We start from the raw sequence: 55,290 nt of genomic DNA on the forward strand, positions 1-55,290 counted from the left end.
GGCGCCGCTCGATCTTATCTCCGTCGTGCTGTCGGCCATCGGCTTCGGCAGCTTCGTCTTCGGCGTCAGCGAGCTCGGTGCGCCCGAAACCGGCACGACGGCGCTCGATCCCCGTGTCATGCTTGCCGCGGGTGCGGCCGTCATCGCCATTTTCGTCTGGCGGCAGATCCATCTCCAGAAGCACGAGCGGGCGCTGCTGGATCTGCGCACCCTGCAGACGAAGACCTTCTCTATTGCCGCCGGCATGATGGCGATCCTGATGATGTCGATGTTCGGGGTCTTCATCCTGCTGCCGATCTATCTCCTGTCCGTGCTCGGCCAGACGACGCTGACGACCGGTCTCCTTCTGCTGCCCGGCGGCCTGATCATGGGCCTCTGTGCCCCCTTCGTCGGCCGGCTTTTCGATCGCTACGGCCCTGCCCGCCTCGTCATCCCCGGCGCCATCCTGTTCAGCGGCGTGATGTGGAGCCTGACCTTCATTTCGACGACGACCCCGGTCTGGATGGTGCTCGCCATCCACATCGTCCTCAGCATCGGCCTTGCGCTGATGTTCACGCCGCTCTTCACCGTCAGCCTCGGCTCCCTACCGCCAAAACTCTATTCCCACGGCAGCGCCATCATCGGCACCACCCAGCAGGTCGCCGGTGCCGCCGGCACAACGCTTTACGTCGCCATCATGACCTGGCGCGCCGGCATCCTGACTCAAGGGCAAGCAGATGCCGCGACGGCAACCGTCGGCGGCATGCAGTCGGCCTTCTTCGTCGGCGCACTGATTTCGCTCGCAGCCGTCGTGGCGTCTTTCTACGTCAGACGCCCGCCCGCTCAGCCCGAGGGTCAGCCGATGGGCCATTGAGGCCCATCACGCCGGCTCAATGGTATGTCACGACGGGATCGAACATCCTTTGCAGAAAGGAGCGCTGCGCCACCTGCGCATATTCCCGGGGAATGTCATGCCCGCATTCGAAGACGTGGAGCATGACCGGCACGCCTGCATCCGACAGCGCATCCGAGAACCGTTCGGCCTGGGCAACGGGAGCCCGCTCATCAAGCCTTCCGTGCAGCAACAGGGTTTCCGCCCGGATTTTCTGCGCGTGATGCAGGGCCGAGCGGGCCAGGAAGGCGTCGCTCGACAGGCCCGCCTCCTGCTCGATTGCCCAGCGCAGCCGTTTCGAACTGCTCTCATAGACCGCCTTGAGATCATAGACGCCGCTGCGCAGAATGACGGCTCTGAGATCGGGAACCTGCGCTGCGACCATCGCCGATGCCACCGCTCCCCGACTGTTGCCATAGAGAACGACACGATCAGGATCGACGCAAGGCTGCTGCCGCAGGAAGGAGAGCGCCGCCATGATCGCCCGCTGGGTATCCGGGCCGCAGAAATCCGCCGGTCCATCCGAAGCCCCGAAGCCCGGCTGCGAGACTGCCGCGGCGGTGATATTCAAACCGGAACAGAACCGAAGCAGTGCGCCCGTATCGACGGCCTCTTTCGCGCCAATGAGACGGCCGCCCTGATTGCCGTGGACGAACAGGATGGCTCCCTCGGGTGTTTCGCTCTCAGGCTGAACCTGAAAAAGTTCCACCTTGGCTCCGTCACCCCTGTCGATGAGATGTTGCGTTACGTCAGGCATAGTCACCCTCACCTTTGCATCTGAGACAGGAGACGTCTCTCTACCAGCCGCCCCTGCCCTCCAGATTGGAGAAACTTGCATGCCGAAACCGGCAAGTCTCCCATAAATTTCCTCGGAATTTATCGGCATGCTGCCGCGGGCGTCGTCCTGGAGAAATTCCAGCAGAAGCGCATAGCGGTTTTGCGCCCGGAATTACGTCATGTCGCTGCGGCGGACCAGGCTGCCCCGATCCCGCCGCCGTCATAACGATAGTGCTGCAAAGCTCCGCGCTGTCGAAAAAGTGATTTCGTTCCAACAACTTCTGTCACCCATGGGCTTGCCAGGAATGCTGAATGCCCATCTTCTGCCCGAATGTTGGCGTTCTAGTCGGGCTTCGCCCCACACGGACCAACGCCGCGCGTGACAGTATTTTATCGGATTTCAAGGACATCAGAATGCCGCTGAGAACATCTTCCCGCTGGATCGCACCGCTCGCCGGCCTTCTGGTGCTCTCGGGGAGTGCAATTGCCGTGCGCGCCGAGCCGCAGCCTGCGCCGCCGGTCACGCAGGCCAGCCCGAAGCCCGCCTATACGGTTCCGGCCCGCCGCCCCGCCCATATCGTCCGGCAGGATACGGGTGCATCACTGTCAGCGCTCTTTGATTCAGTCAGCGGCAATCAGGCCAAGGTGCTGAACGAAATGGGCGACCTGACGGTTTCGATGAATAACGACATCGCCGAGGCGATCGAAGCCTATTACGCCCAGCCGAAGGCAAAGCTCATCTGGGTCGATGGCAGGGGGCCGACGCCCAAGGCCGCGCAGGCGCTCAGCCTTCTGAAACAGGCCGACGACTGGGGATTGAATGCCGGCGACTATGCCGTTGCCCCTCCTCAAAGATCGGACCCGAAGGCGCTGGCCGAGTTCGAAGTCTCCCTCTCAGCCAAGATGCTGATGTTCCTTCAGGACAATTTCCGGGGTCGCATCGATCCCAACAAGCTGTCGAACTATTATGATTTCAAGCGCAAGCCTGTCGATCTGAAGGGCACGATCGCCCAGCTCTCGGCCACGCCTGATCTGATGGTGGTCTTCGACCGCCTGCTGCCGAGCAACCCGAAATTCGCCCAGCTCGCCGCCGAGCTGCATTACCTGCGCACATCAGGCCAGGGCGGCGATGCTGCCGCCAACATCAACAAGGTGATCGTGGCGATGGAGGAAATGCGCTGGCTGCCACAGGAATTCCCCGAGCGCTACGTGTTCATCAACCAGCCGGCCTACATGGCCTATTATTATGAAAACAGCACGCTGACACTCTCGATGAAGGCGGTCATCGGCCAGCAGGATCACCAGACCAACTTCTTCGACGCCTCGATCAAGACAGTCGAATTCAACCCTGACTGGGGCGTGCCGCAATCGATCATCCGCAACGAGATGCTGCCGCACCTGAAGCGCGACCCCGCCTATCTCGACAAGGAAGGCTATGTCGTCTCGGTCAAGGGCAAGACCATGCCATCGGCCAAGGTCGACTGGTCGCAGCCGCTCGAAAATATCGGCGTCGTCCAGCCGCCAGGTCCTGACAATGCGCTGGGACAGCTGAAGATCCTTTTCCCGAACTCTCATGACATCTACATGCACGACACCCCGGCCCGCGGCAAATTTGCCTCGCAGGACCGCATGTTCAGCCACGGATGTGTGCGCCTGGAAAACCCGAAGGCGATGGCCGCCGCCGTCCTGAAGACCTCGGTCGAGTTCGTCGATCAGCAGATCGCGGACGGCGCCAAGAAGGACATGCCGGTTCCTGAACAGGTTCCGGTCTACGTCTCCTATTTCACCGCATGGCCGACCGACGATGGCGTCATCCACTATTTCGACGACATCTACGGCCGCGATGCGGAAACGCTAACGGCGATTTCGGCCACGACCGCGAGCCGGGCGCAATCCTAGACAGTGGGATGATTAAAGCCTGACTCACCGGTCGTAGCCTGCGAAGGCCGGCGGGGAAGCCCTCACCTGTGCAGCGCCCGGCAACTGTGGCATAACTAGGCCATGGCAATACATGTCTTGGCAGTCCATCGTGACACTGTCGGGACGGAACAGGCGGCAGGCGGTTCGCTTGCACGGGCCTATTCCGTAGGCGTCCTCTGCTGGCTTTTGTCAGCCGGCGTCTACATCGCAGCCAAATGGGTCTCCACGGAAATGCCGCCCTGGGCGCTCTGCTTCTGGCGCGTGCTCATCGCCTTCGCGATCCTGTTGCCGATCGTGCAGCACCATTTTTCCGCGATGCTCGCGCTGGTGCGGGCGCGCGGCCTGGAGCTGCTTTTCATCGGTGGCATGGGACTGGCCATCTGTCAGGGCCTGATCTTCGTCGGCCTTCAACATGCCGATGCCACCACCGCCGGCATCATCATCGCGCTGATCCCGATCATCACCATGATCCTCGCCCGCCTGATGCTGGCAGAGCCGATGGGACGCTGGCAGGTCACCGGCTCGATCCTCGCCTTCCTCGGCATCCTCATCATCATCGTCAAGGGCAGCCCGGATGCACTGCTGCGCCTCGACTTCAATCCCGGCGAACTCTGGATCGTCGCCGGCGCCTTCTGCTTCAGCCTCTACACGGTGCTGCTGCGCCGCGCGAAATTCGACTTGAACCGGCTCGCGCTGCTCGTCCTGCTGCTCGGCGCCGCCGCGCTGACAGCCCTGCCCTTCTACCTCTACGAACTCGCCGCCGACGAACGCACGACGCTGAATACGAGCGGCCTCATCGCACTCGCCTATGTCGCGATCCCCGGCGGCGCGCTCATGTATTATCTCTTCAACCGAAGCATCGAAGCGCTGGGGGCCGCCCGCGCCGGCGTGCTCCTCTACATCCAGACGATCTTCATCGCCGTGCTCGCCTATTTCATCCTCGGCGAGAAACTGCAGACCTATCATCTCGAAGGTGCCGCCCTCATCATCGCCGGATTGCTGCTGATCATTTTGCTGAAACCGAAGGCAAAGGCCGCAGCCGCCTGAAGGCGGCGCGTGCAGAACCCTCAGCTCTTCACACCCGCCCCATAACGCAGCCCGTCCACCAGCAGGGCAATCATCCGCCGCGTCACCGCCGGATCGTCCCCCTGCCCGAGGTTGGAAAGCTGCGCGCCGGCGCGCAGGAGCTCGCTCGCGTCCACATCGCCGCGTGCAGCGCCCACCGCAACGGCTCTGTCCAGCAGTCCCTGCAAAGCCGGGATCATGCGCTCGTCGAAATAGGCCGGCAGCGCCTGATAGGCCGGGTCGCCGGAATGAAGCGCTGCGGCAAGGCCGCGCTTGGCCATGATGAAATCGGCAAAGCGCTGCATCCAGCGCGACAGCGCCTCGCCTGGCCCATGCTCGGCGGCGAGTGTTATGGCAGCATCGGCGCAGGCATCCATCTCGTTGCGCACGACCGCCTTGATGAGGTCCGAGCGCTGCGGAAAATGGCGGTAGAGCGTGCCGACGCCCACCCCTGCCTTGTCGGCGATCTCGCGCACCGGCGCATCGACGCCCGAGGTGGCAAATACATCCAAGGCGGCTTTCAGCAGCGAATCGAGGTTGCGCCGCGCATCCGCCCGCACAGGCCTGTCATGGCCGCTATCAGCCTCGCCCACCTCGCCCGGGCTGTCCGTCCCGCTGGTCATATCAACACCCCTTGCAAAACGGAACATTGTTCCGTATAAACGGAACCGCGTTCCGGATACGCCCTTATACCCTGTTTGCCAGGACTTTGCCAGCCGCAAAGCCTGCGTGACGGGCAGATCAAGATTCACCTGCTCCTGCGAGCAGTTCAAGATTCGAAGGAAACGAAGATGCAATACCGTCCCCTTGGCCGCACCGGCATCAAGGTCAGCCCCTATTGCCTTGGCGCCATGATGTTCGGTGCGATCGGCAATGCCGATCATGACGATTCCATCCGCATCATCCACAAAGCACTCGATACCGGCATCAACTTCATCGACACCGCCGATATGTACAGCCACGGCGAATCCGAGGAGATCGTCGGCAAGGCGCTGAAGGGCCGGCGCGACAATGTCGTGCTCGCCACCAAATGCTTCATCCCGATGGGCCAGGATCCAAACCAGCAGGGCAGCTCGCGCCGCTGGATCTATCGCGCGGTGGAAGATTCGCTGCGCCGCCTGCAGACCGATTATATCGACCTGTTCCAGATGCACCGCCCCGCCCCCGATACAGATATCGAGGAAACGCTCTCGGCCCTCACGGATCTGATGCGTGCAGGCAAGATCCGCGCCATCGGCTCCTCCACCTTCCCCGCCTCCGATATCATCGAGGCGCAATGGGTGGCCGAAAAACGAGGGCTGGCCCGCTTCCGCACCGAGCAGCCGCCCTATTCGATCCTGCATCGCGGCATCGAACGCGAGGTCCTGCCGACGCTCGAACGCTACGGCATGGGCGCGCTGGTCTGGAGCCCGCTCGCCATGGGCATGCTGACCGGCCGCTACCGCCGGGGTGCAGCTCAGCCCGACAGCACCCGCGTTGCCTATTTTCCCAAGCAAATGTCGAATGAAAACAGCCTCGATGCCGTCGAGCAGCTCATCCCGCTCGCAGAAGGTGCCGGCATCTCGCTCACCCACATGGCGCTTGCCTTCGTCATCGCCCATCCGGGCGTTACGTCGGCGATCCTCGGGCCGCGCACGATGGAACAGCTCGATGATCTCCTCGCCGGCGCGCAGGTGCGTCTGAGCGACGAGCTGCTCGATGCCATCGACGCCATTGTACCACCGGGCACCGAAACCGGCCCGCTGGAAGCCAACTATAAGACCCCGGCGATCCAGACCGCGAGCCTGCGGCGCCGTCCGCCCGCCGAACGCGCCGCCGGCTGATCGGTAAAACAGGTCTGAAGGCTCCGCTATTCCCGCGGAGCCTTCGGCACAACGGCGGATCAAACCGCCTCGGAAGGTAACTGCGACAGCCTGCGTTGCGCCTCCTCCACCTCGATGGCGAGCTCCTCCAGAAACTCGTCCCACATATCGAGCGCCCTCAAGCCTTCACGCGTGCGAAACAGATAATCGGCCGAACTGCCGATACTGCCCGAAGCCGTGGCAAGCCGTTGAATGGTCGCCTCCCGGGAAAGCCCGCCCGCATAAGTGTTTGCAAGCGGGTTCATGGTGAAAGCAATGCCGCTTCCAAAGCGGGTACCCTCTTCATCGAGCAGGTCGACCCAGCGGGGAATATAGGCCTCGGCCACCATCTCCCGCCGCCACAACAACTCGAGTTCGTGCAGAAGATCCTCTTCCTCCAGGCGCAGGGCGACCCCATCGCAGGCCCCGCCCGCGTCAAGGCCGAGCACGAGACCTGGATTGTCAGGCGTACCCCGCCCGGAAACGGTGGCAAGGCAAAAGGACCGGCGCCAACCCTCGATGCGGGCTTTCCGGCTTTCGACGCTGAGAATGATCGGATTCCAGATCAACGAACCATAGGCGAAAATCCAGACATCGCCGGCCGGCCGCTCCGCAAGTATCGATGCGAGGGATGCATGCCGCTCCTCGTCGCTGAGAAGTTTGAGCGACGGCGCTTCCCCGGCCAACAGGTCGGCGAATGTGCCGCTCAGCAGCAGTTCGCGCGACAGGATTTCTTCGCCGCAACAGGCGACCGCTTCCGAGCGTTTGTTGTTGATCGTCATGACACCCTCAATGACAGGCCGTTGATATCAGCATGGCCCTATTTCGCGGCCATCATCCACGCCTGGCGCGCGGGATAAAGCCTGCCGGCACAGACACAGTGTCTCCGCAGCCGCAACAATCGATGCTCTTGCCTCCCCCTTCCCGCCGCAAAGATCAGCACCACATCGCTCTGGAAGGCACGCAATGAACGGGAGCCCGACATGAGCGAAATCGGCCGTCTGCTCGGCGCCGGCAAGGAAGCGGAAGTCTATGAACATGGCACGCTGGCGCTGAAGCTCTACAGGCCCGGCCGCCCGAAGGCCCCGGCCTTCCGCGAGGCCGCCAATCTGGCGATCGCCGAGAAGCTGTCATTGCCCGCGCCCAGAATCCATGTCGTCGGCGATTATCACGGCCGATGGGGCCTGCTCATGGATCGCGCCCCGGAAACAAGCCTTGCCGATGAGATGACGCCGGAACCACCGCTGTCGACCATCAAGGAGATGGCAGCACTCCATCAGCGCCTGCATCGCGAGCCCGGCACCGGCCTTCCCTCATTGAAATCAAGACTGTCGGCCAATATCGAGCGCGCCGAACCGCTCACCCCTGACCTGCGCGACCGGCTGCTTCTGACACTTGCGGCCCTCCCCGATGGCGACAATGTCTGCCACGGCGACTTCCATCCCTGGAATATCCTGGGCTCCGGCGAAGATGTGATGATCGTCGACTGGCTGGACGCCTGCAGCGGCAATCCGGCCGCCGACGTCTGCCGCACCTACCTCCTGATGCGCCGCGTGCTTCCGGCAATTGCCGAGGCCTATGTCGTCACCTATGCGAAGGCGGACGATGTGACCCCGGACGAGGTCTTTGCCTGGCTCCCTGTGGTCGCCGCCGCCCGTCTCGCCGAGGATGTGGCTGAGGAGAACGAGGATCTGCTGCACCTGGCAGCACTGGCGCCTGCCGGCATATAGGCAGGGCGCCCCTGACGGAAGGCTGGCCCTGCTGCAGGCAGATCAGGCAGCACAAGCCTCGCAGGTGCCGCGGATTTCGATCGTCGTCTTCGCCGGCTTGAATTTCTGGCTGCGCACCCAGCCCATCAGGCGGTGATCCACCTCATGGTCGTGAAACTCGATCACCTGTCCGCAGCTTTCGCAGATCGCAAAGGCGACGATGCCATGGCTGTGGCAGTCCTCGCCGGGATGGGCGCAGGCGACGAAGGAATTGATGCTTTCGAGCCGGTGCACGACGCCATATTCGAGCAGCTTTTCCAACGCCCTGTAGACCTGCAGCGGCGCGCGAAAACCCTGGTCGCGCAGCTTGTCGAGGATCGTGTAGGCGCTGAGCGGTCCCTCTGCCTTTTCGAGCACGTCGAAGACGAGTGACTGGTTGCGGGTGAGCTGAGGTGCGTTCATGAGCCTTGTCCTTGCAGGTCCCTGCGCCCGCGCCAGGCGGGAAGCAGGCTCAGAATGAAGAGAATGAGGGCCGCGACGACGATCGACGGGCCGGATGGCGTGTCATAGGTCAGCGAGCCGAAAAGCCCGCCGACAACGGCAACCGCGCCGATCAGCGAGGCAAGCACCGCCATCAGTTCCGGCGTCGAGGAGAAGCGCCGGGCGGTCGCCGCCGGAATGATCAGGAGCGAGGTGATCAGCATGATGCCGACGATCTTCATGGCAATCGCGATGACGACCGCCATCAGCAGCATGAAGAACAGCCGCGCCCGCTCCGGCTGCAGGCCCTCGGCCTCGGCGAGTTCCGGATTGACGGTGGCTGCGAGCAGCGGCCGCCACAACCAGGCGATCGCCACCAGCACCAGAATGCCGCCGCCCCAGATGAGTGCGATATCGGTGGTCGAAACCGCCAGAATATCGCCGAACAGGAAGGCGATGAGATCGATGCGCACCCAGCTCATGAAGGCGACCATGACGAGGCCGATGGCGAGCGTCGCATGCGAGAGAATGCCGAGCAGCGCATCGGCCGACAGCGCCTGCCGCTTCTGCAGGAAGAGCAGCAGGATCGAGACGGCAGCGGCAACGACGAAGACGGCAAGCGTGAGGTTGAAATCGAAGAGCAGCGAAAGCGCGACGCCGAGCAGCGCCGAATGGGCGATCGTATCGCCGAAATAGGCCATGCGCCGCCAGATGATGAAGCAGCCGAGCGGCCCGGTCGTCAGCGCCAGGCCCACACCGGCGAGGATGGCGCGCACGAAGAAATCGTCAAGCATGACGGTTCTCCCCGTTGTTGGTCACGCTCTGCGCCTCGCTCTGGAAATGCGTATGTGCGTGGGCGTGGGCGTGGGCGTGAGCCTCCGCATGCGCCCCGTCAGCGTGTGCATGGGCATGAGCGTCCGGGTGATCGTGCGAATGCGCATGATCATGCCCGTGATCATGATCGTGGTGATGCCCATCCTCCGGATGGCAATGATCCGTCACCGAGCCGTCTTCATGCAGCACCCGCCCGTCGGGCAGATGCGTATGGTCGTGATGATGGCTGTAGACGGCAAGCGTCGGCGCCGCCCGGCTGCCGAAGAGGCGCACATATTCCGGGCTCTGGCTCACCGCCTGCGGCGTACCGCGGCAGCAGACATGGCCGTTGAGGCAGATAACGGTATCCGTCTCCGCCATGACGACATGCAGATCGTGCGAGATCAGCAGGATGCCGCAGCCTGTCGTGTTGCGGATCGATTTGATGAGCTCGTAGAGCGCGATCTCGCCGGCGAAATCCACCCCCTGCACCGGCTCGTCGAGAACGAGAAGATCCGGCTTGCGAGCAATGGCGCGCGCCATCAGCGCCCGCTGGAATTCGCCGCCGGAGAGATGCTGCACCTGCGCATCCAGCATATGCACCATGCCGGCGGCTTCGAGCGCGGCCATGATATCGCTCTCGGGCAATGGCCCGGTCAGCGTCATCAGCCGGCGCACGGAAAGCGGCAGCGTCCAGTCGACGGCGAGCTTCTGCGGCACATAGCCGACCTTGAGGCCGGCGACGCGGCTCACTCTGCCCTCGTCCGGCTTCAGCACGCCGATCGCCGCCTTGGCGCTCGTCGATTTGCCGGAGCCGTTCGGGCCGATCAGCGTGACGATCTCGCCGCGCGAAACGGAGAAATCCACACCGCGCACCAGCCAGCGACCGCCGCGGCGAATGCCGACATTGTCGAGTGAAACCAGCGGTCCGGCCCTGCTGCCGGCGGGGCTATTTGCGGGAGAGAGCATCAAATTTTCCGAAAGTGCTGTTGCGTCCTGCTATTGCACACGTTATAGCATAACGCAATTGATGTAATAACATAACAATTGCAATTCAAGCGGAGCATGCAGATGAAACTGGCGATGGGCCTTACCCTCGTAATCCCGGCCTTCCTTTTCGCCGGGTCCCTCCAGGCCGCCGATGCCCCTGTGGTCGTCACCTCGATCAAGCCGATCCATTCGCTGGTTTCGGCCATCATGCAGGGTGTCGGCAAGCCGGAGCTCATCGTCGATGGCGCCGCCTCCCCGCACACCTATAACCTCAAACCCTCCAATGCCCGCGCTTTGCAGGATGCCAAGGTGATCTTCTGGGTCGGCCCCGGCCTCGAGGCCTTCCTCGAAAAGCCGCTGCAATCGCTGGGTTCTGACGCGATCGTCGCCCAGCTCGATGAGGCGCCAGGTCTGGTGAAGCTGCCCTTCCGCGAAGGCGGGGCGTTCGAGGCTCATGACGATGGCGACGAGCACGATAGTGCTTCCGCTGACGAACATGAAAGCGCCGAGGCCGGTCACGATCATGCTCATGAAGAGGCAGAAGGCGACCATGACCATGGGCACGGCAGCTTCGACACTCATCTCTGGCTCGACCCCATGAACGCCAAAGCCATGGCCGCCGAGATCACCACCACGCTGGTTGCTGCCGATCCCGCCAATGCACTGACCTACGAGGCCAACGCCAAGGCGCTGGATGACAAACTCGATGCGCTCGACAAGGAAATCGCCGCCACCGTGTCACCGGTGAAGGACAAGCCCTTCATCGTCTTCCACGATGCCTACCAGTATTTCGAACATCGCTACCATATCCGCGTCGCCGGCTCGATTACCGTCAGCCCCGAGACCATTCCGGGCGCCGAGCGTGTCTCGGAGATCCACAAGAAGGTCGGCGATCTCGGTGCAACCTGCGTGTTCGCAGAGCCACAATTCGAGCCGCGCCTCGTCAATGTCGTCATCGAAGGCACAAAGGCGAAGTCGGGCGTGCTGGACCCCGAAGCCGCCACCTTGCCCGCCGGCCCGGATCTTTATTTCACCCTCATGCGCGGCATTGCCGACAGCATGAGAGACTGCCTTGCCAGCGCATAGTCCGAACCGATCTTCGATAGGAACATGCGCCACTCTATAAGTGAGGGAGCGTCTCGACGCTTCCCATTGGACTTGCAGCCCTCCCCGTGAGCGCTGCGGCGAAAGAAGGCGGCGACACCCCCGTTCCGCCTTTTTTTGCTCAATATGAGTGTTACGTTATAACATAATAAGGACGACATCATGGACAAGCGACTTCCCGTCACCGTACTGTCAGGCTTCCTCGGCGCCGGCAAGACGACGCTGCTCAATCACGTGCTCGCAAATCGCGAGGGCATGCGCGTCGCCGTCATCGTCAACGATATGAGCGAGGTGAATATCGACGCAAAGCTGGTGCGCGATGGCGGCGCCAATCTCTCGCGCACCGAGGAACAGCTGGTAGAAATGACCAATGGCTGCATCTGCTGCACGCTGCGCGACGACCTTCTGAAAGAGGTGCGCCAGCTCGCCGAACAGGGCCGCTTCGACTATCTGCTGATTGAATCTACCGGCATTGCCGAGCCCCTGCCCGTCGCCACCACCTTCGAATTCCGCGACGAGAATGGGCTCAGCCTCTCGGATGTCGCCCGCCTCGATACGATGGTTACCGTCGTCGATGCCGCCAATCTGCTCGCCGATTACGCCTCGGCCGATTTCCTCGCCGACCGCGGCGAAACCGCCGGCGACGGCGACAACAGGACGATCATCGATCTCCTCGTCGAGCAGATCGAATTTGCCGATATCGTCGTGCTGAACAAGATCGGCACTGCAAGTGAAGAGCAGCGTGACGCGGCTCGCAAGATCATCACCGGCCTCAATCCGGATGCCCGTATCATCGAAACGGACTTCGGCGAGGTATCGCTGAAAGATGTGCTCGGCACCGGCCGTTTCGATATCGACAGGGCCGAAACCCATCCGCTCTGGTATAAGGAACTGCACGGCTTCAAGGACCATGTGCCGGAAACCGAGGAATACGGCATCCGCTCCTTCGTCTATCGCGAAAAGCGCCCCTTCCACCCCGCCAAGCTGCAGGCCTTCCTCGACCGTGGCTGGCCGGGCGTGGTGCGCGCCAAAGGCTTCTTCTGGCTCGCAACCCGCCCGCACCATGTCGGGGAGATTAGCCAGGCGGGCGCGATCGTGCGCACCGGCAAGATGGGCCTCTGGTGGGCGGCCATCCCGCGCGAACAATGGCCTGGGGAACCTGCCTTCCTCCGCGCTATCGCCCCTTATCTCGACCCTGTCTGGGGCGACCGCCGCCAGGAAATCGTCTTCATCGGCGCCGACCCGATGGATGAGACGTGGATTCGTAGCGAACTCGACGCTTGTCTGGTGGAAAGCGATGCCTTCACGCCGGAGCGCTGGCGCAATCTGCCCGATCCGTTTGTGAGCTGGAACCGGCAGGCAGCATGAGGGCAACGGCAATCAAACCCTACCGATGCCTGTGCATCGAGTGCGAACCACTGCCGCCGATAGAGGGGCTGCATCCGCTGACTTATGGGGATGCAGCGGAGAGTGAGGCGCGAAAGCCGAAGGGGTTGCTCGGTATGATCGCCGAGCGGGTGATGCCGTCGCGGCGACAAGAATAGTGCATGGAACGGTACGCGTGCCCCCTCGGGCGTTCTGGGGGAGATGGCCGGCAGGCCAGAGGGGGTGCTAAGCGGCACAACGCCCCCCACAAAACAAAGAGAGCGGCCGAAGCCGCCCTCTTTGCCGGATGCGCCTAATCTCAACGACCCGCAGCAATGATGCTGGAGATCACGCCGGTGGCGACGCCGACCAGAAGGTAGTCGTTATCGGCCCTCACCCAGTGATAGCCGCGCGGCGGCGGTGCCAGGCGGTAGCGGCGGTAGTCGCGGACTTCACTGTAACGGCCGCGCTCGGCAGCCGACATGCGGTAACCCTTGGACCAGTGATGCCGACGGACGACCACCTTTTTGTGGACGACGACCTTCTTCTGAACGACGACCGGCGGACGACGATGATCGGCCGCACTCGCCTCCGATGCAACGATCGGCGAGAGCAGGAAAGAGGCAGAAAGAAGAGCTGCAAAAATCTTTTTCATGGGGGCTTCCTCGTGTTGAACACGCCCCGAAACTACGTCTTCGAAAATGAACGAAATCTGAAAATAAAATTAAAGATCTGTAATGAAAACGGTCACTTATGAAATATTTCTAATGTTTTAATCGGAGACTAACGCGCCTTGACAAGATCATGGCATTACGGATCACGTCTGCGTAATTGGACGTAATGAGAATGGTGTTTTGGGATGATTTCGCAGGCGTCATCGGGATCACGGGATCGAGCGGGCGCGACCTTCCCCTTCTCCCCAGCGGAGAGAAGGGGACTATCGGAAGATCAGCGCCATGTTGATGACATCCGTGTACTCGCCATCGACGCAGAACGCGTCGCGGCTCACCCCTTCCCGCACGAAAGCCACCCTTTCATAAAGCCGGATCGCTCGCGCATTGTCGGCATGCACGCCGAATTCGATGCGGATCATGCCCCCTTCACGCGCCGCCTCTATCGCCGTCTCGATGAGGCGACGACCAAGCCCCCGCCCGCGATAATTGGGCAGCAGCCCCATTCCGAGCGAGCCGCAATGGGCATGCGAAGGAAAGAAATGCCGGCGGATATCGCACCAGCCGACCAGTTCGTCGCCATGGAGCGCGACGAGATGCACATTCCTGTTCGCAATCGATGACAGCGCGAATTTGCGCGTATCCTGAAGTGGTGGAGCCTCGAGCAAGGTCAGATATTTCCGCTCGCGCGCCACGCTATCGAGAACCCGGTGAAAGCCCTCGATATGCCCCTCGGTCATCGGCTCGATGCGGATATCGCCAGCCATGACAGCCCTCACAGTTCCTCGTAGTTGAACCAGTCGAAATCAGCCGTCTTTGCCCGGCCGGACGTATCGAAGGCGAGGACACCCGCGAAGGCACCGGTAAACGAGCCATGCTCGCCTCGCCCGCCCTCGTCCGAGACGACGCCGGCATCGAGAACCGGGCCGATCGGCTGCCAGGCGCCCTTGCCTTCCGTCTGCCAGAAGAACTGCAACTCGTTGTCGCGGATCTCCATGGCAAGCTGCACACGGCCATCGGCCGGAAGCGCCACGCCGGCCTCGGCGGGGAAGGTCATGCGGCCGTTCGGATAATCGCCATTGCAGGAGAAGATCGTGACGCAGCGGCCGAGCTTCTCATGCAGCGTCACGACGACGGCATGGAATTTGTGGCGGTTGTAATAATGCGTCAGGCCAGCGACCTGCTGATAGGTATCCGGCGTGAACTCCACCACCGTCTCGGCGCGGAAGCTGTGATGCTCCTGCCGGCGGGCGACCAGCGCCTGTTCGAACCACGAACCGACACTTTCACGGCCGATCAGCCGCAGATGGCCGGGGCGCTCCGTGAGATTGAAGATACGCTCCGGCTGAGGCGTACGCAGCCACTGGAAATCGGCCGGCAGCGTGCCGCCATCGAAATTATACTCGCTGCGAACAGGCTTTTCGGCCCGCACGGCACCCCCAAGTCCGGGCACTTCGACATCGGGAACAACGGTGCCGTTTTCGAGGTAGAGCCAGCCGTCCTCGCGCCAGACGCATTTCTGCAGCGCGGTTTCTCGCCCCAGCGTGCAGCGACGCTTCGGCGGCAGCGGCCGGCCGCAGAGATGCGTGTGATAGACCTGCCCGTCGGGCGTCTCCACATATTGTCCGTGTCCCGCCCGCTGCAGCGCCGCTTCCGGATGATCCTTCGAGGTGATCAGGTGCCGGTTCGGATGCAATTCATAGGGGCCGTCGATATTGCGCGAGCGCGCCATCGTCACCGCATGATCGTAGCCGGTGCCGCCTTCGGCCGTTGTCAGATAGTACCAGCCGTTCTTCCGGAAGAGATGCGGTCCCTCTACGAGCCCGAGCGGGCTGCCGGCGAAGATATTCTTGATCGGGCCTTTCAGCGCCTTCGTTTGCGGGTCCCATTCCTGCAGCAGGATGCCATCGAAGGCCGGCGACTTCGGCGAGCCGCCATAGCTCTCGGTGCGGTGGTTCCACTGCATGTTGACGAACCATTTGCGGCCGTCATCGTCATGGAAGAGCGACGGGTCGAAGCCCGAGGAATTCACATAGACCGGCTCGGACCATTCGCCCTCGATGGCGGGCGCGGTCACGATATAATTATGCGCATCCTTGAAATTGCCGTCGAAGCGCTTCACGTCCGTATAGACGAGCCAGAACTGCCCGTCCGCATAGGAAAGGCACGGCGCCCAGATGCCGCAGCTGTCAGGATTGCCGCGCATGTCGAGCTGCGAGGCGCGCTCCAGCGGCCGGCGCACCAGCGTCCAGTTCACCAGATCGCGCGAATGATGGATCTGCACGCCCGGATACCATTCGAACGTCGAGGTCGCGATGTAATAGTCGTCGCCGACGCGGCAGATGGACGGGTCGGGATTGAATCCTGGCAGGATGGGATTGCGGATCATGGCGGCTCCTCCTTTGAGCAACAATTTCTGCTGCACGTACATCAAACTATATCAGAAAAACGCCCGGGTTTTGCCCCGGGCGGTGAAACTCATTCCAGCTCTGCGGACTTGGCCCAGAGGTTGATGTCGGCCTCCTTGGCGTAGACATCGATTTCCTTCAGCTCCGCGGCCGTGAATTCGAGGTTGCCGAGCGCTGCAACGCAGTCGACGATCTGCGAGGAACGGCTGGCGCCGATGAGCGCGGAGGTCACGCGCCCGCCGCGCAGCACCCAGGCGATCGCCATCTGTGCCAGCGTCTGGCCGCGCTTCTCGGCGATCTCGTTGAGCTTCCTGATATTGTCGATGATCGAGGGGCGGATGAAGTCCTTCTTGAGGAAGTGGTTTTGCGCCGCGCGGCTGTCGGCGGGAATGCCGCCGAGATACTTCGTCGTCAGCATGCCCTGGGCAAGCGGCGAGAAGACGATCGAGCCCATGCCGACTTCGTCAAGCGTATCGAGCAGCTTGTCGTCCTCGACCCAGCGGTTGAGCATGGAATAGCTCGGCTGGTGGATGAGGCACGGCGTGCCCAGTTCCCTAAGGATCGCGGCCGCCTCGCGGGTGCGCTGCGAATTGTAGGAGGAAATGCCGACATAGAGCGCGCGGCCCGAACGCACGATGTAATCCAGCGCGCCGCAGGTTTCTTCCAGCGGGGTCTCCGGGTCGAAACGGTGCGAATAGAAAATATCGACATAATCGAGACCCATGCGCTCGAGGCTCTGGTCGCAGGACGCGACCAGATATTTGCGGCTGCCCCACTCGCCATAGGGACCCGGCCACATGTCGTAACCGGCCTTGGAGGAAATGATCAGCTCATCGCGCAGGCCGGCAAAATCGGTGCGCAGGATCTCGCCGAAAGCGGTTTCGGCACTGCCGGGAGGCGGGCCGTAATTGTTGGCGAGGTCGAAATGGGTAATGCCGAGATCGAAGGCCGTGCGGCACATGTCGACCTTGCGGTCATGCGGGGTGTCGCCGCCGAAATTGTGCCAGAGGCCGAGGGAAACGGCCGGCAGCTTCAGGCCGGAACGGCCCGTGCGGTTATACTTCATCTTCGAATAGCGGTCTTCGGCCGGTTGCCAGCTCATCTGAGGTCTCCTCAACCTGTAAAAGTGCTTCTCTTTCGTCTCCGCACCAGTGGCGGTCGAAAGCTGAAAACGTCGCCGCCCTCGTGTCGGGCAAAGCGCGACGGCACTATTGGATCAAGCACGCCGATACGGCAAGCGCGTGACGCGTGCTCTCTTCCCGCTCCAACTTTTCTCCGGGCAGTCCCTGCCCTCTAGACACCGTCATCCTCGGGACAAGCCGAGGATGACGGAAGCGTCGAGGCGAGCGCGCCGCACGACAAACGCGCGGCGTCGCCTCACCTTACCTCAACAGCGCCTGCGCCTCTTCGATGCCCAGCGCCGCCGGCTGCGTGCAGGTCGTCGTCAGATCGACGAAGCGGCCTTCCGCACCCGACTTCAGGATCGAAGTCATGATGTCGACCCCGTGCAGCGTGCGGTCGAGCGAGCAACGTGCGTCGCGGCCCTCGATCAGCGCCATGGCCATGTCGGCAAGGCCGGCCGTGCGGTAGTTGGCACGCGAGCCGTTCGGGCTTTCCTGGTTGATCTTGCCGAAGGGGTGATCCCAGGCCTCCAGGGGCTTGATGTCCTTGTCGCGGCCGCTGGCCTCCACGACACCGCCGAAGAAGTTCGGGTCCGGCACGTAGAGCGATCCATCCGTGCCGTAGAGCTCCATGTTGGCATGGCGGTGCGACCAGACATCCCAGCTTGCCGTCAGCGTGATGGTGGCGCCGGAAACGAATTCGAGCAGCGCCTGGATCGTCGTCGGCGTCTTGACCGGGATGATCTCGCCATTGCGCGGCTGGCTGGTGATGGTGCGGGTTTCCGACGCCATCGAAGTCAAGCCGGCAACGCGCTTCACCGGTCCGACCAGGTTGATCAGGTTGGCGATGTAATACGGCCCCATGTCGAGGATCGGGCCGCCGCCCGGCAGGAAGAAGAAGTCCGGGTTCGGGTGCCACATTTCCATGCCCGGCCCCATGACGTAGCAGGCACCGGATGTGATGCGGCCGATACCGCCATCATCGACGAACTTGCGGGCGAGTTGATGCGCGCCACCGAGGAAAGTATCGGGGGCACAGCCGACGGCGAGCCCCTTTTCCTTGGCGATGCGGCGAAGCTCCTCGCCCTGCTCCAGCGAGAGCACGAGCGGCTTTTCCGAATAGACATGCTTGCCGGCTTCGAGCGCTGCCTTGGACACCGGATAATGCGCATCCGGGATCGTCAGGTTGACGACGACGTCGATCTCGTCATTGGCGAGAAGCTCGTCGATCGTCTGTGCCTTCACGCCATATTCTTCGGCGCGCTGCTTTGCAGCCTGCGCGTTGATATCGGCGCAGGCGAGCACCCTCAGCCCCTTGAAGAGCGGTGACAGCGAAAAATAGGTGGTGGAGATGTTGCCGCATCCGATGATGCCGACGCCAAGTTCCCTAGTCATGATCTGCCTCAATAGGTCTTGAAGGAAGCGATCGAGCGCGTGATGTTGCGGTCGATGTCGTTCGGATTGTCGTGCTCGACGACGAAATGCTTGGCCTTGGTCTTCGCCTTGACAACCGGAAGCAGCTTTGCCCAGCCGATCGTGCCGTGGCCCACGTCGGCCCAGCCGCCTTCATCAGTGGCTTCGCCTGCCGGCGCGAGATCCTTGACGTGCACGGCGCTGATGCGGTCCCCAAGCTTCTCGACCCAGGTATAGGGATCAGCACCGCCGCGAACGACCCAGGCAATATCCGCTTCCCAGGAAATGTCGGGCGCGCCTTCGAAGATGCGCTCGATCGGCAGCGAACCATCCGGCAGCTTCACGAATTCGAAGTCGTGATTGTGCCAGCCGAATTCATAGCCCGCATCCTTGTAGGGCTTGCTCATCTCATGCAGGCGCTTGCCGAATGCCAGCCAGCCGGCCGCATCCTTCGGGCGCTGATCGGGCATCAGGTGCGGCGCATAGATGGAATCCATGCCGAGGATCTTGGCGATCTGCAGAGACTTGTCGACGCTGCCGTCAAGGAAATCGGGGCTGAAATGGCCGGTTGCCATCACGAGGCCGTTCTTGTCGAGATCGGCGCGCAGGCTCTTCAGGCCAGCCTCGTCGAGTTCGGCATAGATGCCGCCGAAACCTTCGACTTCGCCGTAGCCGGCCTTGCCGAGCTTATCGAAGATCGCCGACAGCGGCGGGAAATTGCGGGCGCTATAGAGCTGATAGCTGAGCTTGGTCATGTCATCCTCCTCGGGCCTCGTGCCCGTTCTCACGTAAGATCAATCTGCCGACTGGCAGGAATGCAGGTCGTAGAAGCGGAATTCCGGCAGCTCGCCCTTTTCGAGCGACTTTGCCGGGGTAAAGGTGATCCGGCGGCTTTCTCCGGAAGCAAGGTCGAAGGCATTGTCGGAATATTTGCCATCGGTGTCCGTCTCGATCATCACGAAGAGCGCCAGCCCTTTCGCGGTGACGTTGATATCGACGGAGCCGTTCGCTTCGACGAATTCATGGGTGACCGTCAGACCCGCAGGCTCCAGTTCCAGCGCCTTGTAGGTGCCGTTGACATAATGCCCCTCGCCGCCCATGCCGTTGGAAGCGGTGAAGTGCCAGGCAAGCAGTGTGCCCTCGGGTATCTCGGACATGTCGAGCGTCGCCGCAGTCACGGCCGCATCCGGCGCGCACATGGCCTGCACATTCCTAAGATGCTTGCGCTCGCCCTTCGTTGTCAGGATGGAGATCGCAAGATCGACGCTGACATCGGCAAGCGTATCGTTGACCAGCGAGAAGCGGATCGACTTGCCATCCTCCGAGGGGATCGCGGCCACCGCCACCGGCTGGAAGAAGCGCTTGACGAGATAGTGCATCGCCTTCCAGCGCCCGCCGTAATCGAGGCTCGACCAGGAGGCGACCGGCCAGGTATCGTTGAGCTGCCAGTAGATCGTGCCCATGCAGTGGGGCTTCAGCGATCGCCAATATTCCACCGCCGTCTTGATCGCGAGACCCTGCTGGATCTGGGAGAGATAGACGAAATTCGGGAAATCCTTCGGGAAGCGGAAGTAGCGGAACATCGTGCCGGCAATGCGCTCGTTGCCGCCGGCATTCTTCTGATGCAGTTCCATGACGGGTGAAGCGACATTCATGTCCTTGGCGTCCGCATAGGTCTTGATGACAGGCAGCGACGTATAGGACTGGAAGCCGAATTCCGAGCAGAAGCGCGGCCTGACCGAGCGATAATTGTCGAACGACTTGTTCTCGTGCCAGACCGACCAGTAGTGCATGTCGCCGGAACCATCGGCATGCCAGGCATCGCCGAAATCGAGATAACCGGAAGCCGGGCTCGACGGCCACCAGAGGGCGCCCGGCATCGCCTTCTTCACAGCCACTTCGATGGTGCGGTTCAGGCGGTCGTAGGAAACGAGATAGCGGTCACGGTCCTTGCGGGACTCCTCGAACCAGGTCAGCGCGCCGACGAGCTCGTTATCGCCGCACCAGAGCGCGATCGAGGCATGCGAGGATAGCCGGCGAACCTGGTAATCCACCTCGACAGCGACATTCTCGAGAAAATCCTCTGTCGAAGGATAGAGATTGCAGGCAAACATGAAGTCCTGCCAGACCATCAGCCCGAGCCGGTCGCAGATGTCGTAGAACCAGTCGTGCTCGTAGAAGCCACCGCCCCACACCCGGATCATGTTCATGTTGGCGGCCTTGGCCGATTGCAGCAGGTCTTCGGTCTTCTCCTCGGAAGAGAGCGAGAATAGCGCATCGGCCGGGATCCAGTTGGCGCCGCGGCAGAAGATTTCGCGACCATTGACCTTGAAGGCGAAACGGCTGCCGACAGCATCGGGCGTGGTGATAAGCTCGATGGTGCGCAGGCCGATCTGCTTCGTCACGCTGTCGGACGGCAATTCGACGGTCAGTGTATAAAGCGCCTGCTCGCCGCTGCCCGACGGCCACCAAAGGCGCGGATTGTCGATCTGGAAGACATGGTTGACATTGGTCTCCCCGGCATTGACGCCGACATCTAGCCGCACGCGTTCCCCGTCGAGATCGAAATGAAGCTGGGCGATGCCGGGATCCCTGGCAAAGAGCATCGCCGTTACCTGCAGTTCCACCGAGCCATCGGCATTATGCGTCTGGCGCGTCAGCACATGCTCGATGCGCGCTGTCTCCAGCTTCTTCAGTGCGATCGTGCCGTAAAGGCCGAGCGGCGCAATGGCGATATTCCAGTCCCAGCCGAAATGGCATTGCGGCTTGCGCAGCATGTTGCCGTCAGGGATCGGCGAGTTGGCCGTGCTGTAGGGAATGTAGAAGGGCTGCTGCTTCTGCCGCGCGGCACCGACTGCGACGTTGGAGGCAAAGACGATGCGTATGGAATTGTCGCCCGCCTTCAGCATGCTCGAAACATCCGGCCGGTAGCGGCGGAAACTGTTATCGGCTTCGAGCGCCAGTAAGCCATTGATGTAGACGCTGGCGACCGTGTCGAGATAGTCGATGTCGAGATACCAGTCGCCCTCGGCGTCAGGAAGCGTGAAGCTGCGCTCCACCGTCCATTCGCGCTCGGCGACCCATTGCACCTTTTCCTCGTTTCGACCGAAATAGGGATCGGGGATCAGTCCCGCGCGGTGGAGCGCCGTGTGCACGTCGCCCGGCAGCGTGATGACGCTGCGGATCTCGCCATCGGCGGAGGCAAGCTGCCACGAACCCGAAAGTTCGATGTTGGAACCGTTCTTCGGCAAGGATGTCATCGTCTTATCCTGATCGAGCCGCTCCTGGGGTGCCGGACAAGCCGGATCGCGGCCGAATTTGGCTGGCCAGAGGCCAATTGGAGGATCGGGCGATGCCGTTTCCGGCACCGTCCGCAGAACTTTCTAGAGGCGCAGCTCGCTCTCGGCATCGAAGACCGAGGCGAGCGCCATGTCGAAGCTGAGCTTCACCTTGGCTCCGACATTGAAGCGGCGCGCACCGTTGATGCGTACCGACATCGTGTGACCGGCATGTTTCAGCCACAGAAGATTGTCGGCGCCCATCGGTTCCTCGATATCGACGGTGGCGTCATGCTCTTCGCCACCGGTATTCTCGTTGACCTTGATGTGCTCGGGTCGAACGCCGAGCACCACCTTGCGGCCGGGCTGCAGCTTCTCGTAGCCGTCATAGGCGGCGAGCGAGAAATTGACGCCGTTGGCGGTAAAGGCGATGCCATCGCCTGACTTGACCAGTTCGCCGCGCAGGAAATTCATGGACGGCGAGCCGATGAAGCCGGCGACGAAGAGATTGCGCGGCTTGTTGTAGATCGTCGTCGGGTCGTCGAGCTGCTGGATGATGCCGCTCTTCATGATGGCGATCCGGTCGGCGAGCGTCAGCGCCTCGATCTGGTCGTGCGTGACATAGATCATCGTGTTCTTCAGCGACTGGTGCAGGCGCTTGATCTCGACGCGCAGTTCCGAGCGCAGCTTGGCGTCGAGGTTCGACAGCGGCTCGTCGAAGAGGAAGACGTCGACATCGCGCACCAGGGCACGGCCGATCGCCACACGCTGGCGCTGGCCGCCGGAAAGCTCGGCCGGCTTGCGCTTCAGAAGCGGCTGGATCTGCAGAATCTCGGAGGCGCGCGCTACGCGCTTGTCGATCTCGGCCTGCGGCACCTTGGCGACGCGAAGGCCGAAGGAAAGGTTCTTTTCGACCGTCATCTGCGGATAAAGCGCATAGGACTGGAACACCATGCCGATGCCGCGGTCCTTCGGCTCTTCCCAGGTGACGTTTTTGCCCTTGATGAAGATCTGCCCTTCCGAGGCGTCAAGCAGCCCGGCGATGCAGTTCAGCAGGGTCGACTTGCCGCAGCCCGACGAGCCGAGCAGCACCAGGAATTCGCCGTCGTTGATGTCGAGGTTCAGGTCCTTGAGCACGCTGACCGCACCGAAGTTCAGCGACAGGTCCTTGATGGAAACACTTGCATTCATGTTCATTGGATCAACCCTTCACTGCACCAGCGGCGATGCCACGGACGAAAAGCCGCCCCGACACGAAATAGACGACGAGCGGCACGAGTCCTGTCAGGATCGTTGCGGCCATGTTGACGTTGTATTCCTTCACGCCTTGGACGGAATTGACGATGTTGTTGAGCTGTACGGTCATCGGATAGGTATCCGGCCGGGTGAAGACCACGCCGAACAGGAAGTCGTTCCAGATGCCGGTCACCTGCAGGATCATCGCGACGACGAAGATCGGCAGCGACATCGGCAGCATGATCTGCAGGAAGATCTGCCAGAAGCCCGCCCCGTCGACACGTGCCGCCTTGAACAGCTCCTCCGGCAAAGACACGAAGTAGTTGCGGAACAGCAGCGTCAGGATCGGCATGCCGAAGATCGAATGGACGATGATGAGCCCGGTGAGCGATCCGTAAATGCCGATTTCGCGCAGGATGATGACGATCGGATAGATCATCACCTGATAGGGAATGAAAGCGCCGATGATGAGGACCGAGAAGAAGAATTCCGATCCCTTGAAGCGCCAGTTCGCCAGCGCATAACCATTGACCGAGGCGATCGCGATGGAAACGACGACCGAGGGTACGGTGATCCGCACCGAGTTCCAGAAACCGCGCGAAAGACCGTCGCAGTTGAGGCCGGTGCAGGCCGTCGCCCAGGCCTTGACCCAGGGTTCGAAGGTGATTTCCATCGGCGGCGCGAAGATGTTGCCGAGCCGGATTTCCGGCATCCCCTTCAGCGAGGTGACGACCATCACGTAAAGCGGGATCAGATAGTAGACGGCGGCCACGAAAAGTGTGCCGTAGACGATGATGTTGCGGGCCGAAACCATCGGCCGCGGCTTTGGTCCGGCCGGACCGGAAACCGTCGACTTCTCGAAGGGAATGTCGCCGCCATTGACGGCCTTGAGAGCGATATTGTCAGCCACGTTTGCGCCCTCCGCCAAATTCCAGATATGCCCAGGGAATGATGATGATCGCTACTGTCACCAACATCATGGTCGAAGCTGCAAAGCCCTGACCGAGATTCTGCGCCTGGAACATGTAATCGTAGACGTATTTCGCCGGCACTTCCGACGCGATGCCCGGACCGCCGCTGGTCTGGGCGACGACGAGGTCGTAGACCTTGACGATGCCGCTGGCGATGATGACGAGTGTGGTGATGAAGACTGGTCGCATCATCGGAATGATGACGAAGAGATAGGTCCGCCACATCGGAATGCCGTCGACGCGGGAAGCCTTCCAGATATCCTCGTCGATGCCGCGAAGCCCTGCGAGCATCAGGCACATCACGAGGCCGGTACCCTGCCAGAGGGCGGCGATCAGCACCCCGTAGATGACGATTTCGGACGTATAGAGCGGATCGAAACTGAAGCTCGTCCATCCCAGCGACCGCACGACCGCCTGCACACCGAATTCCGGGTTCAGGATCCACTGCCACACAAGACCGGTGACGATGAAGGACAGCGCGAAAGGATAGAGGAAGATCGTGCGGAACGTGTTCTCGAAACGGATCTTCTGATCCATGAGAGCCGCCAGCATGAAACCGATGACCAGACTGAAGATCAGCGACAGAATGCCGTAGATCGCCAGGTTCTCGATGGACACGACCCAGCGCGGGGCGGCCCAGAGACGCTGATATTGCTCGATGCCGACGAAGTTCAATCGCGGAAGAAGCTTGGAATTGGTGAAGGAATAAACCACCGTCCAGATCGTGCCACCGAGAAAGATGACCATGGCGGTGAGGATCATGGGGATGGAGGCAATCTTGGAATTCAGATTGCGGAACAATTTAAACGGTCGGCCGGCTTTCGCTTGACCTGTCATTGAGTTTCCTCCTGAAGCACAGTCGCTTCGGTGATCGGGGTCCATCCGAAGACGGCCACCCTTCCCCTCCCTGTCGCAACCGCCATGCAGCCTTGGCGCGATCGTAGCCGGATGTGAGTGCCGTTGCCGGAAGGATCATAGATCAGGGCGGCGCGATCCGATCCTGCAACTGCAGGACCGGATCTGATGGGCTTGAGGGCCGAGGATCAGTCGGCGGCGGCGATGATGTCGGCGAAGCGCTTCTGCGCTGCTTCGGGCGTCATCGTGGTATTGGCGAAGAACTCGGCGAAGAGATCTTCGATCTGCTTTGTCGTATCCGGCGAGGCGAGCTGATCGGAGCTGGTGACGATATTGCCCTTGGCAAGGATTTCGAGACCCTTCTTCATGCAGTCGTTGGCAGCCGAGATATCGACATCACCGCGAACCGGAAGCGAACCCTTCTTCAGGTTGAAGGCAACCTGGGTTTTCGGGTCGAGAAGCGTGGCGGCAAGCACGTCCTGAGCCTTCGCCTTCTCGGCATCCTTCTGGAGCGGGAAGTAGAAGGCGTCACCGCTGGTCGAGATGATCTCGTTCACGCCGAGGCCCGGAAGGCAGGTATAGTCCTTGCCGGCAACCTGCTTGGCGACCTGGAATTCACCCTGCGCCCAGTCACCCATGATCTGGCCGCCGGCCTTGCCGGTGATGACGAGGTTGGTGGCCTGGTTCCAGTCCTGCACGTTGCTGCCCTTGGACATGCGACGCGCATCGTCGGCAGCCTTGAACACCTTGGCGATCTCGGGACCGGCCGCGACTTCGGCATCCTTGTCCTTGAAGACCTTCAGGTAGTTGTCCTTGCCGCCGATGGCGATCATCAGAACGTTGAAGGCGCCGCTTGCCTGCCAGCCCTGGCCGCCGACTGCGAGGGGAATGATGCCGGCCTTTTCCAGGGCCGGAGCGGCAGCGACGAATTCATCCCAGTTTTTCGGAACAGCAACGCCGGCCTTCTCGAAAGCGGCATTCGACAGCCACAGCCACTGCCAGGAGTGGATGTTGACCGGTGCGCAATAGATCTTGCCGTCGATCGTGCAGGAATCGAGCAAGGTCGACGGACGGATGATATCCTTCCATTTGCCTGCGGTCGCCACATCGGTCAGGTCCTTCATGAGGCCGGCCTGGACGAGCTCCTCGGCCTGACGGCCGTGGTTGAACTGGGTTGCGCCCATCGGGTCACCGCCGGTGATACGGCTGATCATGATCGGGCGCGCGGTGCTGCCGGAACCGGCGATTGCGCCGTCCACCCAGTGGTTGCCGGTGGCATCGAATGCCTTTGCCAGCTCGGCCACGGCGGCAGCTTCACCGCCCGAAGTCCACCAATGGGTAACTTCGAGATCGGTCGCCTTTGCGGCGCCAAAAGGAATAGCTACGGAAGCGGCAAGCACAGCCGCCATCATACGGATTTTCATGAGTTCTCCTCCCTCACTGAAACGTTGCCGGAAAAACTTAGAGCAATCGATTTATCCGCGCAACCGCCCGCTCGCAAAATTTTCTGTGAGAGACGCCAATACAGCTTATGCAGGCACTTTCCGGTTCCATCTTTGCTTTATGAGAAAAGCGTAAGCAAGCTGTCTCGCACGTGCATAATGACATTAAACAATTGATTTAATGGTTTTATTTTTTATTAATCTGATAATTTCAACCTTTCTCCATTTCGCGGGCGCAAAAATCGTGGGACCAAAAGGCGATTCAACCAGAGAGGACCACTCTGCAACGTTGATCGGAAAAAGGGCTCGACATTTCTACTGTATCGTTACAGATTGTCCTGCTCAGGGAGGAGAGCTTTTTGAGCGGCGGCATACTTACAGTGCGCCAAAAAGCCTCTATAAGGCGAAGCAAATCGCGCGAGGCGGGCCTAGAGGGATGGAAAACAACGGAAATTTCGGCGGAGCGGCATCCGATTCCGTTCAGCGCGAACGCCCGACACTGAAGACGATCGCCTTCATGACGGGTCTCGGCGTGACGACCGTATCGCGGGCGCTGAAAGATGCACCGGATATCGGCGCTGAAACGAAGGAACGGGTGCGCATGGTCGCCCGCCAGCTCGGCTATCAGCCGAACAGGGCCGGCGTGCGCCTGAGAACCGGCAAGACCAATGTCATTGCGCTAGTGCTCAGTATTGACGAGGAGCTCATGGGCTTTTCCAGCCAGATGGTCTTCGGCATTTCCGAAGTGCTGACCGGCACGCCCTACCATATCGTCGTCACCCCGCATTCGCACAGCAAGGACCCCATGTTGCCGGTGCGCTATATCCTGGAAACGGGCTCTGCCGACGGCGTCATCATCTCGCGCGTCGAGCCTGACGATTCGCGCGTGCGCCTGCTTGCAGAAAGCGGCATGCCCTTCACCACCCACGGCCGCACCGATGGCGGTCTCGTGCATCCCTACCACGACTTCGACAACGAGGCTTACGCCCATCAGGCCGTGCAGAAGCTCGTCCAGCGCGGCCGCAAACGCATCGCCCTGCTCCAGCCGCCGAGCAAGCTCACCTATTACACCCATACCCGCATCGGCTTTCAGACCGGTCTGCACGACTACGGCGCCGAGGAAGTGCCGCTGCGCGTCAATATCGATGCCCCGCTCGCCGAAATCCGCGACGCCGTGGAACAGCTAATGCGCTCGCCAGGCGCACCTGATGGTATCGTCTCCTCCGCAGGAAGCGCCACCATCGCCGTCAACGCCGGCATCGAAGCCGCCGGCAAGCGCCTCGGCCACGATGTCGACCTCGTCTCCAAACAATCCGCCCCGATCCTCAACTGGATCCGCCCGGAGATCATCACGGCTTATGAGGACGTGCGCCATGCCGGCCGCGAGATGGCAAAACAAGTGATTGCGCGGATCGATGGCGTGGATGCGGAGCTGCTGCAGTCCATCAGCAAGCCGGAATGGCCGGCGGGGCGGTAAGCATCCGGAACTGCCGTTGCGCTGGCGGTCAAGCACGGAGAAACGCATGCGGGAAATCGAAATACCGACGGAACGCACGATCCTCCGTTCATTCAGGCCGGAGGATGCTAGCGAGGCCTTTGCCTGCATCTCCCCCGAGATTACCCGTTTCACCGCCTGGGAAGCGCCTGCGAGCGAGGAAGCCTTTGCCGAAGTTTGGCAAAACTGGCTGCCTGCAATGGAAGATGGATCGGAACTCACCCTTGTCCCTCGCAGCCGCGAGGATAGCCGCTGCCTCGGCATTCTCGGCGTACACGCTATCAAATCAGATAGACCGGAGCTCGGAATCTGGCTACGCCGCGATGTGCATGGCAAACGCTTCGGCAATGAGTTGATCGGCGCCGTAGCGAGATGGGTGAGCAAGACTCAGACGGTGCGTTATTTCGAATATCCGGTCGCCGAGGAAAACATCGCCAGCAGGCGGATTGCCGAAGCCTACGGCGGCGAGGTCAGGGAACACCGCCAGAACCGCAAATATGGCTGTGTCGTCTATCACATTCCGCCGATATTGCCATGAACGTGCGTTCTCAGGGTGAGTCGTTTGAGTGTGCGGCCCCCCTCACCCTCCAGAGCTGGTGAAGCCCACTCTCCCCTTAAACCGCCTGATTAAACACCGCCTCGATACGATACCCGTCTGGATCGATCACAAAGGCAGCAAAGTAATTCGGCCCGTAATGCTGCCTCAACCCTGGACCGCCATTGTCGACACCGCCATGCGCAAGTGCCGCCGCATGAAACTCGGTCACCGACTGCCGGTTCGGCGCGGCAAAGGCGAGATGAAAGCCCGCGCCCGGCGCAGCCTGCCCCGCCTGGACCGATTTGATCGCCAGCTTGTCGCCGCCGCCGGGCACGCCGTAGCCGACAGCCTGCTCCTCCTCGCCGGGGCGAATATCCTCCCAGACGCGGACATAGCCAAGCGCGCCGAGGGCGGCGTCGTAGAATCTGGCCGAATGTTCGATATCAACCACGCCGAAAGATGCATGATGAAGCACGTCGCAGACTTCCCCGTTGCAATCAGCCGTATGACGGCAGGATAACAAAAGCCCGGCGCAACGGCCGGGCTCTTCAACTCTATTCCCGCAGGCCTCAGAAAGTCGACGCACCGCTGCCCCAGGGGCCGTGGTGGAAGTCCTTTCCGTCGAGGCGGTCGAAGCCGTGGGCGCCGAAGAAGTCGCGCTGCGCCTGGATAAGGTTGGCAGTGCCGCGGCCCTGGCGGTAGGCATCGAAATAGCTGAGCGCCGAGGCCAGCGCCGGAACCGGCAGGCCGGCGGCCAGTGCTGCGGTCACGACGCGGCGCAGCGCCGGGATCGATTCCTTGACCATGCCGGAGAAGGCCGGCGTGACGATGAGGTTCGCCGCGTCAGGCGCATCGGTAAACGCCTTGGTGATCTCGTCGAGGAACTGCGAGCGGATGATGCAGCCGGCGCGCCAGATACGGGCAATCGTCGGCATCGGCAGCGACCAGTTGAACTCCCTGGAGGCTTCCGCCATGACGGCAAAGCCCTGCGCATAGGCGCCGATCTTGCCGGCAAACAGCGCCAGTTCCAGATCCTTGTTGAAGTCGGGGCCGTAAGCGACCGGGAAGGCGGCACCGAGATCGCCGAAGATCTTTTCGGCGGCGACGCGCTGCTCCTTCATCGACGACAGGCTGCGGGCAGCCACGGCGGCTTCGATGCCGGTCGCCGGAATGCCCATGTTCTGCGCCTCGATCGCCGACCATTTGCCAGTGCCCTTCTGGCCGGCCTTGTCGAGGATCATGTCGACCATCGGCGTCTTGGAGATCGGGTCGGTAGCGGCCAGAACCTTTTCGGAGATTTCGATCAGGTAGGAGTTCAGGCGGCCCTTGTTCCACTCGCCGAAAATACTGGAGATCTCGGAAGCGCTCTTGCCGAGGCCGTCGCGCAGGATGCCGTAGATTTCGGCGATCATCTGCATGTCGGCATATTCGATGCCGTTATGGATCGTCTTGACGAAGTGGCCGGCGCCGTCATTGCCGAGCCAGGCGACGCACGGATCGCCATCATACTTGGCGGCAATCGAGGTCAGGACTTTCTCCACGCGCTTCCAGGAATCCTCCGTGCCGCCGACCATGATCGACGGGCCGTGGCGGGCACCTTCCTCACCCCCAGAAACGCCCATGCCGATGAAGGTCAGGCCGGTGTCCTTGAGGCGTTCGAAGCGGGCAACCGTGTCGCGGAAGTTGGCGTTGCCGGCATCGATCATGATGTCGTTCTTTTCGAGATGCGGGCGCAGCGCTTCCATCTGTTGGTCGACCGGCTCGCCGGCCTTGATCATGATAATGATCGGACGCGGCGGACGGATCGCCTCGACGAACTCCTCGATCGTCTTGCAGGGAATGATCTGCTTCTTCAGATCGCCGGCACTCTCGTAGAATTCATCCGTTTTTTCAGGCGTGCGGTTGAAAACCGCGATCTTGTTGCCCTTTTCCGCAATGTTGAGAGCCAGGTTGGACCCCATGACGGCAAGACCGATCAGTCCGATTTCTGCCTTTTCCACGACAAACCTCCGATGAGTGAAATGGTGCGATGTTGTGGCACTCTCTCGGCCAAACGGCAAGGTCGACGACCGCGATTCAGGTCGAAAAAAGGCTGCCGGAACAGGCTTTTCGAATGGCCATGGAAGCACCATATGCATGTGTTTGGGAGGCCGAAATGACTGCTGTTGCAGCAAGGCAAAGCGATCTCAGGCCGCTGCTCGCAAAGAGAGCCGGGCGCTACCGCGAATATGCGCCCTCGCCTGCACTTGCGCCGCATTTCCGCTGCCTCTGGTCGCATGAGATTCGAACAGCAAGCCCGGTTGCCATCGTGCCGGATGGTTATTGCGACCTGCTTTTCGCAGACAGCCGCCTCTTCGTTGTCGGGCCGGACCGCACCGCTGCCTTCCCGCCGATGACGCCGGGCATGCGCATTGTCGGCGCGCGCTTTGCACCGGGCGCCGGCGCCGCCTGGCTGAAGCTGCCTCTGTCGGAAATCACCGGCCTCTCCGTTCCCCTCAGCGATCTCGCGCCGGAAAAGGCTGCCCTCCTCGCACCGCGCCTGTCCGACTGTCCGGATGAGGCTGCCGCCCTCCCTCTCTTCGCCGCCCTGTTGAGTGAACTGGCAAGGGAAGAAGCGGAGCCAGATCCCGAGGCTCGCCTGATCTTTGCCGCTGCAGACCATGGACCCGGCCGTATCGGCGATCTGCTGCAGAGGCTCGATATCGGCGAACGGCAATTGCGCCGCCGCGCCCACCACCATTTCGGCTACGGTATCAAGACGCTGGAACGCGTCCGTCGGCTGCAGCGTTTCATGGCCTTGTGCCGCGCAAGCGAGACCCTGTCCCTTGCCGCCCTCGCCCTCGAAGCCGGTTTTTCCGACCAGGCCCATATGACCCGAGAGATCGGCGAACTGACGACACTGACACCATCCGCCATGCTCGCTCAATTGACGACCCGCTGACCGTTTTGTTCAAGACGGCCCGTGCCTGCCTGCTAGTCTGACGCAAAGCAAAAGGACAGACCGATGAACACAATGCCCGCCCGCATCGTCCACATCACGATCAAAAGAGACTGGCGCGATGTCTATGATTTCGCCGGCAGGCCGGAGAACATGCCGCTGTGGGCCTCCGGTCTTGCGAGCGGCCTGGAACCCGACGGCGAGGACTGGATCGCCCATGGCCCGCTCGGCATCGTCCGCGTGAGCTTCGTGCCGCCGAACGAATTCGGCGTCATCGACCATACCGTCACGATTGAATCCGGCCTGCGCGTCTATAACGCGCTGCGCATCGTGCCGAATGGCGATGGCTGCGAGGTGATGTTCACGCTGCTGCGCCTGCCCGGGATGACCGACGAACAATTCGCCGCCGACGCCGCCCATGTGCAGAAGGATCTGGCGGCTCTGAAATCGATGATGGAGAAATGAAATGGTCGAGAACGACGCTCAAAATGACCGCCGCATCGACTATGTCGAGTTTAACGTCACCGATATTGGCGCGGCAAAAGCCTTCTACGGCGCGGCCTTCGGCTGGCGCTTCACCGATTACGGGGAGAACTACTGCGAGTTCGACGACGGAAGGCTGAAAGGCGGCTTCACCAATCTCGGCCCGGTGCGTGCCGCAGGCGGCCCGCTCGTCATCCTTTATGCCGAAAAGCTGGAAGATGTGCTGGCAAGCGTCGAAAAGGCCGGCGGCACCATTGCAAAACCGATCACGCCCTTCCCCGGCGGCCGGCGCTTTCATTTTATCGACAAGGACGGCTATGAACTGGGCGTCTGGAGCAAAGACTGAAATCAGGCGTCCGCAGCGCCGAGATTCTGAATGGTGATGAGCGCGCCGATCACCTTCTTCGCTGCGTCGTGGAGCGGCACCATCCGGCAGCGATTGTGCCGCTCATCCCGCGCGTAGGTGTAATCCGCCGGCACGCCGTCGAAGCAGGCGTCGAGCTTCTCCTTCACCTCGTCGGCAAAGCGCTCCTCGCCGATGAACTCGACGATATGACGGCCGATGAGCTGCATGGCATTCTTGCCGAGATGGGCGCAATTGGCGGGATTGGAATAGAGGTAGCGATAATCCTTCGTGAGCACCGCCATGCGGTCCGGCAGCGTCTGCAGGATCGCCGCGTTGAGAAATTGGCCGTTATCGGTATCGGGAATATAGGCGGGCGGCGGCCTGAGCTTCATGTCCGCCGGCAGCGGCACGCGCCAGTCCGGTGCATGGGCGCCGAAATAACGGTCGAGCAGATAGGAGAGCACGGTGGCATATTGCGTCACGAAAGCACTGTCATCGGCATCCTGGCCGATGAGGTAGCTTACAAACTGAAGTTGCATATAGACTTCGATGAGACTGGACGCCCTACATGCGAGGATCGCCTCGACCAGCGGCTGAATATCGCGGTCGAGCGCCTCCACGCGCCCATCGTCCCCTAGCCTTATCGCTTCCTCAATCTGCGCGTAGCGCAAGGAAAAGGCCCTGAACAGCTCAAGCAAGATACCCCCACCATATCCATTTCCTGAGAAACGTTCCGAAACCGATCGAGGCCTATGCTTAATGAAAGATTACGCCTTACGGTAGGCAATTTACGCGCCCTAGTAGAGACGCGTAACATGAACCGTGCTCAGTTTCAACTGAAGCAGACCTGTCGCTTTTCACCGATTATAAATCAGGAGCAAAATGTTACAGGCGGAATCTTACAGGCTGACGGAACGCTTGATATCCCAGCGATCATGATACCACAACCACTGGGCCGGATATTCGCGCACCCAACTCTCCACCTTGTCGTTCATCATTTGGGCCGTCGCGGGAAGGTCCAGATTGCCCTTCTCGTCGCGCGGCACCTCCATCTTCGGCTCGATCTCCAGCCGGTAGCGATTGCCGGGAAGACGGATGCAGCGGGCCGGATAGACCTCGCAATTGAACTGGCGCACCAGCTTCGGCAGCAGCGGATTGGTCTTGGTGTCAAGCCCGAAGAACGTCGTCTTCAACCCGCGGCTGAACTTCTGGTCCACCAGCACGCCCACCCCTTGGCCCGCCTCGAGCTGGCGGGCCAGCGCAAAGGAGGAACCGGCATGCGAGGGCACGAGCTTACCCATACGGCCGCTGCGGAAATCGAAGACCTTCTGCGCGATGTAAGGATTGTTCGGTGGGCGAAAGAGCACGGTCACACTGAGACCGAAGGCGTTGCCCGCAACCGGCAGCAGCTCGAAATTGCCGGTATGGCCGGTAAAGACGATGAAGGGGCGCGGATTGTCCCGCAGGTCCAGGAAGATCGGAATGCCTGAGACCTCCACCCTGCCCGGCTCCGCCCGTTCAGGATCGAAATCGAAGAGCTGGTCGAGGAAGACATATTCGGCCGCAAGCCGGCCCATATTGCCCCAGCTTTCGAGCGCGATCTCTTCGAGCTCCGCATCGCTCTTTTCCGGAAAGGCCCGGCGCAGATTGTAGAGCATCAGCTTGTGGCGCTTCAGCCGCTTGCCGATCTGACGCGTCATCCAGTCGGCAAAGCGCATCGCGCCATCGGCCGGAAAAAGCTTCAGGAAATTCAGGAAGCCGAACATCACCTGCGCCACCAGCCATTGCTGGAAACGCCTGAGCGCCAGAACGATTCTGGTGATGAAAAGCTTCACCCGGTTAGTCCATCTTCAGGATGATCTTGCCGAAGATCTGGCGGCCTTCCATGCGCTCCAGCGCACGATCGATATCGTCGAAGCCGACTTCCGTGTCGATGACGGGATGCACGAGGCCCCGGCCCATCTTCTGCATGGCGTCGGCCATGTTCTCCATGCGGCAGCCGAAGGAGCCGAAGAGCTTCAGCTGCTGCTGGAAGAGCATCATCAGGTTCATCTCGGTCGAGACACCCGAGGTCGAACCGCAGGTGACGAGACGGCCGCCCCGCTTCATGCAGAGCATGGAGCCTGCCCAGGTATCCTTGCCCACATGTTCGAAGACGACGTCGACGCCCTTCTTCTTGGTGAGCTTGCGCACCACGCCTTCGAAGCGGTCGGTGCGGTAGTTGATGACATGATCGGCGCCGAGCGCCTTCGCCTTGTCGATCTTGTCGTCGGAGCCGACGGTGGTAATGACCGTGCAGCCGATCTTCTTGGCAAGCTGGATCGCCGCCGTGCCGATGCCGGAGCCGCCGGCATGCACGAGGATTGTTTCACCGGGTTCGAGCTTGGCATTGTCGAACAGCATATGCTCGACCGTGCCGAAGGTGACGGGCGCAAGCGCTGCCCCGATCGCATCGACACCGGGAGGGGCCGGAACCAGCAGGCGCGCCGGCAGGTTCACCTTTTCCTGCGCGAAGCCGTCGAGATGGAAGCCGTGCACGCCGGAAACATGTTCGCAGAGATTGTCACGGCCTTCGCGGCAGGGACGGCAGAGGCCGCAGGTGCGCGCGCCGTAGATCGACACGAGCTGACCGGGCAGAACATTGGCAACGCCGGGGCCAATCGCTTCGACCACGCCGGAGGCTTCCGCGCCGATGACGAGCGGCATCTTGCGCTTGGCAAAGGCCATGCCGCGCCAGCCCCAGACATCGATATGGTTCAGCGCAACCGCCTTGACGCGCAGCGTCACTTCGCCGGCGGCCGGGGCATCCGGTTCCGGCAGGTCGGTGATCTCAAGCTTGCGGTCATCGATCAGTTGCAAAGCGCGCATGGCAAAACCTCTCGCCTCCGGGGCGTTCTTTTTATCGGTTGATTTGTCGGGAACCGCTTATGCCGGTTCGAGCGCCATGACAAGGCTTGCGTTCTGTCCGCCGAAGCCGAAAGAGTTGGAAAGCACGGCCGAAACCTGGGCTTCCCGCTTCTTATTCGGCACGACGTCGAGAACGATCGACGGATCCGGGTTGTTGTAGTTGATCGTCGGCGGCAGCGTGCCGGTCAGCATCGTCTGCAGCGAGAAGACCGCCTCGACCGCACCGGCTGCGGTCAGCGTATGACCGATCATCGACTTGTTGGACGAGACCGGAATACCGACCAGCTTCTCGCCGAAGACGGCAGACATGGAGCCATATTCCATCTTGTCGTTTTCCGGCGTCGAGGTGCCATGAGCGTTGATATAGCCTATATCGTCCTCGCTCATGCCGGCATCGGCGAGCGCTGCGCGGATCGTCGCGATCGCCGGGCCTCCGTCGGGCGAAGAGCGCGTGCGATGGAAGCTGTCGGCCTTGTCGCCGGCGCCCTTCATGATACCGAGAATTTTAGCACCGCGGGCAACCGCCGATTCCAGCGATTCCAGCACCAGCGTTGCCGCACCTTCGGCGATGACGAAACCGTCGCGATCCTTGCTGAAGGGCTTGGAGGCCTTGGTCGGTTGATCGTTCTGGGTCGAGAGGGCAGAGAGCAGCGAAAAGCGGATCAGCGCTTCCGCACTCAGCGAACCATCGGTCGCAACCGTCAGCGCCCGCTCGGTGCGGCCCTGGCGGATCGCCTCGATGCCGAGCTGGATCGCCGTCACACCCGATGCACAGGCCGTCGACAGCGTGACCGGCAGGCCGCGCGTGCCGAAGCGATCGGAGAGACGCTCGGAAATAGCCCCGAAGAGCGCCGCCTCATGAAAGGCCGGATCGGGGCGCTGGCGCATGGCGGCAAGGAACCGCTCATAGGCGTCACCCGGATGGTCGGCCGCCGGCGAGCGGTCGGCGAGCTCGAAACGGGCGCTCCATTCCGGCTCGATCGGCGGGGCCGCGAGGAACAGCGGGCCGTTGAAATCGCCGGACAGACCGGCGTCGGCGAGCGCTTCGATCGTCGTCTCGCGCGCAAAGGCATAGGAGCGCTCGACGGCGTTCGGCACGGGAATGTCGATGAAATCGACCGTACCGGCAATGCGCGTCGAAAGGCCATCCGTGGGGAAGCGGGTGATCTCGTGAATGCCTGAGGTGCCGGACGAAAGAGCCGACCAATTATCCCTAAGGCCCTGGCCGAGCGAGGTTATGATGCCCATACCGGTGACCGCAACGATCGGACGGCCGAGATGATCCCTATAAGCGGACGCTGTCATTTCAGTCACTCCTCACGCTTCTGCGGAAAGAACGGCGACGCCTTCGCCGCGCTGATGTCCAACGGTTGTGACGACGGCGGCCTTCGTGCCGGCCTTCATCGGTGCTTCATGCGCAGCATCGAAAGGCGGAACCTTGGCCTTGGCATCGATGGCGAGCGCTGCAAGCGCGAGGCCGAGCGTGAACTGCGCCTCGAGCGTGTGACCGGAAACGCCGCCGAAACCGCGGATCGCAGCCCCCGGAAGCTGATGCTCCAGAACCGTCTTTTCGCGGGCGGCAATCTCATGCATGCCGGTCGAGCCGGAGAAGATCGCCGTCCTGTCGGCGGGCAGGTCCGCGGCAGGCTTCAGCAGCTGCTCCATGCGCACTTCGAAATTGCCCGCAGCGCGATTGCCGCGATCACCCTCGACGGCGGCAATCGTCGCATAGATATGCGCGCCGCGCCCTTCGGCATGCTTGCGCGATTCCAGCACCAGGAAGGCACCGGCAGAACCCAGGATTATGCCCCCGCCTTCAAGGCCAGCGCGCGACCAGAGCGGCGCCCATTCGCCACGCGTATTGGCGCCGATCGCTTCCGTCAGCAGGATCATGTCCTGGCGCTCGGCAGCAAAGGCGCCGCCGACAAGCGCATGGGTGGATTCGCCCGACTTGATGCGCCAGAAGGCCGTCTCGACCGCGGAAACGCCGGACGCTTCCTCGCCCATGAAGGTGCGCGAGGAACCGGTGACCTTATGAACAATGGAGATATTGCCGGCAAGCAGGTTGGAAAGCTGCGCCAGGAACAGTGTCGGACGCAGTTCCGTCGTCAGCTTTTCGTTCAGCAGCAACTCGCGGTCGTTACGCTTCAGCCCCTCGTCGACGATCAGCGTATCGACATTGATGTCGCGCTCGCCGCCCCCGGCCGCCACGATCATGTCCATCGTACCGCAGGCTTCGAGATCGTCCTTGAAACCGGCATCGTCGAGCGCAAGACCCGCGGTGAAGACGCCGATCCGCTGCCAGTTTTCCATCTGGCGCTGATCGCCGCGCTTGGCGATCTGCTGCGACCAGTCGATCTCGGGAAGCGGATGAACCGGATAGGGCTTGAACTTCTCGGTCTCGACGACCGGATCAGGTGCGCGGTCAGCGGTCAGCAGCGCGATATGCGCATCCTTGCCGACACCCTGACAGGTCACGATGCCGATGCCGGATATGACGACGTCATTGGCGGCCTTGCTCATTATTTACTCCCCTGGGCGTTGGCCCCCTGCGCAGCGATGGCGGCCATCAGGCCCACCTCTTCAGCACGTTTCCTAACGATATCGCCGAGCGGAATCTCGCTGAAATTCATGGTGCGCAGTTTCAGCTGCGCATCGCAGACCTTCTTGCCGCCGCTGGTGATCTTTGCCTTGGTGACGGCAAAACCGGAGCCGTCATGTTCGAGGAAGGCCTCGATGTCGAGCACCGCTTCCGGCTCGACGAAGGTGCGCATCTTGGCGCCGTCGACCGACATCAGGAAGGGCATGGATGTAAAATCAGTGGCGGCCAGCACCAGCATGCCGGATGCCTGCGCCATGGTTTCGATGAGAAGCACGCCGGGAACGAGCGGCATGCCCGGGAAATGCCCCTCGAAGACGGGGCTCTTGGCCGGCACCACCGAGCGCGCAGCGAGCGTACGCTTCTCAAGGTCCACCGCCTCGACATGGTCAATCATCTGGAAATATTCCAGCAGCATCAGTCTTCTCCGGCGCGACGGACAAAAGCCCGTCGGAAGGCCTACTTAGGAACAAAATCGCCCGGCCGCCATATCAACGGCGGCAGGGCGTGAAAAAAACACGATGACGTTGCTTCAAGCCTTGGCGGCGCGCAACTCGTCGATCTTGGCACAGAGGTTCTTCAGCACGAAATATTCCTCGGTGGAAACCTTGCCCTCGTTGACTTCCTGAGTCCACTTTTCGAGCGGAATCTTGATGCCGAATTCCTTGTCGATGGCGAAAACGATATCGAGGAAGTCGAGGCTGTCGATACCGAGGTCGTCGATCGTGTGGCTTTCCGGCGTGATCGTTGCGCGGTCGATCTCGCTGGTTTCAGCAATGATGTCGGCAACTTTATCGAATGTAGCGGTCACTCGCTCTACCTCTTGGAAATGAAGATTCTCCTCCTCATAGGCAAATCCATTTCAAAAGCCAATGCTTTCGTCCCGGTTGTAAACCAATTTGGCGGGAAGGTGTTGCCCAAACAGCAATGGAACGGCACCCTTTGGCCTGCGACAGATGGGCATCGAAGCGCGAGGCGATCAACCGGCTAAAAGCTTTTTTCGACTTCCGCAATCGCGAAAGCATCCATCTCGACGCTGAGACAGCGCTGATCTTGGGCTGCAATGTAGCCCTGCCGCCGATATCGGCGGCTCAGTTTGATCTGGATCAAATAGGCATCGGGTCGGGTTGATAAACATCAAGACGCAGACGCAAGAAATCGGGATAGATGACTTTGGGGCCGAAGCGTAACACAGACACGCAGGCTGCATAGTCGGATCGGGGCATCGAACATGGACATCGCGCGCAGTGAAGATCCTGACATAAATATCCCAGCGACCTGCCGCGTCTGCGAGGCACGCCAAGGTGTCGTCTGCAGCGCGCTGACGGCTGCACAACTGCGTGAACTCTGCCGGCATTCGACCCGCCGCAAACTCGATTCCGGCTGCGAGATCGTCGCCCAGGGCGAAGAGGTCTCCTCCTATTCCAACATCATGAATGGCGTCGTGAAGCTCTGCAAGGTGATGTCGGACGGGCGCCAGCAGATCGTCGGCCTGCAATTCGCGCCTGACTTCATCGGCCGCCCCTTCGTGCCGGAGAGCACCCTGTCGGCCGAAGCGGCCACGCCGACGGAAATCTGCGTCATCCCCCGCGGACTGCTGGACCGGATGATATCGGATACGCCGGAGCTGCAGCATAACCTGCATGCCCAGGCGCTGAAGGAACTGGATGCGGCGCGGGAGTGGATGCTGACGCTCGGCCGTCGCACGGCCCAGGAAAAGGTCGCAAGCCTTCTCTATCTCGTCGCCACGCATGCCGAGCCGGAAACGACCAGCAGCACAGCTTTCGACCTGCCGCTCTCACGCGCCGAGATCGCCGATTTTCTGGGGCTGACGATCGAAACCGTCAGCCGCCAGATGACGAAACTGCGCAAGCGGGGCGTCATCCGCATCGAGAACAACCGTCATATCGTCGTTCGCGATATGGATGAGCTGGAGCGCCTAGTTACTGCCTGATTTGATTACTGCGTGATCACCACGCGGGTATTGGCAAGGCCATTTTCCTGCGTCATCGAGAAAAACTGTGCCGCATTGTTCGGATCGAGGCGCACACAGCCATGCGAGGCCGGTGTGCCGAGCCGCTTGCGGTCGAAAGTGGCATGAACGGCATAACCGCCGTTGAAGAACACGGCAAACGGCATCGGCGCATTGTCGTATTTCTTAGAGCGGTGATCGCGAGACAGCCACTTGGCGCTCCAGGAACCGGTCGGCGTGGAATAACCCTTGCGCGCCGTGGAAACCTTCCAGCGATACTTCACCCAACCGTTCTCGGTCACGGTCATCGTCTGCTTGCTGAGACTGATATTGGCGACCAGCGTAGCCGCCTCGGCGGCAACGGGAGAAAATTGCAGCAATAATACTGCGGTCGCAGCCGCAAAAAACGTCTTCATGGTCGTCCCTCTATCGAACCTTTAAAGGCTTATTGTCGTCAACGAGGGAAGAGACTACAGCAATACTTGTTATTTTGCTTTAAGACGAATGGTAATCACATTTTTAACAGATGAGGGCGAATTGCGGCATGCGATGTCACTCTGGAAAACCGGCCTTGCGGTATCCATCGACGAAATGCGCAAGTGTCGCGGCATCGCGGAACGGCTCCGTTTCCGCCCAATGACTGATGGTGAATTGCGGGTTGGCGACGAGGAACAGGGCGACCTCTGCGCGCGCCTCATCGAGCCGGCCGAGCTGCGCAAGGCCCGCCGCCAGGAAACGGCGTGAACTGGTGCGATAAGTCTCTTCCCGGCGCAGCGTCTCGACAACGGCGTCGTAGTTACCATCAGCATATTGGGCCTGGCCGAGCGTCAGATAGTACCAGCTTGCCGGAAACGGGTTCAGCCGGAACGCCTTGCCGATATGCTGAAGACCCTCGTCGGTCCGCCCGGCGAGCACGGCGATGTCAGACATGGCCGCCCATGTATCGGCCTCGTTCGGATCGAGCGCGATCGCTTTTTCGAATTCCGCATCGGCCTCGGCAAAATGGCGCTCATAGGCCAGCAGGTAAGCCAGCACCCATCGGCAGCCGGCATCGTTAGGATCGAGCGCAACAGCCTTGCGCGCCAATCCCAGGGCCACGCTGCGGTCTTCCTCCGTCGGCCCGCCGCTATGCACCCAGCCCATCCAGTGGTTCAGCGCCAGCCAGCGATGCGCCTCGGCATAATCGGGATCGAGCGAAATTGCCCGCGTCAGCATCAGCTGCGTTTCCCGCGCCGTTTGCGGCGCATCATCCATCAGCGTGCGCGCCCGCACGCAGAGATCGTAAGCCTCGAGATTTTTCGGCCGATTGCGCGGCGGCGGCGGGCGCAGCCGGCCGAGCAGCGCCTCGACGATCCTGCCGGTGACTTCGTCCTGAACCGCAAAAATATCGTCCAGGCTGCGATCGAAACGCTCCGCCCACAGATGCTCGCCCGTCAGCACATCGACCAGCCGGGCATTGATGCGCACACGCCCGGCAGCACGCCTTGCGCTGCCGTCCAGCAGATAACGCACGCCGAGCTCCTCGGCGATATCACGCACATCCATCGCCTTTCCCTTGTAGGAAAAGGCCGAATTGCGGGCGATGACGAACAGGCCCGGTATCCGCGACAGATCGGTGATCAGGTCCTCGGTCAGGCCATCGGCAAAGAAGTCCTGCCCGGGATCGCTGCCAACGAAGGGCAGCACCGCAATCGACGGCTTGTCGGGCAGCGGCAGCGATTTTCGCCTCGCACCGGCGAACTGCCTGACCGCCCCCGTGAAGCGATAGCCGATGCGCGGAACCGTGGAGATCCACTCCCCGCCATCCCCGGCCGGCCCCAGCAGCTTGCGCAACTGTGCGATCTGGACTGTGAGATTGCCCTCCTCGACCGCCATGCCCGCCCAGGCCGCATCCATCAGTTCGGCCTTACCGAGGATTTCGCCAGGCCGCCCGACAAGCGCAGCAAGCAGTCTGACCCCGCGATGGCCGACGGCAACGGGATCATCGTTCCGAAGAAGCGTTCCCGCATCCGGATCAAGCACGAATGGACCAAAGGCAAAACGCGCTCCCTGCATGGCGCGTATCCTAGAGATTTTCCAGTGCGGTTGAAACCTTGCCAGCGATGATGCCGTTATGCTGGGGGGAAAGCACCCGGCTTCAGTCCTGCCTGACAATGGCGCCGATCGCGTTGACGAGCAGGCGGGATGCCGTCAGCGCCGACAGGCCGTCAATGTCGGCCGGAGGATAAAGCTCCACAAGGTCGAAGCCGGCAATGCGCGCCCGTCTGCCAAGGCCGGCGATCAGGTCGATCACCTGCGTGTAGGTAAGCCCGCCCGGTGTGCGCGCCGCTACCCCCGGCATGATGCCGGGATCGAGGCCGTCGCAATCGAGCGTGACGACCACTTGCGCTCCCTCGGGAATATGCAGCAAGGCGGCTTCGACGCCGGCGGCGTGGATCTCGCGGGCGGTAACGAGATGGCTGCCATAGCGCAGCGCCGCTTCGATCTCGCTCAGGCGTGCGCTGCCCACGCCGCGCATGCCGACCTGCACGATGCCGGCGACGTGCGGCATCTCGCTGACCCTTCGCATCGGGTTCGAATAGCCATAGCGCTCGCCATGGAGTTCGTCGCGCCAGTCGATATGGGCATCGATCTGCAGGACCCAGACAGGCCCGTGATCCGTAAAGCCCGCAAGGAAGGGAATGGGCACGGAATCGTCGCCGCCGATCAGGATCGGCACGGCGGGCAAGGCCAGGACCTCGCGCGTCTTCGCCTCGATCCGCATCCGGTTGCCTTCATTGTCGTGCATGGTGGTCCCGATATCGCCGGCGTCGATGCAGGAGACCGGCTTGCCGGCAAAGAGCGGGCCGCCGAGGTCGAAATCCCAATGCTCGATGAGATCAGCATCGTCCTGGCTCGCAGCGCGGATGGCGCCGGCGGCGAGCGCATAGCCGCTGCTGTCCTTGCCGGGATAGGTGCTGCCGTGGGCGGCGGAGAAGATCACCGCTTGCGGCGTGCAGCCATCGCCCAGGCGATCGGGAAGGCCGAGAAAGGAAGATGAACCAGTCATGTCTTTTTGTCCCGATGGGTCACGCCGACACCATCGTATCGGTGGCCAGAAACTCCTCTAGCGCCTTCAGCAATGCCGTCCATCCATGCTTGCGGCCTTCGGCGCCGTCGCTTGGCGGAATGACGCACATCTGTTCGGTATAGGTCAATCGGGTGCCGCCACCGTAGTCCGCAAAGACGACGGTGGCGAGCGACACTGAATGGATTCTCCCATTCAGCGCCATCGAATAGGCAAAGACGATCCGCTCACGGTCTGCGATCTCGAAATACCGGGTTTCGTTGGTATGCGTGCCCATATCCGAGACATGCGTGAGATGCTCGGCCCCGCCTGGCCAGAACTCCAGTTTGGTCATGCCCTGGCCGAGCCACGCTTTTTTCTTTTCCATCAACGCCCAGGCAGACCACACATGGTCGCGGCAATTCGGCAGGATACGTTCGATCACGATCGTTTCATGAACTTGCTTTGGATTTGTCATCTCATTGCTCCTGATTAAGAAACGTGGCCAGGCGATCGAGACGGCCTTCCAGGGCCCGGCGATGCTCGTGCACCCATGTTTCGACCCAACTCAGTGCATCCGGCGCGAGACTGACGGTTCGAACCCTGCCCGATTTGACCGACGTTACAAGCTCGGCCTCTTCGAGAACCCGCAGGTGTTTGAGAAAGGAAGGACGCGCCAGATCAAAGGGTTCGGACAACTCGGAGACTGACGCAGGCCCCTTCACAAGTCTTTCGACGACCGCGAGCCGCGTCGGATCGGAGAGAGCGCCAAAGAGGCGTGGCAAGTTTGGTTCATACGTAGCCATATGGCTACGTAACCACGGGGAGGCCCCACTGTCAACATAGGTAGCCAGATGGATACCTTTTCGACGGCTTTGGAAATTTTTGAGAACTTTTTGGGAGCGCTTAATTACGGCACTCGCCGCATCCTCCAGACTCCGGTCTCGTTCGAAGTCGAAGGTTCTAAACCTTCAAACCTGATGGAGGTTATCATGAGCGATTGCTGCACTCCTGCATGCGCCTCGCATCGCAGACCGTCGCACAGGCATCATGGCCTGATCGCCCTGCGAAGCGTGATCGTACGCTGGTTCTGGCGCATCCACATCCGCCGGGAGCGGAAACAAAGGTCGAAGATCAGCCCCGCCCTGCTCGATGACATCGGCCTGACGCAGCAGCAGGCAGGGTCAGAGGCCACTGGGTTCTTCTGGCACGTATAAGGCAAATGCCGCGATGACAGACGATCGCCAGTTTCTCCGAGCCGCAACAATCGACCGGCCCGCCACGACATCGCCGCAGGGCGCGCGCCTCCCATGGGCCGCGATGGCAGGCATCATCGCGACCGTCTCCGTCTTTGCAATGGCGCAGGGACTCACCTATCCCCTTCTGAGCTTCACCCTCGAGCGGCAGGGCATACCATCCGGCCTGATCGGCCTGTCGGCGGCGATGACACCAACCGGCTTCATCGTCTCGGCCCCCTTCATTCCCGCCCTGTCGCGCCGCTGCGGCGCAATCAGGCTTGCCATCCTCTGCTCGATCCTCGCGGCACTGAGCCTGATCGCCATTGCCGCGATACAAAATATCTGGGCCTGGATGCCGCTGCGCTTCCTGCTCGGCTTCTTCGCCAACCCGCTTTACGTCATCAGCGAGACCTGGCTGCTCTCGCTCACGCCCGCAGCGCGCCGGGGCCGGATCATGGGCCTTTATTCCTCGATCGTGTCAGGAGGCTTTGCCATCGGCCCGCTTTCGCTCGGCCTCGCCGGCACCGAAGGCTGGCCGCCCTTCCTGATCGGCATAGCAGCCTTCCTTGCCTGCGGCCTGATCGTGCTTGCGGTCACCCCTCGCCTGCCGGACATGCCGCGAGAAGGCGAAGCCACATCGGTCGGTGGTTTCTTCAGGCTGGCGCCGCTCCTGCTCTTTGCCGTTTTCGTCGCCGCTGGTTTCGAGCAGATCCTGCTCGCCCTCTTCGCCGTCTACGGCGCCGCCCTCGACAGCGCCGAACAGCGTATCGCCTCGCTGATTACCTGTTTCATCGCAGGCAATGCCATGCTGCAGATCGTGCTCGGCCGCATCGCCGAAAACCTCGGCTCGCGCCGCACCCTGCTCCGCTGCGTCCTCGCCTGCCTCGCCGGCTGCCTGCTTTTTCCAGTCGTCTTCGACACCTGGCTCATCTGGCCACTGGTCTTCATCTGGGGCGGCGTCTCCTTCGGCATCTACACCCTGTCGCTGATCCAGCTCGGCGAGCGCTTCACCGGCCAGTCCCTCATCGCCGGCAACGCCGCCTTCGCCCTGGTCTGGGGCCTCGGCGGCATCCTCGGCTCGCCCGCGACGGGTGTTGCGATGCAGATGATAGGCCACCAGGGCCTGCCGCTGTCGCTCGGCCTGCTGAGCGGTGCACTGTCGATACTGCTGATGACGAAGACGCGTCGTGGCTGACAGCGAACCTAAAGCAGGCAGACGAAGGCCACGAAGGCGAGCAGCGTCAGCGCCATGCAACTCGCCTGGAAGACCGAGATCCCGTCCTCGACATCATCAGCCGTCGCCACATCCCGGCCCGTGCCGTTGATCATCGGCTCGCGCACGACCATGCCCGAATAGACGCGCGGGCCGGCAAGCTGGAGATCGAGCGCGCCTGCCATCGCCGCTTCCGGACGGCCGGAGTTCGGCGAGCGATGCAGCTTGCCGTCGCGGATGCCGACACGGAAGGACTCGTGGAAGGCCGATGTGCCACGGCGGATGCCGGCGCCGACGGCGATCAGCAGAATGGAAAGACGGGCAGCCGGCCAGTTGGCGATATCGTCGAGACGGGCCGAGGCCCAGCCGAAATCGACATATTTTTCCGACCGGTGGCCGATCATCGAATCCGCCGTGTTCAGCATCTTGTAGAAGAACAGGCCCGGCAGGCCGAAGATCGCGTACCAGAGCGCAGGTGCGACGACGCCATCGGAGAAATTCTCGGCGAGGCTCTCGATCGCCGCGCGACAGACGCCTGGCTCATCCAGCGTTTCCGGATCGCGCCCGACGATGCGCGACACCGCCTTGCGCCCGCCGACGAGGCCCTCGCTCTTCAGTGCCGTGGCAACCGCCGCGACATGGTCCGACAGGCTCTTCTGCGCCAGGAAGATCGCCACGCAGAAGACTTCGAGCAGGATGCCGACCGGGCCGAAGAGCATGAGGAACCAGTGCAGCACCAGACCGGTGACCACAGCAAGCGTCGAAAGCGCGAGGAGCGCCACCACGCCATTCTGCTTGCGCTGCGCCTTGCTCAGGCTCTCGCGGTTGAAATGCTGGTCGAAATAGCCGATCGCCCGGCCGAAGATTGCAACCGGATGCGGCACGCGCATCCACAGCCATTGCGGATCGCCGATGATGCGGTCGAGCAGCAGCGCCAGAACCAGCACGAGAAAATGTTCATCCAAACTCATCGCTCAAAGCTCCGAAGGGCCGCAGCCAGTCTCGCATCATCAGCAGCGTCGGGTGTTAGGCCGAAGCGCAGCCAGTCCGGCGCGTAATCGAACCGGCGGACGAGAATATGATGGCGGCAGAGAGTCGTGTAAATGTCGCTGGCCTTGACGTCGGCAACAAGCGTGAAAAGCGGCGAGCCGCCCGCAACGGCAAGGCCGGCGCCGGCAAGAACGGCATGAAGGGCAGCCTGGCGCTCTGCAATCGAGCCGGCAATCGCGGAGACATCCGAATTCAGCAGCGAACCGGCAAGCGACAGCGCCGGCCCCGATACCGCCCAGGGACCGAGCCAGTCCTCGAAGCGAGCGAGAATATCGCCCCGCGCAATGGCAAAGCCGAGCCTCAGTCCCGCAAGCCCGAAGAACTTGCCGAAGGAGCGGAAAATGATGAGGTTCGAAAGCCCTGACGCTCGGGGCGCAAGGCTCGCCTCCGGGCTGGTATCGCCGAACGCCTCGTCGACCACGAGAAAGCCGCCACCCGCCTTCAGCCGCTCGTGCAGCGCTTCCAGCCTGTCGGCAGTCTGTATCCGGCCATCCGGATTATTCGGATTGACGACGACGGCCAGCCCATGCTCCGGGCCGATATCCTCGATATCGCCGACCGCATCGACAGCAAAACCCGCGGCACCAAAGGCGCGCGCATATTCCCCATAGGTCGGCGACAGGATCGCAACTTTTCTGTCCCGCTTAACGAGCCGCGGCAGAAGCTGGATGATCGATTGCGTGCCTGGGACCGGAAGCGGCAGGATCGCGTCGCTGCGATAATGATCCCGCGCCGCATGCCGCGCCGACTCGATCAGATGCCGGTCGGGCAGCCGATGCCACACCCTTGCGGGGATCTCCGGCAACGCTACCGGATTGGGATTGATGCCGGTGGAGAGATCCAGCCAGTCCTCCAACCGACCGCCGAAGCTTGCTGCCGCTGCGGTAATGCCGCCGCCATGCATGATCGGCGCATTCATGCGGCAGCTCCGGCAAGATCGATCAGATGCATGTAGGAGCCGGCCACCTGCCCGCGCCTCAAGCCTGCGGCGCCGAGATCGTTGCCGAGCGCATCCTGCGTGGCAAACAGCCGATCGGCCTCGCCTTCGGAAACGATGGTCGAATAGTGGAATTCATGCGCCGTCATCGGCTTGTCGAAGAAGGAGCCTTCGAGCGGCGTCACGCGCCGATAGCCGAGATGCCGCATGCGCGTCTCATAGCTGGTGACGACCGGCAGCAGGCCGAGCATTTCATGGCGCGCGCCTCCCCCGTCGATCAGCCCGTCGCCGAGCACCATATAGCCGCCGCATTCGCCATAGATGCGCACGCCCCGCGCTGCCGCAGCCTTCATCGCCACGGCAAAATTCTGCGCGGCCGAGAGCTTGCCGGCATGCAGCTCGGGATATCCGCCCGGCAGATAGATCGCATCGGCACTCTCTGCCGGCCCCTCATCCGCCAGCGGCGAAAAGAAGGAAATCTCCGCCCCTCGCCGCCGCCAGCCGAGCAGCATATGCTCGTAGCAGAAGGCGAAGGCGATATCGCGGGCAACGGCGATATGCCGGCCGAAGGGCATCAACCGGGCAATATTGGCAGCCGATGGCCGGTTCATGCCCTGCCGCGCGATACGCATCAGGAATTCGAAATTGCACTCTTCGGCAACGGCATTGGCGGCATAATCGATGAACGCGTCGAGCGCCGCATGCTCGCCCGCCTGCACCAGCCCGAGATGCCGCTCCGGCAGGGCAAGCATCGCATCCTTGCGGATGACGGCGACAACAGGCATGCGAATCTTGTCAAGCGCCTGCCGCAGCATCGACTCGTGCCGGTCGCTGCCGACCTTGTTAAGGATGACGCCGGCGATACGCACATCGGCACGGAAACCAGCAAAGCCGCTGACGAGCGGCGCCACCGACTGCGACAGTCGCGAGGCATCGACGACGAGCACCACCGAAAGCCCGAGTTGGGCTGCAAGATCGGCCGCCGTGCCGCGCCCGTCTACCGCACCGTCGAATAGGCCCATCATGCCTTCGACGAGCAGCACCCGGTCGCCGGAGCGGTGCAGCGTCGCATTGGCCGAAATCAGCTCCGGCCGCATGCCCCAGGGATCGAAATTCAGGCAGAGCGTGCCGCTTGCCGCTGCGTGAAAGGCCGGGTCGATATAATCAGGCCCGGCCTTGCCAGGCGCCACCGCCACGCCGCGATTGCGCAGCGCCCGAAGCAGCCCGAGTGTCACCGTCGTCTTGCCGGAACCGGAGGATGGTGCGGCGATCAGCAACCCGCTCACGCTGTCTCCCTCCCTTGCCCGCCGGCCTGTCGAAAAGGATCGGGCTGCAGCCGCCGTCCGCCAAGCGCACCAAGCCAGTCGAGCGAGGCCCGCAGCCGTACCACTTCGCCGACGACGACGATCGCCGGCGGCTCCAGCCCGGAGGCGGCAACGGCAACGACCGCTTCGCCAAGCGTCGTTTCCAGCACCTGCTGGTCGCCGGTCGCCGCATTGCACACGAAGGCGACGGGCTCCGAGGCCGAACGGCCGGACGCAATGAGATTGGCGCTGATCTGGGCGATATGTTTCATCGCCATATACATGACGATAACAGGCGAGCCCTTGCCGATCGCCTCCCAATTGATCGCATCAGGCACGATGCCGGAGGAATCATGACCGGTGAGGAAGGTCACCGCATGGTTGATCTCCCGATGCGTCACCGGAATACCGGCATAAGCAAGCCCGCCGATCCCTGCGGTAATGCCCGGCACGATGCGGAACGGGATATTGTACTCGACCAGCGTCAGCGCCTCTTCCCCACCGCGTCCGAAGACGAAGGGATCGCCGCCCTTCAGCCGCAGCACGCGCTTTCCGGCCCGCGCCAGCTCCACCAGTCTCAGAGAAATATCCCGCTGCTTGGCCGAGGGCTTGCCGCCGCGTTTTCCGGCATATTCGAGCTCGGCGCCAGAGCGTGCGAGTTTCAGGCATTCCTCATTGACCAGCGCGTCATGGATGATCACATCGGCCTCGGTGAGCCCCTTGGCAGCAAGGAGCGTCAGCAGGCCCGGATCGCCCGGACCGGCGCCAACAAGCCAGACGCTGCCCGGCTCCAGCGCCGGCAGATATGAGAATGCGCTATCAATCATCCCGCTGATCTAGGCCCGGCTGATGACGAGGTCAACGGCATCAGAGGTCGCGCACCGGAAGTTGACGAAACGGAGTTGAATCAACTCCGGAAGAAGCGGAATCAATTCCCAAAGAAATCCTGACAAGCGATTGAACGAAGCCGCTTTCGCGGCATTTGGAGCGTGGGATTTGCATGATGCGCTTCTGATTTGAAGGATTGGGCTGTTTTAGCCCAACCTTTAAACAGGAGATGACGATGACAGAGATAAGCCCGCTACGCCGGCGCATGATCGATGACATGACGATCCGCAATCTTTCGCCAGCGACGCAACGATCGTATTTGCATGCGGTGACCAAGTTCTCGCGTTATTTCGGGCGATCGCCAGACCGTCTTGGACTGGAAGACGTGCGCGCGTTTCAGGTGCATCTGGTGTCGTCGGGCCTATCATGGCCGGCCTTGAACCAGACAGTTTGTGCCCTGCGGTTCTTCTTTGGCGTCACGCTTGGTCATGCCGAGATACCGGAGCGCATTGCCTATGCCCGGACACCGGCCAAGCTGCCGACGATCCTCAGCGGCGACGAGATCGTGCGGTTTCTGGAAGCGGTTCCAAGCCTGAGGACCCGCACCGCACTGACGACCGCTTATGCGGCGGGGCTGCGCGCCTCGGAAGCTGTCCATCTCAAAGTCCGCAACATTGATGGCGAACGCGGTATCATCCGCGTCGAGCATGGCAAGGGCGGAAAGGATCGCAACGTCATGCTGTCAGCGCAGTTGCTCGCGATCCTGCGGGTCTATTGGCGGCTGGCGAGACCCGAGGTCTGGCTGTTCCCGGGCCGGGACGAGACCAAGCCCATCGACGTCCAGGTTCTGTATTCTGCCTGCCGTTCGGCGTGTGCCGCGGCCGGTATCGACAAAAGGGTAACGGTGCATACGCTGCGCCACAGCTTTGCCACCCATCTTCTGGAAAGCGGAACCGACATCCGCATCATCCAGGTTTTGCTCGGCCACAACAATCTGTCTACCACGGCACGCTACACGAAGGTTTCCAATACCCTGATCCGCAGCACGACCAGCCCGCTCGACCGGCTGACACTGGAGGTGGTGCCGCCAAGCTGAGTAAGCTTCGCCATGGCGGCGGGACTGGAGGTGGCGGACATTTTTCGCCGCCACGGGGAAAGATATCGTCAAGCCCACGACACCCATCTCGGGCGTGTCGAACGCCGGGTGATGAGCGCCGTCGAGATGTGCCGGACCGCTCGGCTGGGCGGGCATGTCCAGCAATGTCAGGACTGCGCGGCGTTGCGCATCGCCTATAATTCCTGTCGCAACCGGCATTGCCCGAAGTGCCAGGGACAGGCGAGCCGTGACTGGCTCGCCGCGCGGCAGGCCGATCTTCTGCCGGTCGGCTATTTCCATGTCGTGTTCACCTTGCCGCAAGAGATTGCGGCTATCGCTTTCCAGAACAAGGCGGTCGTCTATGCGATCCTGTTTCGCGCCGTCGCCGAGACGTTGCGCAAGCTTGCTGCCGATCCCAGGCATCTGGGTGCAGAGATCGGCTTCATCGCGGTGCTACACTCCTGGGGGCAGAACCTCCATTATCACCCGCATATCCATTGCATCGTGCCGGGCGGTGGATTGTCGGCGGACCAGTCCCGCTGGGTGGCTTGCCGGACAAGCTTCTTCATGCCCGTGCGGGTCCTGTCATGCCTGTTCAGGCGGTTGTTTCTTGAAGAGCTGAAGCAGGCCTACGACCTGGACCAGCTTCAGTTCTTCGGCGACATCGCCGGCCTGGCCAGTCCGGCCGCATTCAACCGCATGGTCAAAGAAGCGCGGCGTGTCGGCTGGATCGTCTATGCCAAGCCGCCCTTTGCCGGACCCGAACAGGTGCTGGCCTATCTCGGTCGCTATACCCATCGCATCGCCATCTCCAATTCCCGCCTCGTCAGCATCGATGGCGATCGAGTCACATTCCGATGGAAGGATTATCGAACGGGCGGCAAGCAAAAGGTAATGACACTCGATGCCCATGAGTTCATCCGCCGTTTCCTGCTTCACACCGTTCCGGACGGCTTTCATCGCATTCGTCATTACGGCCTGCTTGCCAATGGCCATCGGCAACTGAAGCTGGACCTGTGCCGAAGCCTGCTCGACGTCCCGCCGCCGGAACACCCGGTCGAAGAACCGGACGCAAAGCCACCGCCTTTGCGGCACCGCTGCTCCTGTTGCGGCGGCGCCGTTAAGATCATCGGCGCGTGGACTCCAATGTCGCCGGTCTGCCGACCAGCATGGAACGACAGTTCATGATCATATCACGGGCGGCATCATTGCAACGATCAGCGTCGGCATGCCGAAGAGCCGCGGGGCGAGTGCTTTGGCCCATCGTGCCCGAACGACGATTCGGTCGATGCAAACCAGCCGACAGGCGCGGCAAAGACACCGCAAATGCCGGCAAGAAACTCCTTCCAGACCTGTCCACGAGCTCCGGCAAGGCTCAACTCTGCAAAACGCCATCCACCGCTTCGGCTAAATCCCCATAGTGCCAAACAACCCGCGCCTTCGCTCAATCCGGCTTCAATGAGGTCCGATCAGTGAATGCCGCACGCACAGCGCCCGGACCTCACAGAACCCTCCAGATTGATTGGACTCCAAAATAGAAAATGGGCCAACCGCAGAACACGCAGCCGGCCCGTTGACACCATCAGACCCGCAGAAGCGTCTCGCGGATCAAACCGATCACCTTTTCCGACTCGATGCCGGTGGCAACGCTCTGGCTCGGCAGGCCATCCCAGTGACCCGGCGGGAAGTGGCGGCCATCCGGCTTGACGACCGTCTGGCCGTCGGCAATGCCGCCACAGACGACGCGCACTGCGCCCGTGATCGTCTTGAACAGTTCCGGTGCCACGACATAGACGCTGGCGCAGCTGTCATGCACCATCATGCCGTCTTCGACCGCATGCTTGTAGAAGTCGATATAGGACTGCGAAAGCGTGTTGAGCTGCTTGACTGCCTTGTCGCCCTTGGCCGCCATATCGCCCAAATAGCTGCGGCTCATCGTGGTGATCGCCGTGACATCGAGACCGATGACGACGACCTTCCACGGCGCGGTCAGCACGATATCAGCCGCTTCCGGATCGCCGTGAATATTGGCTTCGGCAACCGGCGAGACATTGCCGGGCAGATAGAAATTGCCGCCCATGATGACGACGTCCTTCACGAGGCTGGCAATCTCGGGATCTTCCTTCAGCGCCAAGGCCAGGTTCGTCATGCGGCCGACGGCGACCAGCCTCACCTCGCCCGGATTGGCGCGCACGGTGTCGATGATGAAACGATGCGCCGGGCGCGGATCGAGCGGCAGGTCGATGACATCAGGCACCGGCATGTCGCCGAGGCCATTTTCGCCATGCACCATGGTCGGCCAAGGACGCTCCTGTCGAGACGGATCGATGGTCACGCTCGCACCCCTGGCAACGGGGGCCGCGATATTCCATTCCCGCTTCAGGAACAGCGCATTGCGCGTCGTCGTCTCGATCGAGGCATTGCCGAAGACTGTGGTGATGCCGATGAGATCGATCTCGGGATGGCGATGCAGGAAAAGCAGCGCCATTGCGTCATCGACGCCCGGATCCGTGTCATAAATGACCTTGTGCATGTATATCCTCTAGATGTGAATCGCTGGCCTGCCGGACGGCGCCGCGAGATGCCGCACCATAACGCCCGTCAGGCTTTCTGCAACCCGATGCAGGCGACAGCCGCTGTCGCATGCCGAGATTTGATCTTGCCGAGCGTCAGTTCCGCATCCGCGCCAAGAGCCGCAAGGGCAGCGGATTCCGCCACGCCATGGCAGCCGACGCGGGCAAAGACGATCTCGGAGGGATTTTTAAGCCGCGGCGTCTCCGCCTCCAGCCGCGCCGCATCGAAGAACAGGGAGGGCACGGCAAAATGCGCCGCAACGGCAAGGATCGCCCGTTCTGCCCTTCGGCTGTCGATCGAAGCGACAGCGGCAAGCCCCGCCCCGCTGATGCCGGCCGCATCAAGCGCCTCGACAGCCAGCGCCATCACCTCGCCAACAGAAGCCCCGTGCTCGCAGCCAAGCCCGAGCACGTGCCGTCTTGCCTCACCGATGATGATCTCACTCATTCTCGTCAGCCGATTACGCCCCGCCGTGTCCCTGGAGCCATTGCAGCTTGGGACCGGAAATGCAACAAGGCCGCCCGAACGCCCCGCCCCGTGCACTCACCCTTGAATGCCCCTCCCGGAATAGCCTCGTGCCTGACATTGCCATCCATCTGCTTCTGCTGCTTTGTACGGCTGCCTTCTTTGCCGGTTTCGTCGATTCCATTGCCGGTGGTGGCGGCCTGATCACCGTTCCCGCCATGCTGATCGCAGGCATCCCGCCGCTGCAGACGCTCGGCACCAACAAGGTGCAGTCGCTCTTCGGCGCCGCCTCGGCAACCATCGCCTATGCCCGCAAGGGCCATGTGAAGCTTTCGGAACAATTGCCGATGGCGCTGATGGCCGTCATGGGCGGTTCGCTGGGTGCTGCCCTTGCCACCCTCGTTCCCGGCCAGGTGCTGCAGGCGGTCATGCCGGTGCTGCTGGTCGCGATCGCCATCTTCTTCGCCGTCAAGCCGAACCTCAACGATTCCGACACCCATCGCCGGATGACGCCCTTTCTCTTCGGCCTGACGCTGGTGCCTGTCATCGGCTTCTACGACGGCGTCTTCGGCCCCGGCACCGGCTCCTTCTTCATGCTCGCCTTCGTCACCCTCGCCGGTTTCGGCATGCTGAAGGCGACGGCCCATACCAAGCTTCTCAATCTCGGCTCGAATTTCGGCGCCCTCGTCGTCTTCGCAAGCTTCGGCGCCACCCTCTGGAAGATCGGCCTCCTGATGGGCGTCTGCCAGTTTCTCGGCGCGCAGCTCGGCTCCCGGCTCGCCATGCGCATCGGCGCAAAACTCATCAAGCCGCTGCTCGTCATCGTCTGCATCGCTTTCGCGATCAAACTTCTGGCCGACCCGACAAACCCGCTGCGTGTCTGGCTCGGAGTTTAGAACTTGATCTCATCAATCGCAGTTAGCGTCGTCTTGGCCGAAACACCCGGCGCATTGGCAAAGTGCCAGGCGACATATTGCTCGGCATAAGGGTCGGTCGAAGACATGCCATCGACGGGTAGGATAACGCTCATGCCCTTCAGCGCCGCATAGGCCGCCGTATTCAGCACCGCCCCTTCGGATGCCGTGCCGGTCACGATCACGGTCTTGATGTGCTTTTCAGTCAGGATCTTTTCGAGATCGGTGTTGATGAACTTGTTGGCGCCTCCTTGCACCACCGGATCGCCCTCTTTCGGCGCCAGAACGGTGGCGATATCGCCCTTCGTGGCGCCACCAGTGATGCTATAGATAACGGGCACGCCGCTCTTGCGCGCTTCATTCAGAAGCTTTTCCACCTTCGGAAGCGAGGCGATGCAGCGCGGTTTGTTCTTCGTGTTGCATGGCCCCTTGGTCGGGTCCTGCGCGCCGTTGAAATCGAGGAGCAGAAGCGCCGTATCCGACGTATTCACACTGACCGGCTTCAGCGCCGGTGCCGGCGGCACCTTGATCGTATTCCAGTCATCGATAATAGTCGCCTGCGTCGCGGATGCGCTGAGAAGCACGATGGCGAATGCGGCTAAGGCTTTGTAAGACCGGGTTTTCAAGGCGGGTCTCCTCCGGAGCAAAAGGGTCGCGGCAAATCTCCGGGCTCGCCCCCTCACCTGTCAAATCACCAAGCCGCGACCTGAACTTGATCCGGCTTCCATTACCTCAGGCGTAATTGATAGGGTGCACCGCTTTCGCCGATGATCGCCCTGCCTGGAATTGACGGGCGATCAAAAGGAGATGACCCGATGCCCAATGCCCCGACAAACGACGCAAACACCAACGCCGAGCGCTACCTCGCCATCTGGAACGAAACCGACGCCGTTCGCCGCCGCGCTCTCATTGCCGAGAGCTGGGCGGATTCCGCAACCTATATCGATCCGCTGATGCGCGGCGAAGGCCACGAGCAGATCAACTCACTGGTCGAGGCCGTGCAGAGCCGCTTCCCCG

Annotated in this window: 58 protein-coding genes (2 of these 58 running past the window's edge); 20 read left to right on the top strand and 38 right to left on the bottom strand. The window is 61.8% G+C overall.

The window, feature by feature from the left end; translation table 11 throughout:
* On the top strand, positions 1-853 hold the 3' portion of the coding sequence (locus KQ933_RS11650; protein WP_216755027.1) for a DHA2 family efflux MFS transporter permease subunit. It extends 629 nt beyond the left edge of the window; only the last 853 of its 1,482 coding nucleotides appear in the window; its start codon lies off the left edge, out of view; the stop codon is at positions 851-853.
* Between the two features lie 16 nt (positions 854-869).
* On the opposite strand, the gene KQ933_RS11655 is transcribed toward KQ933_RS11650, so the two are convergent.
* Positions 870-1,628: a S9 family peptidase gene (locus KQ933_RS11655; protein ID WP_216755028.1), complete on the bottom strand. Its 759-nt coding sequence runs from the start codon at positions 1,626-1,628 to the stop codon at positions 870-872.
* A gap of 434 nt (positions 1,629-2,062) precedes the next feature.
* On the opposite strand from KQ933_RS11655, the gene KQ933_RS11660 reads away from it, so the two are divergent.
* Positions 2,063-3,547, top strand: coding sequence for a murein L,D-transpeptidase (locus KQ933_RS11660; RefSeq protein WP_216755029.1), 1,485 nt, complete (start codon positions 2,063-2,065; stop codon positions 3,545-3,547).
* Positions 3,548-3,649: 102 nt separating this feature from the next.
* On the top strand, positions 3,650-4,615 hold the full coding sequence (locus tag KQ933_RS11665; RefSeq protein ID WP_216755030.1) for a DMT family transporter: 966 nt from the start codon (positions 3,650-3,652) through the stop codon (positions 4,613-4,615).
* A 20-nt stretch (positions 4,616-4,635) separates the two neighbouring features.
* On the opposite strand, the gene KQ933_RS11670 is transcribed toward KQ933_RS11665, so the two are convergent.
* Positions 4,636-5,256: a TetR/AcrR family transcriptional regulator gene (locus KQ933_RS11670; protein ID WP_216755031.1), complete on the bottom strand. Its 621-nt coding sequence runs from the start codon at positions 5,254-5,256 to the stop codon at positions 4,636-4,638.
* 168 nt (positions 5,257-5,424) lie between these two features.
* Here KQ933_RS11670 and KQ933_RS11675 point away from each other — a divergent pair, with 168 nt between their 5' ends.
* On the top strand, positions 5,425-6,456 hold the full coding sequence (locus KQ933_RS11675) for an aldo/keto reductase (protein WP_216755032.1): 1,032 nt from the start codon (positions 5,425-5,427) through the stop codon (positions 6,454-6,456).
* A gap of 59 nt (positions 6,457-6,515) precedes the next feature.
* Here the strand turns inward: KQ933_RS11675 and KQ933_RS11680 are convergent, their stop codons facing one another.
* Positions 6,516-7,256: a gamma-glutamylcyclotransferase gene (locus tag KQ933_RS11680; protein WP_216755033.1), complete on the bottom strand. Its 741-nt coding sequence runs from the start codon at positions 7,254-7,256 to the stop codon at positions 6,516-6,518.
* Positions 7,257-7,457: 201 nt separating this feature from the next.
* Between KQ933_RS11680 and KQ933_RS11685 the strand changes: the two genes are divergently transcribed.
* Positions 7,458-8,204, top strand: a complete 747-nt coding sequence (locus KQ933_RS11685) for a phosphotransferase family protein (RefSeq protein ID WP_216755034.1) — start codon at positions 7,458-7,460, stop codon at positions 8,202-8,204.
* A 42-nt stretch (positions 8,205-8,246) separates the two neighbouring features.
* On the opposite strand, the gene KQ933_RS11690 is transcribed toward KQ933_RS11685, so the two are convergent.
* From KQ933_RS11690 to znuC, 3 genes are read right to left on the bottom strand one after another with little or no spacing between them, the layout of a single operon-like run.
* Entirely contained in the window at positions 8,247-8,645 is a 399-nt protein-coding gene (locus KQ933_RS11690; protein ID WP_007814087.1) for a Fur family transcriptional regulator, read from the bottom strand.
* The gene (gene znuB / locus KQ933_RS11695; protein WP_216755035.1) at positions 8,642-9,457 is read right to left on the bottom strand and encodes a zinc ABC transporter permease subunit ZnuB; all 816 of its coding nucleotides are present in this window, start codon (positions 9,455-9,457) and stop codon (positions 8,642-8,644) included. The genes KQ933_RS11690 and znuB overlap by 4 nt, the downstream gene beginning before the upstream one ends.
* Positions 9,450-10,445, bottom strand: a complete 996-nt coding sequence (znuC, locus tag KQ933_RS11700) for a zinc ABC transporter ATP-binding protein ZnuC (protein ID WP_216755036.1) — start codon at positions 10,443-10,445, stop codon at positions 9,450-9,452. Before znuC ends, znuB begins: the two co-directional genes overlap by 8 nt.
* Before the next feature lie 102 nt (positions 10,446-10,547).
* On the opposite strand from znuC, the gene KQ933_RS11705 reads away from it, so the two are divergent.
* The 3 genes from KQ933_RS11705 to KQ933_RS33440 all read left to right on the top strand — a co-directional run bounded on the left by KQ933_RS11705 (position 10,548) and on the right by KQ933_RS33440 (position 13,114).
* Positions 10,548-11,552, top strand: coding sequence for a zinc ABC transporter substrate-binding protein (locus tag KQ933_RS11705; RefSeq protein ID WP_216755037.1), 1,005 nt, complete (start codon positions 10,548-10,550; stop codon positions 11,550-11,552).
* Between the two features lie 180 nt (positions 11,553-11,732).
* Entirely contained in the window at positions 11,733-12,938 is a 1,206-nt protein-coding gene (gene zigA, locus KQ933_RS11710; protein WP_216755038.1) for a zinc metallochaperone GTPase ZigA, read from the top strand.
* Entirely contained in the window at positions 12,935-13,114 is a 180-nt protein-coding gene (locus tag KQ933_RS33440) for a hypothetical protein (RefSeq protein WP_253958234.1), read from the top strand. Before zigA ends, KQ933_RS33440 begins: the two co-directional genes overlap by 4 nt.
* Positions 13,115-13,254: 140 nt before the next feature.
* Here KQ933_RS33440 and KQ933_RS11715 read toward each other — a convergent pair whose 3' ends face one another.
* From KQ933_RS11715 to KQ933_RS11765, 11 genes are all read right to left on the bottom strand, one after another.
* Positions 13,255-13,590, bottom strand: a complete 336-nt coding sequence (locus KQ933_RS11715; RefSeq protein ID WP_216755039.1) for an RcnB family protein — start codon at positions 13,588-13,590, stop codon at positions 13,255-13,257.
* 282 nt (positions 13,591-13,872) lie between these two features.
* Positions 13,873-14,373 carry a GNAT family N-acetyltransferase gene (locus KQ933_RS11720; RefSeq protein WP_216755040.1) on the bottom strand — a complete coding sequence of 167 codons (501 nt, stop codon included), beginning with the start codon at positions 14,371-14,373 and terminating at the stop codon, positions 13,873-13,875.
* An 8-nt stretch (positions 14,374-14,381) separates the two neighbouring features.
* A complete protein-coding gene (locus KQ933_RS11725; RefSeq protein WP_216755041.1) occupies positions 14,382-15,995 on the bottom strand; it encodes a glycoside hydrolase family 43 protein in 1,614 nt (537 codons plus the stop codon).
* An 89-nt stretch (positions 15,996-16,084) separates the two neighbouring features.
* Complete coding sequence (gene mgrA / locus KQ933_RS11730) at positions 16,085-17,116, bottom strand: L-glyceraldehyde 3-phosphate reductase (RefSeq protein WP_216755042.1); 1,032 nt, start codon at positions 17,114-17,116, stop codon at positions 16,085-16,087.
* 280 nt (positions 17,117-17,396) lie between these two features.
* Positions 17,397-18,530: a Gfo/Idh/MocA family protein gene (locus KQ933_RS11735; RefSeq protein WP_216755043.1), complete on the bottom strand. Its 1,134-nt coding sequence runs from the start codon at positions 18,528-18,530 to the stop codon at positions 17,397-17,399.
* A gap of 8 nt (positions 18,531-18,538) precedes the next feature.
* On the bottom strand, positions 18,539-19,303 hold the full coding sequence (locus tag KQ933_RS11740; protein ID WP_216755044.1) for a sugar phosphate isomerase/epimerase: 765 nt from the start codon (positions 19,301-19,303) through the stop codon (positions 18,539-18,541).
* 39 nt (positions 19,304-19,342) lie between these two features.
* Positions 19,343-21,808 carry a glycoside hydrolase family 2 protein gene (locus KQ933_RS11745; protein ID WP_216755045.1) on the bottom strand — a complete coding sequence of 822 codons (2,466 nt, stop codon included), beginning with the start codon at positions 21,806-21,808 and terminating at the stop codon, positions 19,343-19,345.
* 123 nt (positions 21,809-21,931) lie between these two features.
* The gene (locus KQ933_RS11750) at positions 21,932-23,023 is read right to left on the bottom strand and encodes an ABC transporter ATP-binding protein (RefSeq protein ID WP_216755046.1); all 1,092 of its coding nucleotides are present in this window, start codon (positions 23,021-23,023) and stop codon (positions 21,932-21,934) included.
* Between the two features lie 4 nt (positions 23,024-23,027).
* A complete protein-coding gene (locus KQ933_RS11755; RefSeq protein WP_216758897.1) occupies positions 23,028-23,960 on the bottom strand; it encodes a carbohydrate ABC transporter permease in 933 nt (310 codons plus the stop codon).
* 4 nt (positions 23,961-23,964) lie between these two features.
* Positions 23,965-24,870: a carbohydrate ABC transporter permease gene (locus KQ933_RS11760; protein ID WP_216755047.1), complete on the bottom strand. Its 906-nt coding sequence runs from the start codon at positions 24,868-24,870 to the stop codon at positions 23,965-23,967.
* 206 nt (positions 24,871-25,076) lie between these two features.
* On the bottom strand, positions 25,077-26,312 hold the full coding sequence (locus KQ933_RS11765) for an ABC transporter substrate-binding protein (protein WP_216755048.1): 1,236 nt from the start codon (positions 26,310-26,312) through the stop codon (positions 25,077-25,079).
* A 454-nt stretch (positions 26,313-26,766) separates the two neighbouring features.
* Here KQ933_RS11765 and KQ933_RS11770 point away from each other — a divergent pair, with 454 nt between their 5' ends.
* Positions 26,767-27,807 carry a LacI family transcriptional regulator gene (locus KQ933_RS11770; protein ID WP_216755049.1) on the top strand — a complete coding sequence of 347 codons (1,041 nt, stop codon included), beginning with the start codon at positions 26,767-26,769 and terminating at the stop codon, positions 27,805-27,807.
* Positions 27,808-27,853: 46 nt separating this feature from the next.
* Positions 27,854-28,363: a GNAT family N-acetyltransferase gene (locus KQ933_RS11775; RefSeq protein WP_216755050.1), complete on the top strand. Its 510-nt coding sequence runs from the start codon at positions 27,854-27,856 to the stop codon at positions 28,361-28,363.
* Positions 28,364-28,439: 76 nt separating this feature from the next.
* Here KQ933_RS11775 and KQ933_RS11780 read toward each other — a convergent pair whose 3' ends face one another.
* Both KQ933_RS11780 and gndA read right to left on the bottom strand, forming a co-directional pair.
* The gene (locus KQ933_RS11780) at positions 28,440-28,838 is read right to left on the bottom strand and encodes a VOC family protein (RefSeq protein ID WP_216755051.1); all 399 of its coding nucleotides are present in this window, start codon (positions 28,836-28,838) and stop codon (positions 28,440-28,442) included.
* Between the two features lie 94 nt (positions 28,839-28,932).
* Positions 28,933-30,363, bottom strand: coding sequence for an NADP-dependent phosphogluconate dehydrogenase (gene gndA / locus KQ933_RS11785; protein ID WP_216755052.1), 1,431 nt, complete (start codon positions 30,361-30,363; stop codon positions 28,933-28,935).
* Between the two features lie 155 nt (positions 30,364-30,518).
* Here gndA and KQ933_RS11790 point away from each other — a divergent pair, with 155 nt between their 5' ends.
* The 3 genes from KQ933_RS11790 (at position 30,519) to KQ933_RS11800 (ending at position 32,130) form a co-directional block, all read left to right on the top strand.
* On the top strand, positions 30,519-31,304 hold the full coding sequence (locus tag KQ933_RS11790) for a DUF6597 domain-containing transcriptional factor (RefSeq protein WP_216755053.1): 786 nt from the start codon (positions 30,519-30,521) through the stop codon (positions 31,302-31,304).
* Positions 31,305-31,367: 63 nt separating this feature from the next.
* Positions 31,368-31,766 (top strand): SRPBCC family protein, encoded by a 399-nt coding sequence (locus KQ933_RS11795; protein ID WP_216755054.1) that lies wholly within the window; start codon positions 31,368-31,370, stop codon positions 31,764-31,766.
* Position 31,767: 1 nt separating this feature from the next.
* On the top strand, positions 31,768-32,130 hold the full coding sequence (locus KQ933_RS11800; protein WP_216755055.1) for a VOC family protein: 363 nt from the start codon (positions 31,768-31,770) through the stop codon (positions 32,128-32,130).
* A gap of 2 nt (positions 32,131-32,132) precedes the next feature.
* Here the strand turns inward: KQ933_RS11800 and KQ933_RS11805 are convergent, their stop codons facing one another.
* The 7 genes from KQ933_RS11805 to KQ933_RS11835 all read right to left on the bottom strand — a co-directional run bounded on the left by KQ933_RS11805 (position 32,133) and on the right by KQ933_RS11835 (position 38,447).
* Complete coding sequence (locus tag KQ933_RS11805) at positions 32,133-32,828, bottom strand: PAS domain-containing protein (RefSeq protein ID WP_216755056.1); 696 nt, start codon at positions 32,826-32,828, stop codon at positions 32,133-32,135.
* 201 nt (positions 32,829-33,029) lie between these two features.
* The gene (locus tag KQ933_RS11810; protein WP_216755057.1) at positions 33,030-33,965 is read right to left on the bottom strand and encodes a lipid A biosynthesis lauroyl acyltransferase; all 936 of its coding nucleotides are present in this window, start codon (positions 33,963-33,965) and stop codon (positions 33,030-33,032) included.
* A 4-nt stretch (positions 33,966-33,969) separates the two neighbouring features.
* The gene (locus KQ933_RS11815) at positions 33,970-34,998 is read right to left on the bottom strand and encodes a zinc-binding dehydrogenase (RefSeq protein WP_216755058.1); all 1,029 of its coding nucleotides are present in this window, start codon (positions 34,996-34,998) and stop codon (positions 33,970-33,972) included.
* 57 nt (positions 34,999-35,055) lie between these two features.
* Positions 35,056-36,342: a beta-ketoacyl-ACP synthase gene (locus KQ933_RS11820; RefSeq protein ID WP_216755059.1), complete on the bottom strand. Its 1,287-nt coding sequence runs from the start codon at positions 36,340-36,342 to the stop codon at positions 35,056-35,058.
* Positions 36,343-36,354: 12 nt separating this feature from the next.
* Positions 36,355-37,560 carry a beta-ketoacyl-ACP synthase gene (locus KQ933_RS11825; protein WP_216755060.1) on the bottom strand — a complete coding sequence of 402 codons (1,206 nt, stop codon included), beginning with the start codon at positions 37,558-37,560 and terminating at the stop codon, positions 36,355-36,357.
* Positions 37,560-38,054 carry a 3-hydroxyacyl-ACP dehydratase FabZ family protein gene (locus tag KQ933_RS11830; RefSeq protein ID WP_216755061.1) on the bottom strand — a complete coding sequence of 165 codons (495 nt, stop codon included), beginning with the start codon at positions 38,052-38,054 and terminating at the stop codon, positions 37,560-37,562. Before KQ933_RS11830 ends, KQ933_RS11825 begins: the two co-directional genes overlap by 1 nt.
* Before the next feature lie 114 nt (positions 38,055-38,168).
* Complete coding sequence (locus tag KQ933_RS11835) at positions 38,169-38,447, bottom strand: acyl carrier protein (RefSeq protein WP_007814022.1); 279 nt, start codon at positions 38,445-38,447, stop codon at positions 38,169-38,171.
* A 420-nt stretch (positions 38,448-38,867) separates the two neighbouring features.
* On the opposite strand from KQ933_RS11835, the gene KQ933_RS11840 reads away from it, so the two are divergent.
* The gene (locus KQ933_RS11840) at positions 38,868-39,590 is read left to right on the top strand and encodes a Crp/Fnr family transcriptional regulator (protein ID WP_216755062.1); all 723 of its coding nucleotides are present in this window, start codon (positions 38,868-38,870) and stop codon (positions 39,588-39,590) included.
* A 5-nt stretch (positions 39,591-39,595) separates the two neighbouring features.
* Here KQ933_RS11840 and KQ933_RS11845 read toward each other — a convergent pair whose 3' ends face one another.
* The 5 genes from KQ933_RS11845 to KQ933_RS11865 form a co-directional block, all read right to left on the bottom strand.
* Positions 39,596-40,024 (bottom strand): L,D-transpeptidase, encoded by a 429-nt coding sequence (locus KQ933_RS11845; protein WP_183803656.1) that lies wholly within the window; start codon positions 40,022-40,024, stop codon positions 39,596-39,598.
* A gap of 136 nt (positions 40,025-40,160) precedes the next feature.
* A complete protein-coding gene (locus KQ933_RS11850) occupies positions 40,161-41,663 on the bottom strand; it encodes a winged helix-turn-helix domain-containing protein (RefSeq protein ID WP_216755063.1) in 1,503 nt (500 codons plus the stop codon).
* A gap of 82 nt (positions 41,664-41,745) precedes the next feature.
* The gene (locus tag KQ933_RS11855; RefSeq protein ID WP_216755064.1) at positions 41,746-42,657 is read right to left on the bottom strand and encodes an agmatinase; all 912 of its coding nucleotides are present in this window, start codon (positions 42,655-42,657) and stop codon (positions 41,746-41,748) included.
* Positions 42,658-42,676: 19 nt separating this feature from the next.
* Positions 42,677-43,132, bottom strand: coding sequence for an SRPBCC domain-containing protein (locus KQ933_RS11860; RefSeq protein WP_216755065.1), 456 nt, complete (start codon positions 43,130-43,132; stop codon positions 42,677-42,679).
* A 1-nt stretch (position 43,133) separates the two neighbouring features.
* The gene (locus KQ933_RS11865) at positions 43,134-43,439 is read right to left on the bottom strand and encodes an ArsR/SmtB family transcription factor (RefSeq protein ID WP_367882479.1); all 306 of its coding nucleotides are present in this window, start codon (positions 43,437-43,439) and stop codon (positions 43,134-43,136) included.
* Between the two features lie 69 nt (positions 43,440-43,508).
* Here KQ933_RS11865 and KQ933_RS11870 point away from each other — a divergent pair, with 69 nt between their 5' ends.
* Complete coding sequence (locus tag KQ933_RS11870) at positions 43,509-43,871, top strand: DUF1127 domain-containing protein (protein WP_216755067.1); 363 nt, start codon at positions 43,509-43,511, stop codon at positions 43,869-43,871.
* A 13-nt stretch (positions 43,872-43,884) separates the two neighbouring features.
* A complete protein-coding gene (locus KQ933_RS11875) occupies positions 43,885-45,087 on the top strand; it encodes an MFS transporter (RefSeq protein WP_216755068.1) in 1,203 nt (400 codons plus the stop codon).
* Between the two features lie 8 nt (positions 45,088-45,095).
* Here the strand turns inward: KQ933_RS11875 and cbiB are convergent, their stop codons facing one another.
* Genes cbiB through cobA form a run of 4 tightly spaced genes read right to left on the bottom strand, consistent with a single transcriptional unit; the run spans position 45,096 to position 49,223 of the window.
* Entirely contained in the window at positions 45,096-46,076 is a 981-nt protein-coding gene (cbiB, locus tag KQ933_RS11880; protein WP_216755069.1) for an adenosylcobinamide-phosphate synthase CbiB, read from the bottom strand.
* Entirely contained in the window at positions 46,073-47,074 is a 1,002-nt protein-coding gene (cobD, locus tag KQ933_RS11885) for a threonine-phosphate decarboxylase CobD (protein WP_216755070.1), read from the bottom strand. Before cobD ends, cbiB begins: the two co-directional genes overlap by 4 nt.
* The gene (locus KQ933_RS11890; RefSeq protein WP_216755071.1) at positions 47,071-48,378 is read right to left on the bottom strand and encodes a cobyrinate a,c-diamide synthase; all 1,308 of its coding nucleotides are present in this window, start codon (positions 48,376-48,378) and stop codon (positions 47,071-47,073) included. The genes cobD and KQ933_RS11890 overlap by 4 nt, the downstream gene beginning before the upstream one ends.
* On the bottom strand, positions 48,375-49,223 hold the full coding sequence (cobA, locus tag KQ933_RS11895) for a uroporphyrinogen-III C-methyltransferase (RefSeq protein ID WP_216755072.1): 849 nt from the start codon (positions 49,221-49,223) through the stop codon (positions 48,375-48,377). Before cobA ends, KQ933_RS11890 begins: the two co-directional genes overlap by 4 nt.
* A gap of 236 nt (positions 49,224-49,459) precedes the next feature.
* Between cobA and KQ933_RS11900 the strand changes: the two genes are divergently transcribed.
* Both KQ933_RS11900 and KQ933_RS11905 read left to right on the top strand, forming a co-directional pair.
* A complete protein-coding gene (locus KQ933_RS11900) occupies positions 49,460-50,320 on the top strand; it encodes a tyrosine-type recombinase/integrase (RefSeq protein ID WP_216755073.1) in 861 nt (286 codons plus the stop codon).
* 12 nt (positions 50,321-50,332) lie between these two features.
* On the top strand, positions 50,333-51,508 hold the full coding sequence (locus KQ933_RS11905; protein ID WP_216755074.1) for an IS91 family transposase: 1,176 nt from the start codon (positions 50,333-50,335) through the stop codon (positions 51,506-51,508).
* Between the two features lie 394 nt (positions 51,509-51,902).
* On the opposite strand, the gene KQ933_RS11910 is transcribed toward KQ933_RS11905, so the two are convergent.
* Both KQ933_RS11910 and KQ933_RS11915 read right to left on the bottom strand, forming a co-directional pair.
* The gene (locus tag KQ933_RS11910) at positions 51,903-52,853 is read right to left on the bottom strand and encodes a nucleoside hydrolase (RefSeq protein ID WP_216755075.1); all 951 of its coding nucleotides are present in this window, start codon (positions 52,851-52,853) and stop codon (positions 51,903-51,905) included.
* Positions 52,854-52,921: 68 nt separating this feature from the next.
* Positions 52,922-53,341: a cobalamin biosynthesis protein gene (locus KQ933_RS11915; RefSeq protein ID WP_216755076.1), complete on the bottom strand. Its 420-nt coding sequence runs from the start codon at positions 53,339-53,341 to the stop codon at positions 52,922-52,924.
* A 128-nt stretch (positions 53,342-53,469) separates the two neighbouring features.
* Between KQ933_RS11915 and KQ933_RS11920 the strand changes: the two genes are divergently transcribed.
* Complete coding sequence (locus KQ933_RS11920; RefSeq protein WP_216755078.1) at positions 53,470-54,255, top strand: TSUP family transporter; 786 nt, start codon at positions 53,470-53,472, stop codon at positions 54,253-54,255.
* On the opposite strand, the gene KQ933_RS11925 is transcribed toward KQ933_RS11920, so the two are convergent.
* Positions 54,252-54,899, bottom strand: a complete 648-nt coding sequence (locus KQ933_RS11925) for an isochorismatase family protein (protein WP_216755079.1) — start codon at positions 54,897-54,899, stop codon at positions 54,252-54,254. The genes KQ933_RS11920 and KQ933_RS11925 overlap by 4 nt on opposite strands.
* A 141-nt stretch (positions 54,900-55,040) precedes the next feature.
* Here KQ933_RS11925 and KQ933_RS11930 point away from each other — a divergent pair, with 141 nt between their 5' ends.
* On the top strand, positions 55,041-55,290 hold the 5' portion of the coding sequence (locus KQ933_RS11930; RefSeq protein WP_216755081.1) for a nuclear transport factor 2 family protein. It continues 179 nt past the right edge of the window; the window shows 250 of its 429 coding nt (coding positions 1-250); it begins with the start codon at positions 55,041-55,043; its stop codon lies off the right edge, out of view.

The organism is Rhizobium sp. WYJ-E13 (assembly GCF_018987265.1).
Classification (GTDB): Bacteria; Pseudomonadota; Alphaproteobacteria; order Rhizobiales; family Rhizobiaceae; genus Rhizobium.

Excerpts from the sequence above, each read along its gene's own strand:
- KQ933_RS11655 (WP_216755028.1), bottom strand. The coding sequence starts at position 1,628 with ATGCCTGACGTAACGCAACATCTCATCGACAGGGGTGACGGAGCCAAG.
- KQ933_RS11660 (WP_216755029.1), top strand. The coding sequence starts at position 2,063 with ATGCCGCTGAGAACATCTTCCCGCTGGATCGCACCGCTCGCCGGCCTT.
- KQ933_RS11665 (WP_216755030.1), top strand. The coding sequence starts at position 3,650 with ATGGCAATACATGTCTTGGCAGTCCATCGTGACACTGTCGGGACGGAA.
- KQ933_RS11670 (WP_216755031.1), bottom strand. The coding sequence starts at position 5,256 with ATGACCAGCGGGACGGACAGCCCGGGCGAGGTGGGCGAGGCTGATAGC.
- KQ933_RS11675 (WP_216755032.1), top strand. The coding sequence starts at position 5,425 with ATGCAATACCGTCCCCTTGGCCGCACCGGCATCAAGGTCAGCCCCTAT.
- KQ933_RS11680 (WP_216755033.1), bottom strand. The coding sequence starts at position 7,256 with ATGACGATCAACAACAAACGCTCGGAAGCGGTCGCCTGTTGCGGCGAA.
- KQ933_RS11685 (WP_216755034.1), top strand. The coding sequence starts at position 7,458 with ATGAGCGAAATCGGCCGTCTGCTCGGCGCCGGCAAGGAAGCGGAAGTC.
- KQ933_RS11690 (WP_007814087.1), bottom strand. The coding sequence starts at position 8,645 with ATGAACGCACCTCAGCTCACCCGCAACCAGTCACTCGTCTTCGACGTG.
- znuB (WP_216755035.1), bottom strand. The coding sequence starts at position 9,457 with ATGCTTGACGATTTCTTCGTGCGCGCCATCCTCGCCGGTGTGGGCCTG.
- znuC (WP_216755036.1), bottom strand. The coding sequence starts at position 10,445 with ATGCTCTCTCCCGCAAATAGCCCCGCCGGCAGCAGGGCCGGACCGCTG.
- KQ933_RS11705 (WP_216755037.1), top strand. The coding sequence starts at position 10,548 with ATGAAACTGGCGATGGGCCTTACCCTCGTAATCCCGGCCTTCCTTTTC.
- zigA (WP_216755038.1), top strand. The coding sequence starts at position 11,733 with ATGGACAAGCGACTTCCCGTCACCGTACTGTCAGGCTTCCTCGGCGCC.
- KQ933_RS33440 (WP_253958234.1), top strand. The coding sequence starts at position 12,935 with ATGAGGGCAACGGCAATCAAACCCTACCGATGCCTGTGCATCGAGTGC.
- KQ933_RS11715 (WP_216755039.1), bottom strand. The coding sequence starts at position 13,590 with ATGAAAAAGATTTTTGCAGCTCTTCTTTCTGCCTCTTTCCTGCTCTCG.
- KQ933_RS11720 (WP_216755040.1), bottom strand. The coding sequence starts at position 14,373 with ATGGCTGGCGATATCCGCATCGAGCCGATGACCGAGGGGCATATCGAG.
- KQ933_RS11725 (WP_216755041.1), bottom strand. The coding sequence starts at position 15,995 with ATGATCCGCAATCCCATCCTGCCAGGATTCAATCCCGACCCGTCCATC.
- mgrA (WP_216755042.1), bottom strand. The coding sequence starts at position 17,116 with ATGAGCTGGCAACCGGCCGAAGACCGCTATTCGAAGATGAAGTATAAC.
- KQ933_RS11735 (WP_216755043.1), bottom strand. The coding sequence starts at position 18,530 with ATGACTAGGGAACTTGGCGTCGGCATCATCGGATGCGGCAACATCTCC.
- KQ933_RS11740 (WP_216755044.1), bottom strand. The coding sequence starts at position 19,303 with ATGACCAAGCTCAGCTATCAGCTCTATAGCGCCCGCAATTTCCCGCCG.
- KQ933_RS11745 (WP_216755045.1), bottom strand. The coding sequence starts at position 21,808 with ATGACATCCTTGCCGAAGAACGGTTCCAACATCGAACTTTCGGGTTCG.
- KQ933_RS11750 (WP_216755046.1), bottom strand. The coding sequence starts at position 23,023 with ATGAACATGAATGCAAGTGTTTCCATCAAGGACCTGTCGCTGAACTTC.
- KQ933_RS11760 (WP_216755047.1), bottom strand. The coding sequence starts at position 24,870 with ATGACAGGTCAAGCGAAAGCCGGCCGACCGTTTAAATTGTTCCGCAAT.
- KQ933_RS11765 (WP_216755048.1), bottom strand. The coding sequence starts at position 26,312 with ATGAAAATCCGTATGATGGCGGCTGTGCTTGCCGCTTCCGTAGCTATT.
- KQ933_RS11770 (WP_216755049.1), top strand. The coding sequence starts at position 26,767 with ATGGAAAACAACGGAAATTTCGGCGGAGCGGCATCCGATTCCGTTCAG.
- KQ933_RS11775 (WP_216755050.1), top strand. The coding sequence starts at position 27,854 with ATGCGGGAAATCGAAATACCGACGGAACGCACGATCCTCCGTTCATTC.
- KQ933_RS11790 (WP_216755053.1), top strand. The coding sequence starts at position 30,519 with ATGACTGCTGTTGCAGCAAGGCAAAGCGATCTCAGGCCGCTGCTCGCA.
- KQ933_RS11795 (WP_216755054.1), top strand. The coding sequence starts at position 31,368 with ATGAACACAATGCCCGCCCGCATCGTCCACATCACGATCAAAAGAGAC.
- KQ933_RS11800 (WP_216755055.1), top strand. The coding sequence starts at position 31,768 with ATGGTCGAGAACGACGCTCAAAATGACCGCCGCATCGACTATGTCGAG.
- KQ933_RS11815 (WP_216755058.1), bottom strand. The coding sequence starts at position 34,998 with ATGCGCGCTTTGCAACTGATCGATGACCGCAAGCTTGAGATCACCGAC.
- KQ933_RS11820 (WP_216755059.1), bottom strand. The coding sequence starts at position 36,342 with ATGACAGCGTCCGCTTATAGGGATCATCTCGGCCGTCCGATCGTTGCG.
- KQ933_RS11825 (WP_216755060.1), bottom strand. The coding sequence starts at position 37,560 with ATGAGCAAGGCCGCCAATGACGTCGTCATATCCGGCATCGGCATCGTG.
- KQ933_RS11830 (WP_216755061.1), bottom strand. The coding sequence starts at position 38,054 with ATGCTGCTGGAATATTTCCAGATGATTGACCATGTCGAGGCGGTGGAC.
- KQ933_RS11840 (WP_216755062.1), top strand. The coding sequence starts at position 38,868 with ATGGACATCGCGCGCAGTGAAGATCCTGACATAAATATCCCAGCGACC.
- KQ933_RS11845 (WP_183803656.1), bottom strand. The coding sequence starts at position 40,024 with ATGAAGACGTTTTTTGCGGCTGCGACCGCAGTATTATTGCTGCAATTT.
- KQ933_RS11850 (WP_216755063.1), bottom strand. The coding sequence starts at position 41,663 with ATGCAGGGAGCGCGTTTTGCCTTTGGTCCATTCGTGCTTGATCCGGAT.
- KQ933_RS11855 (WP_216755064.1), bottom strand. The coding sequence starts at position 42,657 with ATGACTGGTTCATCTTCCTTTCTCGGCCTTCCCGATCGCCTGGGCGAT.
- KQ933_RS11860 (WP_216755065.1), bottom strand. The coding sequence starts at position 43,132 with ATGACAAATCCAAAGCAAGTTCATGAAACGATCGTGATCGAACGTATC.
- KQ933_RS11870 (WP_216755067.1), top strand. The coding sequence starts at position 43,509 with ATGGATACCTTTTCGACGGCTTTGGAAATTTTTGAGAACTTTTTGGGA.
- KQ933_RS11875 (WP_216755068.1), top strand. The coding sequence starts at position 43,885 with ATGACAGACGATCGCCAGTTTCTCCGAGCCGCAACAATCGACCGGCCC.
- cbiB (WP_216755069.1), bottom strand. The coding sequence starts at position 46,076 with ATGAGTTTGGATGAACATTTTCTCGTGCTGGTTCTGGCGCTGCTGCTC.
- cobD (WP_216755070.1), bottom strand. The coding sequence starts at position 47,074 with ATGAATGCGCCGATCATGCATGGCGGCGGCATTACCGCAGCGGCAGCA.
- cobA (WP_216755072.1), bottom strand. The coding sequence starts at position 49,223 with ATGATTGATAGCGCATTCTCATATCTGCCGGCGCTGGAGCCGGGCAGC.
- KQ933_RS11900 (WP_216755073.1), top strand. The coding sequence starts at position 49,460 with ATGACAGAGATAAGCCCGCTACGCCGGCGCATGATCGATGACATGACG.
- KQ933_RS11905 (WP_216755074.1), top strand. The coding sequence starts at position 50,333 with ATGGCGGCGGGACTGGAGGTGGCGGACATTTTTCGCCGCCACGGGGAA.
- KQ933_RS11910 (WP_216755075.1), bottom strand. The coding sequence starts at position 52,853 with ATGCACAAGGTCATTTATGACACGGATCCGGGCGTCGATGACGCAATG.
- KQ933_RS11915 (WP_216755076.1), bottom strand. The coding sequence starts at position 53,341 with ATGAGTGAGATCATCATCGGTGAGGCAAGACGGCACGTGCTCGGGCTT.